Source organism: Arthrobacter sp. Soil_C_60, from assembly GCF_057656375.1.
Map to the genome: position 1 here is coordinate 57,672 of NZ_JBDGKM010000011.1, position 57,671 is coordinate 115,342.

General features: G+C 63.5%; 49 protein-coding genes (1 of these 49 only partly in view). 31 read left to right on the forward strand and 18 right to left on the reverse strand.

Features of this window, described 5'->3' with window-relative positions:
• The 17 genes from AC3A4M_RS18895 to dnaE all read left to right on the forward strand — a co-directional run.
• On the forward strand, positions 1 to 412 hold the end of the coding sequence (locus AC3A4M_RS18895) for a UDP-N-acetylmuramoyl-L-alanyl-D-glutamate--2,6-diaminopimelate ligase (RefSeq protein ID WP_498737676.1). 1,235 nt of this gene lie to the left of the window's left edge; only the last 412 of its 1,647 coding nucleotides appear in the window; its start codon lies beyond the left edge, outside the window; its stop codon occupies positions 410 to 412.
• A gap of 6 nt (positions 413 to 418) precedes the next feature.
• Positions 419 to 1,945, forward strand: coding sequence for a UDP-N-acetylmuramoyl-tripeptide--D-alanyl-D-alanine ligase (locus AC3A4M_RS18900; RefSeq protein WP_498737678.1), 1,527 nt, complete (start codon positions 419 to 421; stop codon positions 1,943 to 1,945).
• Positions 1,942 to 3,051, forward strand: coding sequence for a phospho-N-acetylmuramoyl-pentapeptide-transferase (mraY, locus tag AC3A4M_RS18905; RefSeq protein WP_498737680.1), 1,110 nt, complete (start codon positions 1,942 to 1,944; stop codon positions 3,049 to 3,051). Before AC3A4M_RS18900 ends, mraY begins: the two co-directional genes overlap by 4 nt.
• Positions 3,033 to 4,577: a UDP-N-acetylmuramoyl-L-alanine--D-glutamate ligase gene (gene murD, locus AC3A4M_RS18910; RefSeq protein WP_498737681.1), complete on the forward strand. Its 1,545-nt coding sequence runs from the start codon at positions 3,033 to 3,035 to the stop codon at positions 4,575 to 4,577. Before mraY ends, murD begins: the two co-directional genes overlap by 19 nt.
• Before the next feature lie 18 nt (positions 4,578 to 4,595).
• On the forward strand, positions 4,596 to 5,951 hold the full coding sequence (gene ftsW, locus AC3A4M_RS18915) for a putative lipid II flippase FtsW (RefSeq protein ID WP_498737683.1): 1,356 nt from the start codon (positions 4,596 to 4,598) through the stop codon (positions 5,949 to 5,951).
• 28 nt (positions 5,952 to 5,979) lie between these two features.
• A complete protein-coding gene (gene murG, locus AC3A4M_RS18920) occupies positions 5,980 to 7,086 on the forward strand; it encodes an undecaprenyldiphospho-muramoylpentapeptide beta-N-acetylglucosaminyltransferase (RefSeq protein WP_498737685.1) in 1,107 nt (368 codons plus the stop codon).
• Positions 7,083 to 8,513, forward strand: a complete 1,431-nt coding sequence (gene murC, locus AC3A4M_RS18925; protein WP_498737686.1) for a UDP-N-acetylmuramate--L-alanine ligase — start codon at positions 7,083 to 7,085, stop codon at positions 8,511 to 8,513. Before murG ends, murC begins: the two co-directional genes overlap by 4 nt.
• 170 nt (positions 8,514 to 8,683) lie before the next feature.
• A complete protein-coding gene (locus AC3A4M_RS18930) occupies positions 8,684 to 9,562 on the forward strand; it encodes a cell division protein FtsQ/DivIB (protein ID WP_498737688.1) in 879 nt (292 codons plus the stop codon).
• 206 nt (positions 9,563 to 9,768) lie between these two features.
• Positions 9,769 to 10,974, forward strand: a complete 1,206-nt coding sequence (gene ftsZ, locus AC3A4M_RS18935) for a cell division protein FtsZ (protein ID WP_498636843.1) — start codon at positions 9,769 to 9,771, stop codon at positions 10,972 to 10,974.
• Between the two features lie 35 nt (positions 10,975 to 11,009).
• On the forward strand, positions 11,010 to 11,723 hold the full coding sequence (locus AC3A4M_RS18940) for a purine nucleoside phosphorylase YfiH/LACC1 family protein (protein WP_498737690.1): 714 nt from the start codon (positions 11,010 to 11,012) through the stop codon (positions 11,721 to 11,723).
• Complete coding sequence (locus AC3A4M_RS18945; protein WP_498737691.1) at positions 11,716 to 12,486, forward strand: YggS family pyridoxal phosphate-dependent enzyme; 771 nt, start codon at positions 11,716 to 11,718, stop codon at positions 12,484 to 12,486. Before AC3A4M_RS18940 ends, AC3A4M_RS18945 begins: the two co-directional genes overlap by 8 nt.
• Positions 12,487 to 12,530: 44 nt before the next feature.
• Entirely contained in the window at positions 12,531 to 13,064 is a 534-nt protein-coding gene (locus tag AC3A4M_RS18950; RefSeq protein ID WP_498636838.1) for a cell division protein SepF, read from the forward strand.
• Between the two features lie 71 nt (positions 13,065 to 13,135).
• Positions 13,136 to 13,423 carry a YggT family protein gene (locus AC3A4M_RS18955; RefSeq protein WP_074702604.1) on the forward strand — a complete coding sequence of 96 codons (288 nt, stop codon included), beginning with the start codon at positions 13,136 to 13,138 and terminating at the stop codon, positions 13,421 to 13,423.
• 164 nt (positions 13,424 to 13,587) lie between these two features.
• The gene (locus AC3A4M_RS18960) at positions 13,588 to 14,283 is read left to right on the forward strand and encodes a DivIVA domain-containing protein (RefSeq protein WP_498737693.1); all 696 of its coding nucleotides are present in this window, start codon (positions 13,588 to 13,590) and stop codon (positions 14,281 to 14,283) included.
• Positions 14,284 to 14,416: 133 nt separating this feature from the next.
• Entirely contained in the window at positions 14,417 to 15,025 is a 609-nt protein-coding gene (gene lspA, locus AC3A4M_RS18965) for a signal peptidase II (RefSeq protein WP_498737694.1), read from the forward strand.
• The gene (locus AC3A4M_RS18970; RefSeq protein ID WP_498731772.1) at positions 15,018 to 15,953 is read left to right on the forward strand and encodes an RluA family pseudouridine synthase; all 936 of its coding nucleotides are present in this window, start codon (positions 15,018 to 15,020) and stop codon (positions 15,951 to 15,953) included. The genes lspA and AC3A4M_RS18970 overlap by 8 nt, the downstream gene beginning before the upstream one ends.
• A 61-nt stretch (positions 15,954 to 16,014) precedes the next feature.
• Positions 16,015 to 19,557: a DNA polymerase III subunit alpha gene (gene dnaE, locus AC3A4M_RS18975; RefSeq protein ID WP_498737821.1), complete on the forward strand. Its 3,543-nt coding sequence runs from the start codon at positions 16,015 to 16,017 to the stop codon at positions 19,555 to 19,557.
• 12 nt (positions 19,558 to 19,569) lie between these two features.
• On the opposite strand, the gene AC3A4M_RS18980 is transcribed toward dnaE, so the two are convergent.
• Positions 19,570 to 20,100: a flavin reductase family protein gene (locus tag AC3A4M_RS18980; protein ID WP_498731774.1), complete on the reverse strand. Its 531-nt coding sequence runs from the start codon at positions 20,098 to 20,100 to the stop codon at positions 19,570 to 19,572.
• A gap of 179 nt (positions 20,101 to 20,279) precedes the next feature.
• On the opposite strand from AC3A4M_RS18980, the gene hisD reads away from it, so the two are divergent.
• Complete coding sequence (gene hisD, locus AC3A4M_RS18985) at positions 20,280 to 21,632, forward strand: histidinol dehydrogenase (protein WP_498737695.1); 1,353 nt, start codon at positions 20,280 to 20,282, stop codon at positions 21,630 to 21,632.
• 116 nt (positions 21,633 to 21,748) lie between these two features.
• Positions 21,749 to 22,249 (forward strand): transcriptional regulator NrdR, encoded by a 501-nt coding sequence (gene nrdR / locus AC3A4M_RS18990; RefSeq protein WP_498737697.1) that lies wholly within the window; start codon positions 21,749 to 21,751, stop codon positions 22,247 to 22,249.
• Between the two features lie 96 nt (positions 22,250 to 22,345).
• On the opposite strand, the gene ppgK is transcribed toward nrdR, so the two are convergent.
• Both ppgK and map read right to left on the reverse strand, forming a co-directional pair.
• Positions 22,346 to 23,158: a polyphosphate--glucose phosphotransferase gene (gene ppgK, locus AC3A4M_RS18995; RefSeq protein ID WP_498737699.1), complete on the reverse strand. Its 813-nt coding sequence runs from the start codon at positions 23,156 to 23,158 to the stop codon at positions 22,346 to 22,348.
• 52 nt (positions 23,159 to 23,210) lie between these two features.
• A complete protein-coding gene (gene map / locus AC3A4M_RS19000) occupies positions 23,211 to 24,089 on the reverse strand; it encodes a type I methionyl aminopeptidase (protein WP_498737701.1) in 879 nt (292 codons plus the stop codon).
• Positions 24,090 to 24,169: 80 nt separating this feature from the next.
• Between map and AC3A4M_RS19005 the strand changes: the two genes are divergently transcribed.
• Positions 24,170 to 24,334, forward strand: coding sequence for an SPOR domain-containing protein (locus tag AC3A4M_RS19005; RefSeq protein WP_498731780.1), 165 nt, complete (start codon positions 24,170 to 24,172; stop codon positions 24,332 to 24,334).
• Positions 24,335 to 24,370: 36 nt separating this feature from the next.
• Here AC3A4M_RS19005 and panB read toward each other — a convergent pair whose 3' ends face one another.
• Positions 24,371 to 25,249 carry a 3-methyl-2-oxobutanoate hydroxymethyltransferase gene (gene panB / locus AC3A4M_RS19010; RefSeq protein ID WP_498737703.1) on the reverse strand — a complete coding sequence of 293 codons (879 nt, stop codon included), beginning with the start codon at positions 25,247 to 25,249 and terminating at the stop codon, positions 24,371 to 24,373.
• Between the two features lie 147 nt (positions 25,250 to 25,396).
• Here panB and glnA (AC3A4M_RS19015) point away from each other — a divergent pair, with 147 nt between their 5' ends.
• From glnA (AC3A4M_RS19015) to AC3A4M_RS19025, 3 genes are all read left to right on the forward strand, one after another.
• Positions 25,397 to 26,737 carry a type I glutamate--ammonia ligase gene (gene glnA / locus AC3A4M_RS19015; protein WP_498731783.1) on the forward strand — a complete coding sequence of 447 codons (1,341 nt, stop codon included), beginning with the start codon at positions 25,397 to 25,399 and terminating at the stop codon, positions 26,735 to 26,737.
• A gap of 9 nt (positions 26,738 to 26,746) precedes the next feature.
• A complete protein-coding gene (locus AC3A4M_RS19020; RefSeq protein ID WP_498737705.1) occupies positions 26,747 to 29,764 on the forward strand; it encodes a bifunctional [glutamine synthetase] adenylyltransferase/[glutamine synthetase]-adenylyl-L-tyrosine phosphorylase in 3,018 nt (1,005 codons plus the stop codon).
• 202 nt (positions 29,765 to 29,966) lie between these two features.
• Complete coding sequence (locus AC3A4M_RS19025; protein WP_498737706.1) at positions 29,967 to 30,314, forward strand: cupin domain-containing protein; 348 nt, start codon at positions 29,967 to 29,969, stop codon at positions 30,312 to 30,314.
• 57 nt (positions 30,315 to 30,371) lie between these two features.
• Here AC3A4M_RS19025 and AC3A4M_RS19030 read toward each other — a convergent pair whose 3' ends face one another.
• Together AC3A4M_RS19030 and glnA (AC3A4M_RS19035) are read right to left on the reverse strand one after the other, a co-directional pair.
• Entirely contained in the window at positions 30,372 to 30,533 is a 162-nt protein-coding gene (locus tag AC3A4M_RS19030; RefSeq protein WP_171059245.1) for a DUF7455 domain-containing protein, read from the reverse strand.
• A gap of 180 nt (positions 30,534 to 30,713) precedes the next feature.
• On the reverse strand, positions 30,714 to 32,138 hold the full coding sequence (gene glnA, locus AC3A4M_RS19035) for a type I glutamate--ammonia ligase (protein ID WP_498737708.1): 1,425 nt from the start codon (positions 32,136 to 32,138) through the stop codon (positions 30,714 to 30,716).
• A gap of 242 nt (positions 32,139 to 32,380) precedes the next feature.
• Here glnA (AC3A4M_RS19035) and AC3A4M_RS19040 point away from each other — a divergent pair, with 242 nt between their 5' ends.
• Entirely contained in the window at positions 32,381 to 32,818 is a 438-nt protein-coding gene (locus tag AC3A4M_RS19040) for an RDD family protein (RefSeq protein WP_498737710.1), read from the forward strand.
• Positions 32,819 to 32,895: 77 nt separating this feature from the next.
• Here AC3A4M_RS19040 and AC3A4M_RS19045 read toward each other — a convergent pair whose 3' ends face one another.
• The 3 genes from AC3A4M_RS19045 to lipB all read right to left on the reverse strand — a co-directional run bounded on the left by AC3A4M_RS19045 (position 32,896) and on the right by lipB (position 35,496).
• Positions 32,896 to 33,654, reverse strand: a complete 759-nt coding sequence (locus tag AC3A4M_RS19045; RefSeq protein WP_498737712.1) for a DUF4191 domain-containing protein — start codon at positions 33,652 to 33,654, stop codon at positions 32,896 to 32,898.
• 118 nt (positions 33,655 to 33,772) lie between these two features.
• Positions 33,773 to 34,786 carry a lipoyl synthase gene (gene lipA, locus AC3A4M_RS19050; protein WP_498731793.1) on the reverse strand — a complete coding sequence of 338 codons (1,014 nt, stop codon included), beginning with the start codon at positions 34,784 to 34,786 and terminating at the stop codon, positions 33,773 to 33,775.
• On the reverse strand, positions 34,783 to 35,496 hold the full coding sequence (gene lipB, locus AC3A4M_RS19055; RefSeq protein ID WP_498737714.1) for a lipoyl(octanoyl) transferase LipB: 714 nt from the start codon (positions 35,494 to 35,496) through the stop codon (positions 34,783 to 34,785). Before lipB ends, lipA begins: the two co-directional genes overlap by 4 nt.
• Before the next feature lie 103 nt (positions 35,497 to 35,599).
• On the opposite strand from lipB, the gene AC3A4M_RS19060 reads away from it, so the two are divergent.
• A complete protein-coding gene (locus AC3A4M_RS19060) occupies positions 35,600 to 37,216 on the forward strand; it encodes a serine/threonine-protein kinase (protein WP_498737715.1) in 1,617 nt (538 codons plus the stop codon).
• A gap of 20 nt (positions 37,217 to 37,236) precedes the next feature.
• On the opposite strand, the gene AC3A4M_RS19065 is transcribed toward AC3A4M_RS19060, so the two are convergent.
• Positions 37,237 to 38,139 (reverse strand): TIGR01777 family oxidoreductase, encoded by a 903-nt coding sequence (locus AC3A4M_RS19065; protein ID WP_498737716.1) that lies wholly within the window; start codon positions 38,137 to 38,139, stop codon positions 37,237 to 37,239.
• A gap of 91 nt (positions 38,140 to 38,230) precedes the next feature.
• Here AC3A4M_RS19065 and AC3A4M_RS19070 point away from each other — a divergent pair, with 91 nt between their 5' ends.
• Positions 38,231 to 41,692, forward strand: coding sequence for a S41 family peptidase (locus tag AC3A4M_RS19070; RefSeq protein WP_498737718.1), 3,462 nt, complete (start codon positions 38,231 to 38,233; stop codon positions 41,690 to 41,692).
• Positions 41,693 to 41,768: 76 nt separating this feature from the next.
• On the opposite strand, the gene AC3A4M_RS19075 is transcribed toward AC3A4M_RS19070, so the two are convergent.
• The 5 genes from AC3A4M_RS19075 to AC3A4M_RS19095 all read right to left on the reverse strand — a co-directional run bounded on the left by AC3A4M_RS19075 (position 41,769) and on the right by AC3A4M_RS19095 (position 47,918).
• Positions 41,769 to 42,200 carry an OsmC family peroxiredoxin gene (locus tag AC3A4M_RS19075; RefSeq protein WP_074702582.1) on the reverse strand — a complete coding sequence of 144 codons (432 nt, stop codon included), beginning with the start codon at positions 42,198 to 42,200 and terminating at the stop codon, positions 41,769 to 41,771.
• Positions 42,201 to 42,415: 215 nt separating this feature from the next.
• Positions 42,416 to 42,775: a hypothetical protein gene (locus AC3A4M_RS19080; protein ID WP_498731799.1), complete on the reverse strand. Its 360-nt coding sequence runs from the start codon at positions 42,773 to 42,775 to the stop codon at positions 42,416 to 42,418.
• 174 nt (positions 42,776 to 42,949) lie between these two features.
• A complete protein-coding gene (gene sucB, locus AC3A4M_RS19085) occupies positions 42,950 to 44,674 on the reverse strand; it encodes a 2-oxoglutarate dehydrogenase, E2 component, dihydrolipoamide succinyltransferase (protein ID WP_498737721.1) in 1,725 nt (574 codons plus the stop codon).
• A 119-nt stretch (positions 44,675 to 44,793) separates the two neighbouring features.
• Positions 44,794 to 46,176, reverse strand: a complete 1,383-nt coding sequence (lpdA, locus tag AC3A4M_RS19090) for a dihydrolipoyl dehydrogenase (RefSeq protein ID WP_498737723.1) — start codon at positions 46,174 to 46,176, stop codon at positions 44,794 to 44,796.
• Positions 46,177 to 46,388: 212 nt separating this feature from the next.
• Positions 46,389 to 47,918, reverse strand: coding sequence for a leucyl aminopeptidase (locus tag AC3A4M_RS19095; RefSeq protein ID WP_498737724.1), 1,530 nt, complete (start codon positions 47,916 to 47,918; stop codon positions 46,389 to 46,391).
• 261 nt (positions 47,919 to 48,179) lie between these two features.
• Here AC3A4M_RS19095 and AC3A4M_RS19100 point away from each other — a divergent pair, with 261 nt between their 5' ends.
• From AC3A4M_RS19100 to AC3A4M_RS19115, 4 genes are all read left to right on the forward strand, one after another.
• A complete protein-coding gene (locus AC3A4M_RS19100) occupies positions 48,180 to 49,127 on the forward strand; it encodes a proteasome assembly chaperone family protein (RefSeq protein WP_498737725.1) in 948 nt (315 codons plus the stop codon).
• A gap of 51 nt (positions 49,128 to 49,178) precedes the next feature.
• Positions 49,179 to 50,531, forward strand: a complete 1,353-nt coding sequence (locus AC3A4M_RS19105; protein ID WP_498737727.1) for an MFS transporter — start codon at positions 49,179 to 49,181, stop codon at positions 50,529 to 50,531.
• 157 nt (positions 50,532 to 50,688) lie between these two features.
• Positions 50,689 to 51,894, forward strand: a complete 1,206-nt coding sequence (locus tag AC3A4M_RS19110) for a DUF4192 domain-containing protein (protein ID WP_498737729.1) — start codon at positions 50,689 to 50,691, stop codon at positions 51,892 to 51,894.
• Between the two features lie 317 nt (positions 51,895 to 52,211).
• A complete protein-coding gene (locus AC3A4M_RS19115) occupies positions 52,212 to 53,450 on the forward strand; it encodes an RNA polymerase sigma factor (protein ID WP_101632632.1) in 1,239 nt (412 codons plus the stop codon).
• Between the two features lie 98 nt (positions 53,451 to 53,548).
• Here the strand turns inward: AC3A4M_RS19115 and AC3A4M_RS19120 are convergent, their stop codons facing one another.
• A complete protein-coding gene (locus tag AC3A4M_RS19120; protein WP_074702574.1) occupies positions 53,549 to 53,770 on the reverse strand; it encodes a DUF7455 domain-containing protein in 222 nt (73 codons plus the stop codon).
• 266 nt (positions 53,771 to 54,036) lie between these two features.
• Here AC3A4M_RS19120 and AC3A4M_RS19125 point away from each other — a divergent pair, with 266 nt between their 5' ends.
• On the forward strand, positions 54,037 to 56,148 hold the full coding sequence (locus AC3A4M_RS19125) for a DNA gyrase/topoisomerase IV subunit B (protein ID WP_498737732.1): 2,112 nt from the start codon (positions 54,037 to 54,039) through the stop codon (positions 56,146 to 56,148).
• A gap of 68 nt (positions 56,149 to 56,216) precedes the next feature.
• Here the strand turns inward: AC3A4M_RS19125 and AC3A4M_RS19130 are convergent, their stop codons facing one another.
• Both AC3A4M_RS19130 and AC3A4M_RS19135 read right to left on the reverse strand, forming a co-directional pair.
• Positions 56,217 to 57,170 (reverse strand): M56 family metallopeptidase, encoded by a 954-nt coding sequence (locus AC3A4M_RS19130; RefSeq protein ID WP_498737734.1) that lies wholly within the window; start codon positions 57,168 to 57,170, stop codon positions 56,217 to 56,219.
• Positions 57,171 to 57,176: 6 nt separating this feature from the next.
• On the reverse strand, positions 57,177 to 57,563 hold the full coding sequence (locus tag AC3A4M_RS19135; RefSeq protein ID WP_498737736.1) for a BlaI/MecI/CopY family transcriptional regulator: 387 nt from the start codon (positions 57,561 to 57,563) through the stop codon (positions 57,177 to 57,179).
• Positions 57,564 to 57,671: the final 108 nt, after the last annotated feature.

Sequence of the window (57,671 nt, forward strand, 5' to 3'; positions counted from 1 at the left end):
CTCCCGCGTCATCATTGTTTTTGGGGCGACGGGGGACCGCGACCAGACCAAACGCCCGCTGATGGGAGCCATCGCAGCCCGGGGTGCCGACGTCGTTATTGTCACCGACGATGATCCGCACGGCGAAGACGAAGCCGCCATCCGGCAGGACGTCCTGAGGGGCGCCTTCGCGGCGAAGCAGGACGAGCAGCTGGACACCGTGATCGAGGAGGTCTTTCCGCGCGCCGCGGCGATCGAGCACGCCGTGGAAATGGCCACGGCAGCAGATACCGTCCTGGTTGCCGGACGCGGACACGAGGTCTGGCAGGAGGTCAAAGGCGTGAACCTGGCCCTTGATGACCGGGTGGAGCTGCGGAAGGCGTTGCGCCGGCATGGATTCTATGCCCTCGGTGCCGACGCGGTAGAGTCCTAGATCGTCATGATTGAACTTACTGCAGCCGAAATTGCGGCAATTACACACGGGCGCATCATTGGGGAACCGACAGATGGTTCGGAGGATACCCCCGCTGTGACGGTTAATTCCGCGGCGACGGATTCGCGGGAAGTGATTCCCGGGTCACTGTTCGTGGCGAAGCCCGGCGAGAAGACGGATGGGCATCTGTTCGTTCCCCGGGCTTTTGCTTCCGGCGCCGTGCTGGCGCTGACCGAACGCGAGATAACCGACGACGCCGGCCGTCTGCTGCCGCAGATCATCGTGCCCGACGCCGTGCAGGCCATGGGTGCCATTGCCGCCGACGTCGTCGCGCGGCTGCGTGCCCACGGCCCGCTGTCGGTTGTCGGAATCACCGGCAGCGCGGGCAAGACCACCACGAAGGATCTGCTCGCGGGCATCTTGGCCCAGGCCGGCCCGACCGTGGCCCCGGTGGGTTCCTACAACGGCGAGGTCGGCGTGCCGCTGACCATTTTCAACGCCGACTTCGACACCCGTTACCTGGTGGTGGAAATGGGAGCCACCGGGCTGGGACACATCACTTACCTGACGGATATGGTGAAGCCGGACACCGGCGTCGTACTGGGTGTGGGTACAGCCCACGCCGGCGAGTTCGGCGGCGTGGAGAACATCGCCCGCGCAAAGGGTGAACTGGTTGAAGCGATCGGTGCCGATGGCACGGCCATCATCAACGCCGACGATCCGCGCGTACGTCAGATGGATACCCGCACGACGGCGAAGCTGCTCTATTTCACCGCCGACGCCGGGTTCTCGCCGGATGCTGCCGATGCTGAAGTTTTGCGCGCCACCGAAGTGCGTACCAATGCCGCCGGGCACCCGGAACTGACGGTCCGCTTCCCTGATGGAACCGAAAGCCGCATCGTTTCCGGGCTGATCGGTATCCACCATGCCACCAACCTGCTGGCAGCGGCCTCCGCAGCCTGGTCGCTTGGCATCAGCGCCGAGCTGATCGCCAGCGGCCTGAACGGCCGCGGTCCGGCGTCCCGTTGGCGAATGGAACGCACCGAGCGGCCGGACGGTGTGACGGTCATTAACGACGCCTACAACGCGAACCCCGAATCGATGCGTGCCGCCCTGCGGACCCTGGCCGAACTTGGCCGCGGCGAGGGACGGCGTACCTGGGCGGTACTGGGCGAGATGCTGGAGCTGGGAGAGGATTCCATCCACGAGCACGACGCCATCGGGCGGACTGTGGTCCGCTTGAACATCGCCAAGCTGATCGTGGTGGGCACCGGGGCCAGGGCCATGCACACCGGAGCCGTCATGGAGGGTTCCTGGGGCGATGAATCCACCTTCGTCGAGACACCGGAAGATGCCTACAAGATGCTCCAGCGGGATCTGCGACCGGGCGACCTGGTGCTGTTCAAGTCTTCCAACGGGGCCGGGTTACGGCACCTGGGAGACCGGGTAGCGCGCCGTGAGCCGTCCCCAACTGCCCCGCCGTCCGGCGCGGCAGAAACACCGATTCCTGCAGAGGGAGGTATCCAGTCGTGATTTCCCTGCTTATCGGCTCGGCAATGGCTCTGGTGCTTGCCCTCGTTGGCACGCCGTTGTTCATCAGGTTGCTCGTCAAAAGGGGCTACGGCCAGTTCATCCGTGATGACGGTCCGACCTCGCACCACACCAAGCGGGGCACACCGACCATGGGCGGTACCGTCATTGTCGGATCCGTCGTCATCGCCTATTTCGGCACGCACTTGCTCGAATGGATGATGAACCAGAACCACCCCGGTCCCACCGTGTCCGGCGGTGTGCTTCTGCTGCTGATGGCCGGTATGGGCCTGGTCGGTTTCCTGGATGACTTCCTGAAAATCTCGAAGCAGCGCAGCCTGGGACTCCGGGCCTGGTCCAAGATTGTGCTCCAGGGCATCGTCGGCGTGCTGTTCGCCGTCCTGGCACTGAACTTCCCGGATGAGGCCGGGCGGACTCCGGCGTCGATGAACATCTCCGTGGTCCGGGACGTACCGTGGCTGGACCTGGCCGCAGGCGGCACCGTGCTCGGCACCATCCTGTTCATTCTCTGGTCCAACCTGATCGTGACCGGAGCTACCAACGGCGTGAACCTGACCGATGGGCTCGACGGCCTGGCGGCTGGCGCCTCCGTCATGGTGTTCAGCGCCTACATGCTGATGGGTATTTGGCAGTTCAACCAGGCCTGCGGTTCCATCAAGGTGGCGGGGGAGGTCTGCTATGAGGTCCGGGACCCGATGGATCTTGCACTGCTGGCCGGTTCGCTCTGCGGCGCCCTGATCGGCTTCCTGTGGTGGAACACCTCGCCTGCGAAGATCTTCATGGGCGATACCGGATCGCTGGCCCTCGGCGGCGCCATCGCCGGTTTCGCAATCCTGTCACGCACCCAGTTGCTGCTGGTCGTCCTGGCAGGCCTGTTTGTCCTGATTGCCCTCTCGGTCATCATCCAGGTTGCGTTCTTCAAACTCAGCGGCGGCAAACGAGTCTTCAAGATGGCACCGCTGCAGCACCATTTCGAGCTCAAAGGCTGGGCCGAGGTCACAGTGGTGGTCCGGTTCTGGATCATCGCCGGCCTGTGCGTGGCTGCAGGACTGGGCATCTTCTACGCTGAATGGGTTGTTGGACTGTGAGCGTGAACGAACGGCTGGATTCACTGACATCCTGGGACGCAGACTGGTCCGGACTGCGGGTGGTAGTCACCGGCATAGGACTGTCCGGCTTCTCCACGGCAGACACACTGATTGAACTCGGCGCCAAGGTGGTTCTGGTCGACGCCCAGGACACCGAGGAGAACCGGGCTAAGGCGGACACGCTGAAAATCGTCGGTGCCCATCAGGTGCTGCTGGGGCCTGAGCACACCCAGTCGCTTCCGCTGGTTGACGGCGAACCGGCCGAACTCGTGGTCACCTCGCCCGGCTGGAGCCCGCGGCAGCCCCTGCTCGGCGCCGCCGCAGCAGCCGGAATCGCCATCTGGGGCGATGTGGAGCTTGCCTGGCGCGTACGCGAGCGTGCCGGGCGGCGGACCGCCGAATGGCTCGTCATTACCGGGACCAACGGAAAGACCACAACGGTAGGCTTGGCAGCTTCGATGCTGCAGGCGGCCGGACTGCGGGCCATCGCGGCCGGCAACGTAGGCACCCCTGTTCTGGATGCCATTCGGGACCCGCTGGGCTACGACGTGATCGCCGTCGAACTCTCCAGCTTCCAGTTGCACTGGTCCCATTCGCTCTCGCCGCTGGCAAGCGTCTGCCTCAACGTCGCGCAGGACCATGTCGACTGGCACGGCTCGTACGAGAACTATCTTGCGGACAAGGCCAAGATCTACGCGAACACCAAGGTTGCTTGCGTCTACAACGCGGAACAGCGTGAGACCGAGGCGATGGTGGAAGAGGCCGACGTCGTGGAGGGCTGCCGCGCCATCGGCTTCACCACCGGTATGCCGGCCGTGAGCATGGTCGGCGTAGTGGAAAATCTGCTCGTTGACCGCGCCTTTATCGAAGCACGCAAGGACTCTGCAGCCGAGCTGGCGGCCTTGTCGGACCTGGGCGAGCTGGCCCCACGGCATCTGGTTGCCAATGCGCTTGCGGCCGCGGCATTGGTCCGTGCCTACGGGGTGGAACCGGCCGCGGTCCGCGACGGCATCCGCAATTACAACCCGGGGGCGCACCGGATCCAGAAAATCGCCGAAATCGATGGAGTGCTGTGGGTCAACGACTCCAAAGCAACCAACCCACACGCGGCCGCGGCCTCGCTGGCGGCGTTCTCCTCCGTGGTGTGGATCGCCGGCGGATTGTCCAAGGGCGTGGACTACAGCGAACTTGTCGCTGCCCACAGCGGACGGTTGAAGGCCGTCGTCGTTATCGGCCAGGACAGCACGGGCTTACTGGCCGCGTTGGAGCGACACGCTCCGGATGTTCCGGTGATCACGGTTCCGGCGCGAGACACTGATAAAGGACAGCCCGCGGGCGGAAACGAACAAGTCACCGGCGGGAAGATCATGGCTTCAGCTGTGGCCGCGGCAGCAGGGATTGCCGTAGACGGGGACACCGTGCTGATGGCGCCGGCGGCTGCCTCCATGGATCAGTTCACGTCCTACGCCCATCGCGGCGATGCATTCATCGAAGCGGTCCGTGGCATCCAGGAAGGTCAGGCGTAGAGCCCGTAAGGAGCAGTAATGGTCAACACGCCCAACCGGGAAACACCCCGGAAACCGGCGTCGAAGGCGTCTGCCCGTCCGGCCGGTTCCGCTGACAGGAAGCTCTGGAGCCCGGGGGAAGGCCCCGAGGGGAGCAAAACCGGGCTGCGGGTCAAAGCCAAAGCACTGCTCGACCGGATTGAAGGAACCGGTCAGGAACCGACGGGCTTCAGCTACTACCTCATCCTGGGTTCGGCCCTGGCCCTGACTGCCATCGGCCTGCTGATGGTGCTTTCATCATCCGCCGTGGAATCCATTGCCGACGGCGAATCACCGTTCAGCTTGTTCCTGAAACAGGGCGTGTTTGCCGGTCTCGGTATCGCAGTGATGCTTATCCTGTCCCGGCTCAGCCCGGAGACTTACCAGAAGCTTGCCTGGCCGGCACTGGCCATTTCGGTGGTGTTGTTGCTTCTGGTCTTCACTCCGCTAGGCGAGTCGGTCGGTGGCAACCGCAACTGGATCAAGCTCCCGGGCGGGATGACCGGGCAGCCGTCCGAGGTCGCCAAACTTGGCATGTCGCTGTGGATGGCTACAGTTCTGGTCCGCAAGGAACACCTGCTGCGGGACTGGAAGCATCTGGTCATTCCTGTCGTACCGGGCGCCGGTTTGATCATCGGCTTAGTGCTGCTGGGCAGGGATCTGGGTACTGCAATGATCCTCATGCTTATTCTTGCAGGGGCTATGTTTTTCGCCGGGGCTCCGCTGAAGATGTTCGTTTCGGCTGGGCTGGTGGCGGCGGCCGGCGTGCTGGTCATGGTCGTGGCGAGCCCCAACCGGATGGGCCGCATCACCATGTGGCTGGACCAGAGCTGCGAGGTCACCACCGGGCTGAACATGCAGTCGTGCAACGGCCTGTTCGCGCTGGCGTCGGGCGGCTGGTGGGGTGTCGGCCTCGGACAGAGCCGGCAAAAGTACAACTGGATTCCGGAGGCACACAATGACTACATCTTCGCCATCATCGGAGAAGAGCTAGGGCTGCTCGGCACCTTCGTCGTCGTCCTCTTGTTCGGTTTGATGGCGGTTGCAGTAGTGCGTACTGTCATGCGGCAGAACGATACGTTCGTCCGCATCTTCGGCGGCTCGATCATGGTGTGGATCATTGGCCAGGCGTTCCTGAACATGGGCGTGGTGACCGGACTGCTGCCCGTTGTCGGTGTTCCGCTGCCGTTCATTTCCTACGGCGGGTCGGCCCTGACCATCACACTTGCCGCGGTCGGGGTACTGTTATCTTTTGCCCGGCCTGATGCCCGGGCGGGCAGGAACCGTGCCAGGAAACGGGCCAGGAACCTGGCGCAGCGGAAGGCTCCGGAGCCAGCCGGAAACATCAGCAAGTAATGACCGAGGCAGAAGGTACCAGTACTTTATGAAGACCCATGAACCGTCCGTGGTTCTCGCCGGCGGCGGCACCGCCGGACACATCAGCCCTCTGCTGGCCATCGCGGGAGCCATTCGGGAACAGGCACCCGACGCCGCAATTCTGGCCGTTGGCACGGCTGCAGGCATGGAAACCAGGCTGGTTCCCGCTGCCGGCTACGAGCTGGCCACGATCGAGCGGGTTCCATTCCCGCGGCGTCCTTCACTGGATCTGCTTAAGCTGCCGTTCCGGTTCGGCACCGCGGTGAAGCAAGCGCGCCGCATCATCGAAGGCGCGGCAGCGGATGTCGTCGTCGGTGTTGGCGGGTACGTCAGCACTCCCATGTATATCGCCGCCAAGCTGGCCAGGGTGCCGCTGGTGATCCATGAGGCGAATGCACGCCCGGGGTTGGCCAACCGCGTGGGTGCCCGCCTGACCGACGACGTGGCGGTGGCGTTCCGGAGTACCAGGCTGCCCGATGCCACCTGGGTCGGAATGCCGATGCGTCGGGAAATCTCAACCCTGGACCGCTCGGCCGCGCGTGCTGCGGCGAGGGACCGGCTGGGCCTGGAACAGGATAAGCCTACGTTGATCGTGACGGGCGGATCATCCGGCGCCGCCAGCATCAACCGCACCATCCGGACGTCGCTGGAGAAGTTTGCGGCGGCCGGCATCCAGACCCTGCACATAACGGGCAAAGGGAAAGAGCTTCGGGAGCCCGATGGCAGCCTGGTCAGCGTTCCCGGCTACCACCAGGTCGAATTCGTGGACGGTATGGAAAACGTCTACGCCGCGGCGGATCTGCTGCTGGCCCGGGCCGGCGCAGCTACTGTCTGCGAGATCGCCGCCGTCGGACTGCCGGCAGTTCTTGTCCCGCTGCCGCATGGCAACGGCGAGCAGGCGCTGAACGCCGCGGACCTCGTCGGGGCCGGGGGAGCGGTGATGGTCAAGGACGCCGACTTCACGCCTGACTGGGCAACGGCAGAGCTGCCTGCGCTGCTGCAGGACCACAAGAAGCTCCAGGCCATGGCAACGGCGGCTGCCGGGCTGGGCATCAGGGACGCGGATACACGCATGGCGGCAATGGTTTTCCAAGCCACAGGGAGGCACCAGTGAAAGCGGTTGATTTCCATACAACCCAGGAGCTTGCCTTTGAGGATCTGGGCAGCGTCCACTTTGTCGGGCTCGGAGGTGCGGGCATGTCCGCGATCGCCCGGATCCTGCTCGCCCGGGGCGTCAATGTCTCCGGCTCCGACAGCCGCGACTCCAAGGTTCTGGGCCAGCTGGAGCGGCTGGGGGCGAAGGTCTACATCGGCCATGACGCTGCCAATGTTGCGGACGCGGACACCGTAGTCGTCTCAACGGCCATCCGTCCCGATAACGCCGAGCTGCAGGCGGCGGTTTCCGCGGGGCTGAACATCATCCACCGTTCCGTCGCGCTGGCCGCTTCGATCGGATCGCAGGAGCTGATCGCCATTGCCGGTACGCACGGCAAAACAACGACGACGGCGATGGTCACCGTCATGCTGCGGGCCGCGGGCAAGGAACCGTCTTTCGCCATCGGCGGGGACGTGGCCGCGCTCGGGGTCAATGCCGCCTACGGTGCCGGCGAACTGTTCGTGGCCGAAGCCGACGAATCGGATGGTTCGTTCCTGAACTACCGTCCGAAAGTCATTGTGGTCACGAACGTGGAGGCCGACCATCTGGACCACTACGGTTCCGCCGAATCCGTTTACGCATCCTTCGACACGTTCGCGGCCCTCCTACCTGAGGACGGAACACTTATTGTCTGCGTAGACGACCAGGGGGCACACGATCTGGCGGACAGGGTCCGGGAATCCGGTGCCCGGCACCGCATCCTCGGCTATGGATATTCGCCCGAGGCGGACGTGCGGATTGAAGACAGCGGTTTTGCCGCGGGGACCAGCAGCAGCTGGATTGTCGTCGACGGGCAGCGGCACGAGCTCCGGCTCCAGGTACCCGGTGCACATAATATCCGCAATGCGACGGCAGCCTTCGCCGTCGGGCTTTGCAGCGGTGTTGATCCGGCCGCTGCTGCGGACGGACTGGCAGGATTCACCGGAGCCGCACGCCGTTTTGAGGCGAAGGGCGAGGCGGACGGGGTCCGGGTCTTCGACGACTATGCCCACCATCCGACCGAAGTGCACGCAGCCTTGTCAGCGGCGAAAAAGGTTGCCGGCGCCCACGGAGTCCATGTGCTGTTCCAACCGCACCTTTTCTCCCGGACGCGGGAATTTGCCGCAGAGTTCGCGGAGGCCTTGTCGCTGGCGGACTCGGTGACCGTGCTCGATATCTATCCGGCGCGTGAGGATCCCATTCCCGGCGTGACGAGTGAGCTGATCACGTCCCGGCTCAAGCGGCCAGGCGGGTACGAGCAAAACCCGGACCGGGCGCTGAAATCCGTGGTCGACCGGGCCCGGAGGGGCGACATCATTATGACCGTTGGCGCCGGGGACATCACGCAATTTGGCCCACAGTTGGTAGACCGCCTCGCCCAGCGGACAGCGGACGGCGCTGCTTGATGGTTAGCAGGAAGCCGCGCAGACCCGTGACTCCTGCTGGTTCCCGGAAACAGGCTCCGCTGTCCCCTCCGGACGAGTCCGCCAGCCGCGAGGATGAGGCGGTTCAACGGCCAGCGTCCGGTTCTGCCGGGCGGCAGGCGGCTACCCAAGCAGACCGCGGGAACGTGCGGGTGAATTCGGGCAAAGTCGGTGTCCTGCCGGCGGAAACCGGGACGAAGACCGCGCCAGCGGCAAAACCGGTACGTCCGAAGGGTCGCAAGAAGAACCGTGCCACCTCAGGCGCGGCCGGATCCATTCCGGACAAGAAGGTTGGGCCCGCCCCGCGCAGCACAACCGTTGTAGCCTTTCCGGAACCGCCCGGAAGGAAACTGCGCCGCCGGATCTGGATCGGCGCCATAGCAGCAGCGGTACTGGTGGTGGCCCTGATCCTGGTACTGGTGTTCTCGCCTGTCCTGGCGATCAAAACCATTACGGTCACCGGCACCGATCTGACATCGGAGAAGACGGTCGACGAGGCGCTTGCGCCGCTGAAAGAGCAACCGTTGCCGCAGGTTGGCGACGACGACGTGCGGCCGCTGCTCGAGGGGCTGCCGGCCGTTTTGGACTTTACTGTTGAAGCCCGGCCGCCATCGGAACTTGCCGTGGAAATCACGGAACGAATTCCTGTCGCCGTCCTGGAAACGGGCAAGACGTTCGCCTTGATCGATGCAGAAGGCAAACGGATCGGCTCGGTGAAAGAGCGCAAGTCCGCCGAGCTGCCGCTGATTGACGAAAGCGCGGCCAGCAAGGACCAGGAGATATTCCGGACTATCACGGCTGTTCTCAGCGCGCTTCCGGCGGATATTCTGGCGCAGTTGGAACATGCATCGGCCAAGTCAATCGACTCGGTTGAGCTGCAGTTGACCAACGGACAAAAGGTGCTGTGGGGCAACGACAGCCAGCTTGAGTTGAAGGCCAAGGTTTTCGAAGCGCTGCTCAACGCGCCCGAACCAGACGTTGAAGTAGAGGTTTACGATGTTTCGACCCCGACCATGCCGGTGACGCGTTGAGACAACAATCCACACAGATAAGCGACACGCGGCAGCGGTCGTTGCATGAGGCCGGGGATACGCCTAGCGTCTCGGAATAGAAGTTACTTGACATAACTCTAACCCTCAAGTTGAGGGTTAAGGTTACCGAGTGAACCATTGGGCCGGTGTCCGCTCCGGCCTGGCGGAATTGATCAGTGCACAGATTCGAACAAGGGACACAGGACGTGGCAGCACCGCAAAATTACTTGGCCGTCATTAAAGTCGTCGGCATCGGCGGCGGTGGAGTGAACGCCGTCAACCGAATGATCGAGGTAGGGCTCCGCGGCGTGGAGTTCATTGCCATCAACACTGATGCGCAGGCTCTGCTCATGAGCGATGCAGACGTCAAGCTTGATGTGGGGCGTGAACTTACGCGTGGACTGGGCGCAGGCGCTGATCCGGAAGTTGGCCGCAAGGCTGCCGAAGACCACGCTGAGGAAATCGAAGAGGTGCTTCGCGGCGCCGACATGGTTTTCGTAACTGCCGGTGAAGGCGGTGGCACCGGTACCGGTGGCGCTCCGGTGGTGGCACGTATCGCGCGTTCTTTGGGTGCGCTGACCATCGGTGTCGTTACCCGTCCTTTCACTTTCGAGGGCCGTCGGCGGTCGAACCAGGCCGAAAGTGGTATCGAGACGCTCCGCGATGAAGTGGACACGCTGATCGTGATTCCCAATGACAGGTTGCTCTCCATCAGCGACCGCAACGTGTCGATGCTCGACGCTTTCCGCTCGGCCGACCAGGTCCTGCTGTCCGGCGTCCAGGGCATCACCGATCTGATCACGACGCCTGGCCTGATCAACTTGGACTTCGCTGACGTGAAGTCCGTCATGCAAGGCGCCGGCTCGGCCCTGATGGGTATCGGCTCCGCCCGCGGCGAGGACCGTGCGGTCAAGGCAGCCGAACTGGCCATCGCGTCGCCGCTGCTGGAAGCATCCATCGACGGTGCGCACGGCGTCCTGCTGTCCATCCAAGGCGGCTCGGACCTTGGTCTGTTCGAAATCAACGAGGCCGCCCGCCTCGTGCAGGAAGTGGCCCACCCGGAGGCGAACATCATCTTCGGTGCGGTCATCGACGATGCCCTCGGCGACGAGGCCCGCGTCACTGTGATCGCCGCGGGTTTTGACCAGGTGGATGTTACGTCCGCAGCGCAGCCTGCGCAGAAGCCCGCGAACGCCCCGGCAGCGCCGGCCGTCCCGCCGTCCCAGCCTGCCGAACACGCACAGGTCCCGGCAGCGGCGCCTGCAGCTTCCAGCGGCAGCTGGGGGCAGATGCCACAGCGTTACGACGTTCCGGCGGATGCAGGTTTCGATGTAGATCTGCCTGCCGTGGTCGAGCCCGACCTGACGGCCGGCCGCACCGATGACCTGGACGTCCCGGATTTCCTCAAATAGAACTGAAAACGCGACAACAGACAGGATTGCCGGCAGTGCTTTGGTGGCGTGAACAGGTCGGCGACGGCCTGTGGGTGGCGTTTACTGACAAGGCTGCCGGCAATCTTGCTTTGCACGTGGGCGATGTGCCGGCGGCTGTCCAGAACAGACGCAGAACGTTGGAAGGCGAACTCGGTATGGTGCCGGGCTCGCTGCGCTTCATGAACCAGGTCCATTCCGCCAACGTGGGCATGGCGTCGACAGCACAGCCGCCGCCTCCGCGGGAAACGGAAATTGATGCGCTCGTGTCACCCCAGGCGGACGTGCCGCTTGCGGTGATGGTGGCCGACTGCCTGCCGGTCGTCTTCGTGGGTTCCGCCTCGGGTGGAGGACAAGCGTCCGCCGTCGCGCATGCGGGCAGGCGGGGATTGCTGGATGGGGTCTTGGTGAACACTGTGTCCGAACTGCGGGCCGCGGGAGTGTCGGACATCCGGGCGTGGATTGGCCCCTCGATCTGCGGACGCTGTTACGAGGTCCCCGGGCACATGAGGGCAGCATCCTGCGAGCAACTGCCGCAGCTATATTCTGAAACTTCTTGGGGAACGCCGGCTTTGGACCTGCCGGCCGGCGCGGCGGTCCAGTTGGAAACGCTGGACGTGGAAACGCGGCGGCTGGGTGGATGCACCATCGAGGATTCCCGGCTGTTCTCCTACCGGCGCAATCCGCAGACAGGCCGCTTCGCCGGTCTCGTATGGAGGGAACATGACTGATAGAGACAGGACTGAGGAGCTTCGCCGGAACCTTACGAAGGTGCGGATGAGGATTGAGTCTGCTGCTGCCCGACGCACCGGTCCTGCCCCCGAATTGATTGTGGTGACGAAATTCTTTCCCGCCGCCGACGTGGCCGCACTAGCGGCACTCGGTGTTAGGGACGTGGGGGAGAACCGGGACCAGGAAGCTTCGCATAAGGCGGCGGAGCTGGCGGATACGGCGGCGGGCGAGTCCCTTCGCTGGCACTTCATCGGGCAGCTGCAGAAGAACAAGGCCAAGTCTGTGGTGCGGTATGCGCACGCCGTGCATTCGGTGGACCGTTCCTCTTTGATCGGTGCTCTGGACAAAGCGATGGCCGTTGAGCAGGACCGCCGCAGTGCCGCCAACCAACCTCCGCGGCCGGAACTGCTGTGCCTGATCCAGGTCGATCTCGATGAGCGCACGAATGTACCCGAGGCGGGGGAGTCAGCCGGTCCTCGGGGAGGCGCCAAACCCGAACAGATCGAGGAACTCGCGCGCGCCATTGATGCAGCAAGTGGTCTCCGGCTGGGCGGCCTGATGGCCGTTGCGCCGCTTGGAACGGACCCGGTTCCCGCCTTTGACCGGTTAATGGATTATTCGGCCAGGCTGCGCGAAATTTTTCCGGACGCTTGGATGGTCTCGGCGGGCATGAGCCAGGACCTGGAGGCGGCCATAGCGGCCGGTACGACACACCTGCGTGTCGGCTCAGATGTCCTCGGACCGAGACCTGCTTTGAGGTAGCGTTTTTGGCGAGAGCAGTGTTGAAGACACGATAGGAGCTAACCATGGCCGGCGCTTTGCGCAAGACAATGATCTATCTTGGGCTCGCCGACGGTGACGAGCACTACGAGTCCGAGGAAAACGAGTCGCTGAACAGGGAGCCCCAGAATCGGGACGAGGACCAGCGTGTGGAACAGAGCCGTGAGGAGCGCCGGGTGGAGAGCGCGCCGTCGCCCGTGAAACCGGTGGCGGAGGAATACCGTGCTCCCGTTACGCCGATCAAGCGTGCCCCGTCGTCCCGTGAGGAGTCATCCGTGCTGCGCCAGATCACTACAGTCCATCCCCGTTCCTACAATGACGCGAAAATCATTGGTGAAAGCTTTCGTGACGGCATTCCCGTGATCATGAACGTGACCGACATGGGCGAGGCCGATGCCAAACGCTTGGTTGACTTCTCGGCCGGATTGGTTTTCGGACTGCATGGCAGCATTGAACGGGTCACCAACAAGGTGTTCCTGCTCTCGCCGTCGACCATGGAAGTGCTTGGCGAGGATAAGCAGGCCAGCGACCACCAGGCGACATTCTTCAACCAGAGCTAGCGGAGCATCCTGCCCATACGGCAGTATGCTCATTTAACTGCTCGTCTACCGCTAGGAATCGTGGAACCCGCGTGTCCATTATTTTTGCTCTGCTGTATTTAGTGCTCATGCTGTTCCAGCTGGCGCTGATTATCCGCATTGTTTTTGATGTTGTCCAGACATTTGCCCGGCAATGGCGCCCGCGTGGCGTCGCCTTGGTGGCTGCATCGGCCATCTATGCTGTGACTGATCCACCGCTTAGGGCACTGCGACGGATGATTCCGCCGCTGCGCATCGGCGGCTTTGCGTTGGACTTGGCATTCCTGGTTCTCTTCATTCTGACCAGCATTGCGTTGTTCATCGTTGCAGGCCTTGCCTAGGGACTGACCTGCTCCAGACGCGGTTAGTTTTCAAGATCGAAAAGATATACTCTGATTCAGATATCCCTAGTGAATGTAAATCGTCATGGCGATTATTCGCTACCGTTGTCATGAGTGCATTGGCACGAAATCATGATCCACAAGAACCAGTATGAGGTGACCACATGGCTCTGACGCCAGAAGACGTTGTCAACAAGCGGTTCCAACCGACGAAGTTCCGTGAAGGATACGACCAGGACGAGGTCGATGACTTCCTTGATGAAATCGTCGTAGAACTGCGCAGGCTGAACCAGGAAAACGACGAGCTCCGTAAGAAGCTCGGCGAAGCCACCTCGGGCCAGTCATCCGCTGGTAACGTCCCGGCCCCTGTTGCAGCCGCTCCGAAGGCCGAACCGGCCAAGGAAGAGGAGCCGCAGGAGGAGGTCAAGGAAGAGCCTAAGCGCGAGAAGCCTGCAGCGGCTGTTCCCGCTACGGCCGCTGCTCCGGTGGTCAGTGCTCCGGCTCCCGCCGCTCCAGCAGCGGGTGGCGGCCACACAGCCACTGCCGAGTCCGCTGCGGGTGTTCTGGCTATGGCGCAGAAGCTTCACGACGAGTATGTCAACGCCGGCGTCGAGCAGCGCGACAAGATCATTGCCGAAGCTCAGATGGAAGCGAGCACTCTCGTCAACGATGCACAAGAGAAGAGCCGCAAGACGCTGGGCTCTCTGGAGCAGCAGAAGGCTGTACTGGAGCGCAAGCTCGAGCAGCTGCGCGGCTTCGAACGGGACTACCGTTCACGCCTCAAGGCCTACATCGAAGGCCAGCTGCGCGATCTGGAAGCCCGCGGATCCTTTGCGACTCCGGACGTCAAGGAGAGCTAGAGTCCTTAGCTTGACCCAGTTTTGAGCCCTTTGTTCAAGGGTAAGGATGGCCGGTGCCGGGGGTTCCCTGACACCGGCCATTTCTTTAGCAGGCTTCCGTGCCGCCATCCGCTATTGCCGTTAGAAAAGAATCATGTCTGAACCATCTTCCGCGGACCAGCCCGCGGACAGCAGCATTGAAAGCCAGCACACCGGTGTCCGCAGCCGACGTAGCGCTGGTTTTGTCCTGATCCTGGCAGGCTGCGCCGTGTTTGCCTACCTCTTCGATCAGCTGACCAAATGGTGGGTCGTCAGCACCATGACGGAGGGCGATATCATTCCGGTGCTGCCCCCGCTGCTGCACTGGCACTTCATCCGCAATTCCGGCGCGGCGTTTTCGATCGGCCAGGACTACACCTGGGTCTTTACGATAGTGATGGTCCTGGTGTCCGGTGCCATCATCTTCTACGCACGCAAGGTCCGTTCGGCCTGGTGGTCCGTCGCCCTCGGCCTGCTTCTGGGCGGTGCGTTGGGGAACCTGACGGACAGGCTCTTCCGGGAACCGTCTTTCGGTGTAGGCCATGTGGTGGATTTCATCGCCTTCCCCAATTTCGCCATCTTCAATATCGCGGACTCTGCTGTGGTCGGCGGCGTAATTCTCTGGTGCATTCTGACCTTCATGGGTATTGGCATCGACGGCGAACGCGTACCGTCCGGAAAACAGCCGCCGAAAGACGGCAGCCCGGAGCAGCGCGGTGCCTGATCAGCTTCACCAGTTCTCCCTTGACCCGGAGACTTCGGGCAAACGCGCCGACGCCGCCATAGCCGGCCTGCTGGACATATCGCGTTCGGCGGCTGCGGCGTTGTGCACAGCGGGCAATGTCAGGCTTAACGGCAAAGTCCTGGGCAAATCAGACCGGTTGCCGGAGGCCGGAGAACTTGAAATCCGCAGACCCGAAGAGCGGGATCCGTTGGAGATCGTCGTCGAAGAGGTGGAAGATTTGAAGGTTCTCGGTGACGATGATGACTTCGTCGTGATTGATAAGCCTGTGGGAGTGGCCGCCCACCCCTCGCCCGGTTGGGTCGGCCCCACGGTGGTGGGTGCACTGGCCGCACTGGGATACAGGATTTCCACGTCCGGGGCGGCCGAGCGTGCGGGCATTGTGCACCGGCTCGACGTCGGCACGTCGGGAGTCATGGTCGTGGCCAAGACAGAGCACGCATACACGCTGCTCAAGCGGGCCTTCAAGGAACGTACGGTGGATAAGGTCTACCATGCACTGGTGCAGGGCCTGCCTGACCCGCTCGAAGGAACCATCGACGCACCCATCGGCAGGCACCCAGGCTACGACTGGCGCTTCGCCGTCGTGGAGGACGGGCGGAACTCGGTCACCCACTACAAGGTGATTGAAGCGTTCGGAAAGGCTTCGTTGGTCGAAGTTCACTTGGAAACGGGGCGGACACACCAGATCCGCGTCCATTTCGCCGCCCTCCGGCACCCGTGCGCCGGGGACCTGACGTACGGGGCGGACCCGAAGCTCGCGGCCGAACTGGGCCTGACCAGACAATGGCTCCACGCCAAGAAACTCGGTTTCGACCATCCGGTCACCGGCAAATGGGTGGAGTATGAAAGCGAATATCCCCAGGATCTGGCCTATGCACTTGATGCACTGGCCGAACACCGGGTCTGATCTGTACGACGGCGGAACCGCGGCATGAGACGTGCCCGCCTAGAATGAAGTGGTGGCAACTGTGACTAGCTCGATTTCCGGTACTGATTCGTTTGTACATCTCCACAACCACACCGAATACTCCATGCTCGATGGCGCAGCCCGCCTGACGGACCTCTTCGAACATGCCCATGAACTCGGCATGGACTCCGTGGCCACCACGGACCACGGTTTTGTCTTTGGCGCCTTTGATTTCTGGAACAAGGCCAACAACGCCGGCATTAAGCCGATCGTCGGGGTGGAAGCCTATTTGACGCCCGGCACGGCTAGGTCGGACAAGACTCGTGTCCGCTGGGGCGACGGTGGCCGCGGCGACGTCTCGGGCGCCGGTGCATATACGCATATGACGATGTGGGCCGAGACGACCGAGGGCATGCATAACCTGTTCCGCATGTCATCGCTGGCGTCACTGGAGGGGTACCTGTACAAGCCCCGCATGGACCGGGACCTGCTGCAGACTTACGGCAAGGGCCTGATCACCACCACGGGCTGCCCGTCGGGCGAGGTGCAGACGAAGCTGCGGCTTGGGCTCTACAAGGAAGCGATGCAGGCCGCCTCGGATTTCCGGGACATCCTGGGGCCGGAGAACTTCTACTGCGAACTGATGGACCACGGCCTGGACATCGAGCGCAATGTCCAGGCGGATCTGCTCAAGTTGGCCCGCGAGCTGCAGCTGCCATTGGTGGCGACCAACGACCTGCATTACACACATGCCGAGGATGCGAAGGCCCACGCGGCACTGCTGTGCGTCCAGTCCGGCTCCACGATGGCCGATCCCAAACGCTTCAAGTTCGACGCCGATGAGTTCTACCTGAAATCTCCGGCCGAGATGCGGGCCATTTTCCGCGACTACCCGGAGGCGTGCGACAACACACTGCTGATCGCCGAACGGTGCAACGTCGAGTTCAACACCCAGGCCAACTACATGCCGCGGTACCCCGTTCCGGAAGGCGAGAACGAGGAGTCCTGGTTCATCAAGGAGGTCGAGAAGGGCCTTCATTACCGCTATCCGGCTGGTATTCCCGACGACGTCCGCAAGCAGGCGGACTACGAAGTCGGCGTCATCTCCCAGATGGGCTTCCCCGGGTACTTCCTGGTCGTGGCCGACTTCATCAACTGGGCCAAGAACAACGGTATCCGGGTGGGACCGGGCCGTGGTTCGGGTGCCGGTTCAATGGCGGCATACGCCATGCGCATCACGGACCTCGATCCGCTCAAGCACGGTCTGATCTTCGAACGGTTCCTCAACCCGGACCGTGTTTCCATGCCTGACTTCGACGTCGACTTCGATGATCGGCGCCGCTCGGAGGTCATCCGGTACGTCACCGAGAAGTACGGCGACGAGCGGGTGGCCATGATCGTCACCTACGGCACCATCAAGGGCAAGCAGGCGCTGAAGGACTCCTCGCGGGTCATGGGTTACCCCTTCTCGACGGGTGAGCGGCTGACCAAAGCGATGCCGCCGGACGTCATGGGCAAGGGCATTTCGCTGCAGGATGTGCACAATCCGGAGGCCAAACGCTACAGCGAGGCCGAAGAGCTGCGGGAACTGCTCAAGTCGGATCCGGATTCAGCCAAGGTCTTCGAAACGGCGCTCGGACTCGAGGGCCTGAAACGGCAGTGGGGCGTCCACGCGGCTGGTGTGATCATGTCCTCGGATCCGCTGATCGACATCATCCCGATCATGCGCCGTGAGCAGGACGGCCAGGTCATTACGCAGTTCGACTATCCGACTTGTGAGGGCCTCGGCCTGATCAAGATGGACTTCCTCGGCCTGCGGAACCTGACGATCATCACGGACGCGCTGGAAAACATCCAGATGAACCGGGACTTCGAGCTGGTGCTTGAGGACCTGACACTGGATGATCCGGACTCCTACGCCCTGCTGGCACGCGGCGACACCCTGGGAGTCTTCCAGCTCGACGGCGGCCCGATGCGGTCCCTGCTCAAGCTCATGCGGCCGGATAACTTCGAAGACATTTCCGCGGTGCTTGCGCTGTACCGCCCCGGTCCGATGGGCGCTAACGCGCACAATAACTACGCGCTGCGCAAGAACGGGCTGCAGGAGATCACTCCTATCCACCCGGAACTTGAGGAGCCGCTGGCCGAAATCCTGGGCGGTACCTACGGCCTGATCGTCTACCAGGAACAGGTTATGGCGATCGCGCAGAAACTGGCCGGGTACTCGCTCGGCCAGGCAGATATTCTGCGACGCGCCATGGGCAAGAAGAAGAAGTCGGAGCTGGACAAGCAGTACGCCGGCTTCGAAAAGGGCATGCAGGACAACGGCTATTCCGCCGCAGCCATCAAGACACTGTGGGATATCCTGCTCCCGTTCTCGGACTACGCTTTCAACAAGGCACACTCGGCCGCGTACGGCGTCGTGTCCTATTGGACGGCGTACCTCAAGGCGCACTATCCGGGCGAATACATGGCTGCGCTGCTGACCTCCGTCGGTGACGACAAGGACAAGCTCGCGATGTACTTGAACGAGTGCCGCCACATGGGCATTACGGTGCTTCCGCCGGACGTCAATGAATCCAGCCTGAACTTCACCCCGGTCGGCACGGACATCCGGTTCGGCATGGGCGCCATCCGCAACGTCGGCGCCAACGTGGTCCATGCCATGGTCGCCGCCCGCGAGGAGAAGGGGCACTTCAGTTCGTTCAGCGATTTCCTGCAGAAGGTTCCTGCGGTTGTCTGCAACAAGCGGACCATCGAATCGCTGATCAAGGCCGGCGCGTTCGACTCGCTCGGCGATCCGCGCCGTGCCCTGGCCATGATCCATGAAGAAGCGGTTGACTCCGTCATTGTGCTCAAGCGCAACGAGGCAGCCAACCAGTTCGACCTCTTCAGTGCCTTTGACGACGGCGGTGAAACCACCGGCGGACTGGCCGTGGAAGTTCCGGATCTGCCGGAATGGGACAAGAAGGACAAACTGGCGTTCGAGCGCGACATGCTCGGCCTGTATGTCTCGGACCATCCGCTTCAGGGCTTGGAAGGTCTGCTGAGCCAGCATGCGGACCTGACCATTACCTCCGTCATCGGCGAGGACGGTCCGGCGGACGGTGCCATCGTCACCATTGCCGGAATGATCACTTCCTTGCAGCGCCGGATAGCTAAGAACAGCGGCAACGCGTACGCCCGTGCCGAAGTGGAAGACCTGGGCGGCTCCATGGAAGTGATGTTCTTCGGCCAGGTCTACGGACCGATCTCGACCATCCTGGCCGAAGACCTGATCGTCGTTGTCCGCGGCAGGTTGCAGCGCCGTGACGACGGCGCGGTAACGCTGAATGCCCAGGAGCTGACGGTTCCCGACCTCAGCGATGGCCATTCCGGGCCGGTGGTGATTTCCATGGCCAGCTTCAAGGCGACCGAGACCGTGGTGTCTTCCCTTGGCGATGTGCTGCGGACACACCCGGGAACCACCGAAGTCCAGGTACGGCTGAACAGCGCACGGAAAGTTGAAGTAATGAAACTTGGCGTGGATCTCCGGGTCAACCCCACGCCGTCGCTCTTTGGGGATCTTAAGGTGCTGCTGGGCCCCGCCTGCCTCGACGTCTAACGCCTCCGGGACTTAGATCTGGTATTCGAGCGGGCTGGGGCGCATGTAGGAGCCGCCATGGTACAGCAGCGGCGTCGCTTCGTCGCCGAGCGAGCCTTCCACTACCTCGACGATCACCACAGCGTTGTTTTCGAACGACACTCGCATTTGGATCTTGCCGACCAGATAGGCATGTACATCCTTCAGAAGAGGAACCCCGTAAGGACCTGCTTCCCAATGGTCTCCGCTGAAGCGGTCTTTCGTGCGGGCGAAGCGGTCGGCGAGTCCGCGGTTGTCTTGGCCGAGAATATGGGCGCCAATATAGTTCGAGTTCGCGACGGCGGGCCAGGATGAGCTGGAGCGGGCCATGTTGAAAGTGAAGCGCGGTGGCTCTGCCGACAGGGACGCCACCGAGGTCGCCGTGAAGCCAAAGGGCTTGCCCTCGTACTCAACGGTGAGAATCGCCACTCCGGCAGCGTGCCGCCGGAAGACCTCCCGGAAGGTGGTTCCCAGCAGTTGCTCGGCGGGCGTGACAGACTGTGCTGCTACGGATTCGGCACTCACAACAATGTTTCTCCAGTACTACTCGGCGGGGACAGAAGACAGCCTGACCCATTATTGTTCAGCGTATTCGGCATCGGGCGGCGCGGGGCATTGTGTTAAGTTGTGCTAATTTTCCTGCCTGCTCCTCAAGCGCGGCACCTGGCAGGAAACGACTGGGCCGGGCTCAGTAGAATGGAGACGTGAATCCTGCTTCGAACGTTGAATCCTTTTCCCAGTTTCCCCTTTTGGACCTGCGCGGGCGCCATTTAAATACTGCAGAACTGAAGGCCGCCATGCCCCGGGCAGAGACGACTTTTGACGTTGCCTCGCATGCGGTCGAGGAGATTATCAACAAGGTGCGAAGCGACGGGTTCACGGCGCTGGCCGAACTGGCTTCGCGGTTTGACGGCGTGCACCAGCAGCACCCCCTCGTGCCGCAGGAGGAACTGGTCCGCGCGCTGGATGCACTTGATCCGGCGGTCCGTGCGGCCCTGGAGGAGTCCATCGCAAGGGCGCGGGTCTTTGCCGACGCGCAGAAGCCCGCCGATGCCACGGTGGAGATCGCCGCAGGCGCCACGGTCACGCACAAGTGGGTACCAGTTTCGCGGGTGGGCCTGTACGTCCCGGGCGGGCTGGCGGTCTATCCCTCGTCTGTGGTGATGAACGTCGTTCCGGCGATGGCCGCCGGCGTTGGCTCGATCGCCTTGGCCTCACCACCGCAGAAAGACTTCGGAGGCCTGCCGCATCCCACCATTCTGGCCGCGGCCCGTCTGCTAGGTATTGACGAGGTTTACGCCATCGGCGGTGCGCAGGCAGTGGCGGCGTTTGCCTATGGTGTTCCCGCCAATGATTTCGGTCCCGCGCTGGCCCCGGTCGATGTGGTCACCGGTCCCGGCAACGTCTTTGTTGCCACGGCCAAGCGCCTGGTCAAGAGCGTGGTGGGCATCGACGCGGAGGCGGGCACCACCGAAATTGCAATCCTTGCGGATGACAGTGCGGAGCCGGCTTTCGTCGCGGCGGACTTGATCAGCCAGGCGGAGCATGATCCCCACGCCGCGTCAGTGTTGGTGACGCCATCGGAGAGACTGGCTGAGGCCGTGCGTCGGGAACTTGCTGTCCAAATTGGCAGCACGAAGCACGCGGACAGGGTTCGCGAGGCCCTTTCCGGACCGCAGTCCGGCGTGATTATGGTCGACGATGTCGAGCACGGCATTTCGGTTTGTGACGCCTATGCGGCGGAGCACCTTGAGATCCACACCGAGAATGCTTCGGGGATCGCCGCGCGTATCCGCAACGCGGGCGCCATATTTGTCGGCAACTATTCACCGGTGAGCCTGGGGGATTACTGTGCCGGCTCCAACCATGTCCTGCCGACCAGTGGGACCGCCACATTCGCATCCGGCCTCAACGTCACAACGTTCCTGAAAGCCGTCCAGATTATCGACTACGACCAGCGTGCGCTGCGTGAAGTAAGCGGGCACATTGTTTCGCTGGCCGCGGCGGAAGACCTGCCGGCGCATGGGGATGCCGTCAGCGTCAGATTCCCGTCGTAACTCCTGGCGCCGCGGCAGCCTGACGAAGACACAAGATGTAGTAGTCACACGTTTGTAATTCGCAAGATGTAGTTTTATGATTGACCAGTTGCTGTCTGGCCACGAAAGGATCCGGTATGTACTGTCCGTTCTGCCGTAATCCTGATTCCAGGGTCGTGGATAGCCGCTTGACCGACGATGGCTCGGCGATCCGCAGACGCCGGCTGTGTCCTGAATGCGGCAGGCGATTCACCACCCTCGAAACCACCAGCCTGAGCGTTCTTAAGCGTTCCGGTGTGGCGGAACCGTTCTCGCGGGCAAAGGTCATCAACGGCGTCCGGAAGGCCTGCCAAGGCCGCCCGGTGACCGAAGACGACCTGGCCATGCTGGCCCAGGAGGTGGAGGAATCCATCCGGTCCAGCGGGGCAGCGGAAATCGACGCCCATGAAGTCGGTCTTGCCATTCTTCGGCCCCTGAAGAACCTGGATGTGGTCGCCTACCTGCGATTCGCCAGTGTCTATCAGGCGTTCGACTCCCTTGAGGATTTCGAAGCCGCGATAGACCGGCTGCGGGTTGAAGCGGAGGCAACCAAAAAGCAGGGCCCCTCAGGAAACCAGCGGCCGCTGACGGCACAGTAACAACGCTACAGTTTCCGGTGGCGGCCATGGAGGGGAAGCCGCGGCTGCCACCGGCGCCACAGAAGGAAAGGGTCCGCTGCTGCGGGCCCTTTTTCCTTACTTGAAGTACTTGAAACTGAGCGCTGCTTGCAGGGCCCCGCCCACAATGCCGGCGTTGTTCTTCAACTCGGCGGGAATGATCTTGGTATTGAGATCGAGCTTGGGCAGGAAGTCCTGGCTGCGCTTGGAAATGCCGCCGCCGACAATGAACAGTTCGGGCGAGAACAGGAACTCGACATGGGAGAAATAGCGTTGCAGACGCACTGCATAGGCATCCCAGTCCAGTCCATCGCGTTCGCGTGCGGTAGCTGATGCCTTGGACTCGGCGTCGAAACCGTCGATCTCCAGGTGCCCGAGTTCCGCATTCGGTATGAGTTTGCCATCGTGGATGAAGGCCGAACCGATGCCGGTCCCCAAGGTGATGACCAGTACTGTCCCCCCGATCCCTTCACCCGCTCCGTAGCGTGCTTCGGCCAGACCGGCAGCGTCGGCATCGTTAATGACCTGGACTTCCCGCCCCAGCTTCCGGGTGAGCAGCGCGTCGACGTCCGTGTCCACCCAGCTGGGGTCCACGTTTGCGGCGGATTTGGCAACCCCGTGGCGGATGATGGCGGGGAACGTGACACCGACCGGGCTACCAGCCGCCGGGGCTTCCGGACGGGAGGAGAGTTCATCCACGATCTTCGCTACGACGTCGGCAACTGCCCCAGGGGTGGAAGGACGAGGCGTGTCGATGCGGAAACGATCGCCCAGCAGTTTGCCCTTTTTCAGGTCGACGATGCCGCCCTTGATGCCGGTTCCGCCGATGTCAATGCCAATGACTGACCGGGCAGCCTTTTTGGCGGCCTTCTCGTCGGCGCTGCTGGGCATGGGATCTCCGCACTGTCGTTCGAATACGTCTGGCCAACAGCCTACTGGCGTCTTATGGCAAAGTCAGGACTTCCGCACCAGAGTCGGTCACCACGAGGGTGTGTTCGAACTGCGCAGTCCGCTTGCGGTCCTTGGTCACGACGGTCCAATCGTCGTTCCACATGTCCCACTCGATGGTGCCCAGCGTCAGCATGGGCTCGATGGTGAACACCATGCCCGGCTCCATGACCGTGCTGTAGGCAGGGGCGGCGTCATAGTGCGGGATGATCAGACCGGAGTGGAAGGCTTCGCCGACGCCGTGCCCGGTGAAGTCCCGGACCACGCCATAGCCGAAGCGCTTGGCATAGGACTGGATGGTCCTGCCGATGACGTTGATCTGCCGGCCCGGGGCAACCGCTTTGATGGCGCGGTTCAGCGATTCGTGGGTGCGTTCGACCAGGAGCCGGGACTCCTCGTCAACGTCACCGACGAGGAAGGTGTAGTTGGTGTCCCCGTGGACGCCGTTGATGTAAGCGGTGATGTCGATATTGATGATGTCCCCGTCCTGCAGCACCGTGGTATCCGGTATGCCGTGGCAGATGACTTCATTCAGCGAAGAACACAGCGACTTCGGGAACCCACGGTAGCCAAGGCATGACGGGTAGGCCTTGTGGTCCAGCAGGAATTCGTGTCCCACTTTGTCCAGCTCGTCGGTGGTGACGCCGGGACGAATGTGCTTGCCCACCTCGATGATCGCCTGGGCAGCAATCTTGCTTGCCACCCGGATCCGCTCAATCGTCTCGGCATCCTTGATCTCCGAGCCGGTGAACTTGGCCGGCGCGGGCTTCCAAACGTATTCGGGCCGGGGAATCGACGTCGGAACGGGCCGGACTGGACTGACGGTTCCCTGGACAAGGGTGCCCAGGGGTGCTGTTGCTACGTTGTGGGGCATACCATCGATCTTATAACCCGGTCCGCTATCGGGCGCTAATCCGAACGGGCCGAGCAACCGCAACGCAAGGGAGTAGCCAAATGCCGGAGTTCTGGTACAACGTCGTCACCCACGAAGTCGAAGTGGGGGCACAGTCCGACTGGACGCAGCTCATCGGCCCTTATGAAACCCGCGAGGAAGCGGAAAAGGCGCTCGAAAAAGTGCAGAAGCGCAACGAGGCCTGGGACGCGGACGACGACGAATAGCGCCTTCCAGCGCGCGGAACCGCTGGTCCGGGGCAGCTAAAAGGAGTGTTCCGGGCCGGGAAAGGAACCGCTGCGGACGTCGTCGGCGTAGGCCTTGGCGGCATCCGACAGCGTCGTGCGTGTGTCGGCGTACTGCTTGACGAATTTGGCGAGTTTACCGCCGCGCAGCCCGGCCATGTCCTGCCACACCAGCACCTGGCCCGTTGTGGAAGCGCCGGCACCGATGCCGATGGTGGGAACGCGTAGGGCCTTGTCCACTTCCGCGGCGGCCTGGGCAGGCACCATCTCCATCAGGACCGCAAACGCGCCGGCAGCTTCGAGTGCCACGGCGTCGTCGACGACCCGCTGTGCGTCCTCGCCCCGGCCCTGCACCCGATAGCCGCCCAGCGAATGTTCGCTTTGCGGGGTGAAGCCGATGTGCGCCATGACGGGGATGCCCGCCTGGACCATGGCGCGGACATATTCTGCGTAGAAGGCACCGCCTTCCATCTTGACGGCGTGGGCACCGGCTTCCTTCATAAACCGTACTGAGGTCTCGATGGCCTGGGCGGGGGAGACCTCATAGCTGCCGAACGGCAGGTCCACCACTACGAGCGCACGTCTGGCGGAACGGCTCACCGCGCGGCAGAGCGGAATCAGTTCGTCGACGGTAACCGGCAGGGACGTCTCGTTGCCGTACACATTGTTGGAGGCGGAATCGCCGACAAGCAGGACTTCGACACCTGCTTCATCGAAGATTTCGGCGGTGTACTGTTCGTATGCGGTGAGCATGGCAAAGCGCTGGCCGTTGTCCTTGGCCTGCTGCAGGTGATGGGTGCGGACACGGGACACCGGTTTGGAGCCGGACGGCCGGTTAGCTCCGGCACCCGCTCCGTACGGGGCCGGCTGTTCGGCGCCAGAAGTCTGTGAGGTCATGGGTAGAGCCTAATGCCGCGGCCTTTGTTCACTCCAGCGGCACCCGTCACTGTTGCACGGCACAGGTGCCCGGGCGCATTAGGGTAAGTACAGTAGTAAGCAGGCAGGCCGGAGGCTTTGCCGTGACCAGGGCGCGGAAGGATATTCATGGACCGTCAGCAGGAATTTGTCCTGAGAACCATCGAAGAGCGGGACGTGCGCTTCGTCCGTCTCTGGTTCACCGACGTCGTCGGTTCGCTTAAGTCCGTGGCGCTGGCTCCTGCGGAAGTCGAGGGCGCCTTCGAGGAGGGGCTTGGCTTCGACGGCTCGTCCATCGAGGGGCTGGCCCGGGTTTTCGAGTCCGACATGCTGGTCCAGCCGGACCCTTCGACCTTCCAGATCCTGCCCTGGCGCGGCGAGGAAGAACAGACATCGCGGATGTTCTGCGACGTTCTCACGCCCGACGGCGAACCATCCGTCGCGGATCCGCGCAACGTGCTCAAGCGGACCCTGCGCAAGGCCGGCGACATGGGCTTCACCTGCTACACCCATCCGGAAATCGAGTTCTATCTGCTTAAGTCGCAGGAGCTCGGGCCTGACGGCGTGCCGGTGCCGGTAGACCGCGCAGGCTATTTCGACCATGTGCCCGGCGGCGTGGCCCAGGATTTCCGCCGCACCGCGGTGACCATGCTGGAGAACGTCGGCATCTCCGTGGAGTTCAGCCACCATGAGGACGGTCCCGGGCAGAACGAGATCGACCTTCGGTACGCGGACGCCCTGCAGACCGCCGACAACATCATGACGTTCCGGACCGTGGTTAAAGAAGTAGCGCTGATGGAGGGCATCTACGCAACCTTCATGCCCAAGCCCTTCTCCGACCACCCCGGTTCCGGGATGCACACGCACTTTTCCCTCTTCGAAGGTGATTCCAACGCCTTCTTCGAAGCCGGTGCCGAATACCAGCTCTCCAAGACCGGACGCCAGTTCATGGCGGGCATCCTGAAACATGCGCCCGAATTCACCGCGGTGACGAACCAGTTCGTAAATTCCTATAAGCGGCTTTGGGGCGGCGGCGAAGCTCCCAGCTACATTTCCTGGGGCCACAACAACCGCTCGGCCCTGGTCCGCATCCCGCTGTACAAGCCGAACAAGGGCCAGTCCGCCCGGATGGAATACCGCGGGATCGATTCGGCGGCGAACCCGTACCTGGCTTACGCCGTGTTGCTGGGTGCGGGATTGAAGGGCATTGAGGAAGGCTATGAGCTGCCGCCTGCAGCGGAGGAAGACATCTGGAGCCTCAGCTCCGCCGAGCGCAGGGCGCTGGGCCACGACCCGCTTCCCTCAAGCCTGCACGACGCCATCCGCGCGATGGAAGAGTCGGAACTGGTAGCCGAAATCCTCGGTGAACAGGTCTACGAGATCTTCCTGCGCAACAAGCGTGCCGAATGGCACGACTACCGCATCCAGGTGACGCCGCACGAGCTCAGGCGCAACATCGACATCCTCTAAGCTGAGGCCATGAGTCTGAACCGGCGGTTGATCTCCAAGGGCTTCAACGATCTGGAGAAGAGCACACGCTTTCTCGATTCGTCTGAACTCGATGGGGTGGACCAGCAGCGGCTTTTTGCCGGGTTCGCTTATGCCGCGGATCCGGACCTGGCCCTCGTTTCCCTGGTCCGGCTCCTGGAGCGGCATCCTCAGCTGGCCGAGCTGGTCAACGCCGGAGAAGACGAGAGCGAGGCGCTGTTCCGGCTGCTCGGCTCCTCGGAAGCCTTGGCCGAATTCCTGCTGCGGCGGCCGGAGCATCTGGACGTTCTATCAGCCAAGGTCAGTGCGGAGCCCGGAGCTGTCCCGGCAGAAAAGCTCCGTGCCTCACTGCTGAAGTCCGTCGGAGCTGATCCTGCCGCCGAACAACCGCTTGCGGCCCTGACCGGCAAAGAGGCCTACAACCTGCTGCGGTCCACATACCGGCGGCACCTGGCCGAACTGGCTATCCGGGACCTCGGCGCGGCCTCGCCGGTGGACTATATGCCCTCGGTGGGACGCGAACTGGCGGATCTTGCGGCTGCGGCGATTGAAGCCGGGCTCGCTGTCTCCCGCGCTGAACTGGCCGCACGGTTCGATCCGGAAGAGATTGCGGCCGTACGCCTGGCCGTGATCGGCATGGGCAAATGCGGCGCCCGCGAACTCAACTACATTTCCGACGTCGACGTCGTTTATGTGATCGAAGCCGACGGTATGGATGAGGCGCATGCCTCCACCATTGGCACGGCATTGGCTACCGGGATGAGCAGGGCCGTCTTTTCTGCCGGTCCGGAGCCGGGCCTGTGGGAGGTTGACGCCAATCTCCGGCCGGAGGGCAAGGAAGGCCGGCTGGTCCGCACGCTTGAATCCCATCTGACTTACTACAAGAGGTGGGCCCAGAGCTGGGAGTTCCAGGCCCTGCTGAAGGCACGTGCCATTGCCGGCGACCTTGATTTGGGCCGCCGGTACGAGGAAGCTGTTGCACCGTTGATCTGGAACTCATCGGAGCGGGACGGCTTCGTCGAGTCCGTGCAGGCCATGCGCGGACGGGTGACCGAGAACATTCCGTTGCATGAGCGCGGCCGGCAGCTGAAACTCGGCCGCGGCGGGCTGCGTGATGTGGAATTCACTGTCCAGTTGCTCCAGCTCGTTCATGCGCGGGTGGATGAAACGCTCCGGGTCCGGGATACCACCACGGCCATCGCGGCCTTGAGCGCCGCCGGCTATATTGGCCGCTCGGATGCTCGGGAGTTCGACGAAGCCTACCGCTATTTGCGGGTGCTCGAACACCGCATCCAGCTGGTCCAGCTGCGCCGGACGCATCTGATGCCGCAGGACGACAACGCCTTGCGTGCGCTGGCTAAATCCTCTCTCGGTTCGCTGGAAACGCAGCGTCCCGGCCCTGAAGCCCTGCTCCAGAAGTGGCAGCGGACCAAGCGCCGGGTACGTGAGCTTCATGAACGGATCTTCTACCGTCCGCTGCTGGTCTCCGCGGCCAATCTGAGCACAGACGAAGTCCGGCTGACGCCCGAAGCCGCCCGGGCCCGGCTCGCGGCACTGGGATATGTGGATCCGCGTGGAGCGATGCGCCATATCGAGGCCTTAACCAGCGGAATCAGCCGGCGGGCGCAGCTGCAGCGCCAGTTGCTCCCCGTCCTGCTGGAATGGATCGCCGATGGCGTGGACCCGGATTCCGGCTTGCTCGGATTCCGGCGGCTGAGCGAGGCGCTGGGGGAGTCTCACTGGTATCTGGGCATGCTTCGTGACTCCAGCTCCGCGGCTGAGCGGCTCTGCCACATTCTGTCCAGCAGCCGGTTCATTACGGACCTGCTGGAAGTCTCGCCGGAGTCTGCGGCCTGGTTGGGATCGGACAAGGAACTGGTTCCGTGGTCGTTCGACGCGCAATGGTACGAGATCCGGCACAAACTGGCCCGCCACCAGGACCCCAAGGCGGCCATGCGCCTGATCCGTTTGATTCGCCGTCGCGAAACGCTGCGCACCGCCATCGCGGACAGTTCGGGCCTGCTGGACCAGCGGCAGGTCGGCATTGCTCTCTCCGATACGGACCGGGCGGCCATTCTTGGTGCTCTGCATGTTGCCGAAGCAGCTGTCTTCGCCGAGGAGGACCAGCTCACCAACCTCCTCATCGTCGCCATGGGACGCCAAGGCGGCAGGGAGATCGGCTACGGCTCGGACGCCGATGTCATGTACGTGCACAAGCCGCTGCCCGGCGCCGACAACGATGCGGCCCAGCAGCAGGCCATGCGAATCGTTTCGCAGATTTCCGCTCTGCTCCAGCAGCCGAGCAGCCCGCCCGTGCTTGCCGAGCGCACCCTTGAAATTGACGTGTCGCTGCGTCCGGAGGGGAAGAACGGACCGATCGTGCGTTCGCTCGACTCATACCGGGAGTACTACCAGCGGTGGTCACTGATCTGGGAGGCACAGGCCCTGCTTCGGGCGCGGCCCATCGCCGGCGACGACGACCTCGCGGCCGAGTTCACCGCGCTGATCGACCCCATCCGTTATCCGGCCGAGGTCGGACCGGAGGAAGTCCGCGAAATCCGCAGGATCAAAGCCAGAGTGGAATCCGAACGCCTGCCCCGCGGCGCCGATCCGTCCCGGCACCTCAAGCTGGGCCGTGGCGCGCTGAGCGATGTGGAATGGCTGGTTCAATTGCTTCAGCTCGAACACGCGCACCGGGTGCCTGCGCTACGGACAACCGGCACTTTGGAGGCCCTGGATGCGATCGGCGAGGCAGACCTGCTCCCGAATGCAGATGTGCTCACGCTGCGACAGAGCTGGTCACTGGCGAGCCGGATCCGTTCGGCGAACATGATCTGGAGTGGAAAGAACGCGGACGTGCTGCCCTCCTCGCGGCGGGACCTGGAAGCCGTAGCCCGCTGGTGCGGCTACAGCCCGGGAAACGCCGGAGCCATCGAGGAAGACTATCTGCGGATTACCCGGCGCACCCGTGGCATCTTTGAACGCTACTTCTACGGCTACGGAACCTAAGGAGCACCGGCGTTCCGGGTGTCTGGAGGGTGGTCCGGTATCCTGCCGTGGGCCACTGGATGCGGTGGACGGAATGGTGTCGCGACGGTGCCCGCTCAAGGCGGGCGCCGTCGTCGTACGCTTCTTTCAACACCGCGGTGGCCGCTCGCTCGCCGCTGCGGCTAGGCTGAGGCCAGAACCACTGATGAAGGAGCGCAACGACATGACTGATATCGACGTGATCGCACGTGAACATCTGAGTGCGGCGGGCGGCGCAGCGCACGGCCGCAGTGCCGCGATGGTGGCCCAGGACGGTCCGCTGCGCCAAACGGTGCTTGCTCTGCGGGCGGGAGCGGTCCTGGGCGAGCACAATGCCCCGTTGGCTGCCAGCATCTATGTCCTGGAGGGATCGGTCACCGTAGTCTCGGCCGGTGGGCGGCTCGTCGTTAACGAGAACCAGCTCGAAATCATCCCGCAGGAACGCCACTCGGTCGAAGCCAACGAGGACTCCGTCTTCCTGCTCACCGCTGTCACCGAAACCCACTTAAACTCCGGTTCCATCAAGGCCTAACGACGACGGCGACGTTCTCACCTTCAACTGGAATTCCGCCGGGAGTAACCTGCCCTACTACTTCGCTTCAAGTAGGTACCGTTCGTCTTGAACGCTGATGGCGTAGGCAAAGAGCGCTTCTTGGTATTCCCGATAGTGGTGGGCGCACCAGGAGAGCATGCCGCCGGTGTCGAGCATTACCTGAACGTAGGCGGGGACCCCGCATCGATCACACAACATTTCGCCCTCCCTAGGTGTGATGCAACTGGTGTGTAATCTCCAGTGTGCCTCACTGTGCTTGGGGTGGGCTTGGGATGGATATTCCTGAACAAAAGAGTCCGCACGGGCCGCCGTCACCGAAGTGTGGGCCGCTCGTGCGGACTCTTTGCAGACTAACCGCGGTTTTGCTGCGGGATTTGGCTAGCAGCCGTAGTAGAGCTCGAACTCGTAGGGGTTCGGGCGCAAGGCCAGCGGCGCAATTTCGTATTCGCGCTTGTAGGCAATCCACGTGTCGATGAGGTCCTGGGTGAAGACACCGCCGGCCTGCAGGAACTCGTTGTCGGCCTCCAGTGCCTCCAGCGCTTCCTCAAGGGAACCCGGAGCCTTCTGGATGTCCTTGGCTTCCTCAGCGGGAAGCTCGTAGAGGTCTTTGTCAATCGGGTCGGCCGGCTCGATGCGGTTGCGGATGCCGTCCAGACCTGCCATCAGCTGGGCTGCGAAGGCCAGGTACGGGTTGGAGCTGGGGTCCGGTGCGCGGAATTCGAGGCGCTTGGCCTTCGGGTTGGAACCGGTGATCGGGATGCGGATACCGGCGGAGCGGTTACCTTGCGAGTAGACCATGTTTACCGGAGCTTCGAAGCCCTTGACCAGACGGCGGTAGGAGTTCACTGTCGGGTTGGTGAAGGCCAGCACGGCCGAAGCGTGCTTGAGCAGGCCGCCGATGTACCAGCGGGCGGTGTCGGACAGTCCGGCGTAGCCCTTCTCATCGTAGAAGAGCGGCTCGGAGCCGTTCCAGAGCGACTGGTGGCAGTGCATGCCTGAGCCGTTGTCGCCGAACACGGGCTTCGGCATGAAGGTGGCGGACTTGCCCCAGGCGTCGGCGACGTTCTTGACGATGTACTTGAACTTCAGCAGATCATCGGCAGCGTGGGTCAGCGTGGTGAATTTGTAGTTGATTTCCGCCTGGCCGGCAGCGCCCACCTCGTGGTGGGAGCGCTCAACTTCAATGCCTACCTCGTCCAGCTCGACACAGATGGCGTCGCGCAGGTCGGCCTGCTTGTCGGTAGGGGCAACGGGGAAGTAGCCGCCCTTGACCGGGGTCTTGTAGCCCTGGTTGCCCCCCTCTTCCTTGCGGCCGCTGTTCCAGTGGGCCTCGACGGAATCCACCTTGTAGAAGGAGTGCTCCGGGCTGGACTGATACCGTACGTCGTCGAAAATGAAGAATTCGGCTTCGGAGGCAAAGTAAGCGGTGTCGGCAATGCCGGTCGATGCCAGGTAGGCCTCGGCGCGCTCGGCAACGCCGCGGGGGTCGCGGTGGTACGGGTCGCCGGTGCGCGGGTTCACGATCGAGAAGTTCAGCGCAAGGGTCTTCTCCACGCGGAAGGGATCGATGAATGCGGTGGTGACGTCGGGGATGAGCTGCATGTCGGACTCGGCGATGCCCTGGAAGCCCCGGATGGAGGAACCGTCGAACAGCTGGCCGTTGATGAAGAAATCCGCGTCAACGGTCTTGGCCGGCACGTTGAAGTGCTGCTGGACGCCTGGCAGGTCTGTGAATCGGATGTCGACGAACTTTACTTCTTCGTCGGCGATGTACTTGAGGACCTCGTCCGCATTCTTGAACATCGGGTCATGCTCCTTACGCATTCATGGGGGTACCTGCCGGCTGCAACACAGGCGCCAGCAACAGTTACTAATGTAGAAGCAGGGAATTTCCCTTTGGTGTCGCGATTGTTTCCGGCAGGTTACTTAATCGATGTGCACCTAAGCCTAGCGCGGTGTTACCGCCAGCACCCAGACGGCGTTATGCATGTCACTTGCGGTGGCCGTCACCACCGGCTCCTGCCGGAGGTCGGTAGGCTAGAGGAGTGGTAAGCAGAAAAGACCTTGGTTCCTGGCTCGAAGGACCGCCTCCCTCCAAAGAGCAGCAGTGGCCCGGCCAGCGGTTGGGGCTGCCCCAGCGCGGCCCGGGCTCGATCGCGCGCCTTGGACGCCGCGTCATTGCCCTGATGATCGACTGGATCCTTTGCTATCTCATAGCCGCATGGCTGTTCGACGGCAACGAGCTGAGCATTCTGCTGATCTTCGCCGTTGAGCAGCTGCTCCTGATCAGCACGCTCGGCTACAGCATTGGGCACCGTGCAGTTGGCATTCAGGTGCGCAAGCTGGACGGGTCCGCCGCCGGGCCGCTTGCCGCCGTTGTCCGTACCGTGCTGCTCTGCCTGGTTGTTCCCGCGGTAGTCTTCGACGCCGATCAGCGCGGCCTGCACGACCGCGCAATGGGCACGGTCCTGGTACGCATGTAGTTCACAAACTTTACCAACGACGGCGGCGCCCCACCTTGGAAAGGTGAGGCGCCGCCGTCGTTAGTGGCTTGGTATGGTCAGCGGCCGCGCATTGCCTTGCGGTCCGGGCGGGCCTTGAACGGATCAACGCCCTTCGGGATGGGCAGTTTATTGCTGCCGAGGGCCTGCAGGCGCTTATCCACCGCATGCACCTCCTGCTTGGTCAGTTCCTTCTTGAGCTTCTGGACCTTCTTGGCTACCTTGCTCAGTTCAACCTGGCCCTCGCCGCGGCCGGTCTCGATGACGTGGACCTTCACGTTGGGCAGGATGCGGTTCAGCTTCCGGCGTTCGGCGTCCACCAAGGTCTTGACGCGGTTCGAAGGCCCCTCGGTCACGAGGATGACGCCGGGGCGGCCGATCGCACGGAAGACTGCATCCTGGGTTCGCGGGTTGACTGCCACCGGCTGTTCCTGCAGGATCCAGCCGCGGCGCAGCACGCTCAGGGCGGCACCGGATGCACCCGGCTGGCCCTCGATCTGGGCGAAGGCGGCGCGTTCGGCACGGCGGGAGAGGATGAAGGTTGCCGCCAGCAGGCCCAGCGGGATGGAGATGATCAACAGGGTGACCCAGTTGTTGATCAGGAACCCGATGAGCAGGCCAACGGCCACGATGCCCAGGAAGGCCAGCAGCATGAGCCAGACTACGTTGGGATCGTTGCGCCGGGTCATCTGGAAGACCTGGCCGATCTGCTTCAGGCGCCCGGGGCCTTTTTTCGCCTTGGCAGGCTTCTCGGCTTTGGGCTTGCGTGAGAAGAGACCACGCTTGGTATTTGCGTTGGAATCGGTGCTATTGGCCATAATGACTCAATTCTATCGTGAAGCCGGCCGGAATTTTGGCCGAGGCGCGGGCACAGCGAGAGGGCCCGGCGCTGCGGCGTCCGGACCCCCTCGGGTGAAAAGTTGCAGCCGGGTGGCGTTACCGGGAGATAAGGCTGGAGGCTTCCTGCCGGGTGGCGCCGGAATCCTCGATGCCTTCGGCGATGTGGGCGAGTTCCGGGGGCAGTTCCCGTCCCTTCTTGCGCATCGCGGTGGCCCAGAGGCGGCCGGCCCGGTAGGAGGAGCGCACCAGCGGGCCGCTCATAACGCCGAGGAAGCCGAGCTCGATTGCCTCTTCCTGCAGTTCCACGAATTCCTGGGGCTTGACCCAGCGTTCCACCGGGTGGTGGCGTTCGGTGGGGCGCAGGTACTGGGTGATGGTGATCAGGTCGCAGCCGGCCTGGTGCAGATCGCGGAGCGCCTCGGAAATTTCCTCGCGGGTCTCGCCCATGCCCAGGATCAGGTTGGACTTGGTGACCATGCCGTGCTGCTGGCCCTGGGTGATGACATCCAGGGAGCGTTCATAGCGGAAGGCCGGGCGGATGCGCTTGAAGATGCGCGGCACGGTCTCCACGTTGTGGGCAAAGACCTCGGGTTTGGTCTCGCAGATGGCGCTGATGTGCTCGGGCTTGCCGGAGAAGTCCGGGATCAGGATTTCGACGCCGGTGCCCGGGTTCAGCTCGTGGATCTTGCGGATGGTTTCCGCGTAGAGCCAGACGCCTTCGTCGGCCAGGTCGTCGCGGGCCACCCCGGTGACGGTGGCGTAGCGCAGGTTCATCTGCTGGACCGACTGGGCCACCTTGGTGGGCTCCAGAATGTCGATGGGGGAGGGCTTGCCGGTGTCGATCTGGCAGAAGTCGCAGCGGCGGGTGCATTCGGAGCCGCCGATGAGGAAGGTGGCCTCGCGGTCTTCCCAGCACTCGAAGATGTTCGGGCAGCCGGCTTCCTCACAGACCGTGTGCAGCCCTTCCTTCTTGACCAGGTTTTTCATGCTCACGTATTCGGGGCCGATGTTGACCTTGGCCTTGATCCAGTCCGGCTTGCGCTCGACCGGGGTGGCCGCGTTTCGTGCTTCGACGCGCAGCAGACGCCGTCCTTCGGGGGCGAGAGTCACTTCAGGGCTCCTTCGGGCTGGCTGGTGCCAGCTGTGTTGGCGGTATTCTCGGGCAGGCCGGCCGGTTTAACCAGCGCTGCCTCGTACTTGTTCAGTTCCTCTTCGACCCGGCCGGCAACATCGGCGGGGGAGATGTTGCGTCCGGCTTCTACACTCATGCTGGTGGTGCCGGCGTCGGTGATGCCGCAGGCAATGATCTGCGCATACGGTGCCAGATCATTATTGCAGTTCAGGGCGAAGCCGTGCATGGTCACGCGGCGGTTGACCCGGATGCCGATGGCGGCAATCTTGCGGTCCTGCCGATCGCCGTCGCCCTTGATCCAGACACCGGAGCGGCCTTCGATCCTGGAGCCGTTGATGCCGAAGCCGGCGAGCACGTTGATCAGGACCTGCTCCAGAATGTCCACGTAGTCGGCAACCTTGGTGGGATCCGGCAGGGCCAGGATCGGATAACCAACCAGCTGCCCCGGGCCGTGCCAGGTCAGCTTGCCGCCGCGGTCCACATTGATGATGGGCGTGCCATCGAATGGCTTCTCATGTTCTTCGGTCCGCTTGCCGGCCGTGTAAACAGGGCTGTGTTCCAGCAGGAGGACTTTGCCCTCAGCGGTGCCGGCAACCACATCAGTGTGGATTCGACGCTGCAGGTCCCACCCTTCCTGGTAGTCGACGAAGTCGGGGGCAAACCCTATCCGGGAAAACTCAAGGCTCATGGCGACAGCCTACGCCTTGAGCCGGTAGTGGCTCCATTTGTGTGAAGGGCCATGGTTGTGGATAACTTCTGCAGCGGATCGGCGGCTGTAGTAAATCTGGAGCATGATGCTCCAGCACCCGACACAAGCCGGTGACAGCAGCCCTGCGGATGAGCCGGCCCGGCCGCAGGTACCCGGATTCCGGGTACAACGCTGGCTCGGCAGCGGGTCTTCGGCCGCCGTGTGGCTGGTGGCGGAAGAGGCCGGCGGCCGCGAATATGCGTTGAAGGTCTTCAATCCCAACGGCGGCGATGCGCGTCTGGAGGCGGAGCGGGAACGGCTGCTGACCGACGGACTGCGGCACGACCATCTGTTGCAGGTCTTCCGCAAGGTGGACACGGACGCCGGGCTGGGATTGCTGCTCGAATACGCCGCGGGTGGATCGGTGGCTTCGGTCATTGCCGCGCGGGGCCCCTTGTCTGTGGCCGAAACGGTTACGGTGCTGACGCCGATCGCGCAGGCGCTGGCGTTTCTGCACGCAGGCGGCAGGACGCATGGCGACGTTTCGCCCGGCAACGTCCTCTTCACGTCCATGGGCAAACCGCTGCTGGCGGACTTCGGTATCGGCCGGGCGGTCGGCAGCCACCGGGCCGACGACGGCGGGACGCCGGGATTCCGTCCACCGTCGCCAAGGCGGGGCGACGTCGGGCAACGGCTGGAGCCGGAGGCGGACATCTACGCGTTGGCCGCCCTTGGCTGGTTCATGCTCACCGGACGGGTACCGGCCGCCACCGCCCAGCGTCCGCCGTTGAATGTCATGGTGCCGGACGTGCCGCTGCCCTTGGTGGAGTTGCTGGAAGCGGCACTGGCGGATGGGGCCGAGCAACGGCCGGAGGCGGAAGAGTTTGCCCGCCGGGTTTACCGGACCGCGGACCCGGCACCGGTGGACCTGTCCGCCGCTGTACATCCGTCGGTGGCCCCGCAGCTGCTGACCCGACGGATTGTCAGGGACGGCAAGAAGCGGACCGCCTTTGGAGTCAAGCGGCGTGGGCCGCGGCCGGCAAAAAAACCGGACCGCCTGCGGAAGCCGCAGGCGGTCCGGCGTGCTGCCGGCGCCGCAACCCGTCAGGGTAAGGCGCCCCTTGGCCGCGTCCTCGTTGTTGCGGCCTCCTTGGCGATTGCCCTTGCATTGGCCGTTTTCGCGGGTAATCTGCTCGTCGGGTCCAAGGCAATTGACACACCCGGAGACGCGGCTGCGCAGGCCGCAGCAGCGGCGGTGCCGGGCGGGGCGGCCGCCGATGCAACCGGACCGCCTACGGCTCGGCCGCTGCCCGAAGAGCTGGTGCAGGCAGCTACAGCGGAAGATCCGGCAGCTGCCGTTGCCGCCTTGACCTGGTTGCGTACCGAAGCGCTGCGGAGCAGGGACCTGTCCGTGCTGGACGACGTTAACGTCGCCGGGTCCGCTCCGATGGCGGCGGACACCGAGGTTATATCCACGCTGGCCTCGCTGGAACACTGGTTCAGCGGACTCGCAGCCAAGGCCGAGGAGGTGCGGACGGTGTCCCGTACCGGGACATCGGCGGTGGTCGAAGCCACAATCAGCACTTCACCGTTTGAGCAGCGCGACGCCGGCGGTGGCCTCGTCCTGTCTGTGACGGAGGGCAAGAGGCAGCAGTTGGTGCTGGTGCTGGAACGCCAGGACGGCAGGTGGCTGATTGGCGAAGTCCGCGACGGCGCCTGATGCGGCGTGTGCGGGCGGGTTCAGCTGCGGCGGCCCAACTCGTCGTGGATCCAACGGGCAGCGTCTTGCAGGTTTGCCTGGCCGAACTCGAAACCCGCGGCCTCAAGACGCTCCGGAAGCATGCGTTGGCTCGCCAGGATGATGTTCTCAGCCAAGCCGGGCAGAACCGTGGTCAACACTTCCTGCGGGACGCGGAACGTCGCAGGCCGGTGCAGTTCGGCCGCCAGGACGGACACCAGTTGGTCTACCTGGGCCGGAACGGGCGCGCACACATTCACAGGGCCGGACAGCCCCGATTCGAGCAGGAAGGCCAAGGCTCGTACTTCATCCGCCAGCGTGATCCACGGCCACCATTGCCGACCGGTGCCGAGCGGGCCGCCCAGGCCCAATCTGAGCGGCAGCAGCAACCGCGGCAGGGCTCCGCCATGGGGTGTCAGCACCACGCCGGTACGGGTAACGATGGTCGGAGACGAGGCCTGCAACGCCGCCTCTTCCCAACGCCGGCAGACATCCGCCATCACGGGCGAACTGCCGGCTGCGGATGCTTCCGTAAGGACCTCATCGCCGCGGTCCCCGTAGATTCCGGAACCGGATTGGCTGATAAAGACCTTCGGAGGGTTCTCCAGTTGGTTAATGGCTCCGGCGAGGGTGCGGGTGCTGGCAACACGGGAGGAATACAGTTGCTCGCGCGATGACCTGGTCCAGGGCCGGGCCCGCAGCGGTGAACCGGACAGATTGACTACGGCATCGTGGCCCGCGACCACCCGCGGATCCAGACGGCCGGCCGCCGGATCCCATTCGAACTCACCCTCGCCGCGCGGCGGGCGGCGGACCAGCCGCCTGACCCGGTGTCCGGAGGAAACCAGGTGTTCGGCCAGCGCCTTGCCGATCAGACCGGACGCGCCCGAAATGAGGATCTTCATCTGCCCATCACATCATCGAATACCAAGTTGGGGAACGGCCTGCGGCAAGTCACCGACCTGTCTGCCGCAGCGAGATGGTTAAGATCGAAGCATGACCTCATCGAGTTACTTCCGCTATCCGCACGTCCACGCCGAGCTGGTCACCTTTGTGGCCGAGGACGATGTGTGGGTGGCACCGCTGCAGGGCGGCCGGGCCTGGCGGATTTCGTCGCTGGGGCTTCCTGCCCGGAACCCGCGTTTCTCGCCCGACGGCGGGCATATTGCGTGGAGCGTGGTGCAGGGCAGCGCGCCCGAGGCTGTCGTAGCTGCCGTGGATGGCGGCGGGTTCAGGCAGCTGACCTACTGGGGCCATGCCTCCACCCGGGTCAAGGGCTTTACCGCAACCGGCGACGTCATCGTGACCAGCGCGCACCAGCGGGAGGAATCCCGCCATACCTGGGCGCACGCGGTGCCGTTGGACGGGTCCGTCGCCAAGGTACTGAAGTTCGGTCCGGTCGATTCGATTGCCTTCGGGCCGGTCGTCGGTGACGAGCGTCCCGTGGCGATCGGCAGCGTGCTCTCCCGCGAGCCGGCCTGGTGGAAGCGCTACCGCGGCGGAACCGCCGGCAAACTCTGGATCGACCGGGACGGTTCGGGCGAATTCCAGCGTCTGGCGGCGGACCTGGACGGCAGTCTGGCCGACCCCATGTGGATCGGCGGCCGCGTCGCCTTCCTCAGCGACCATGAAGGCTACGGCAACCTCTACTCCGTCGCGCCGGACGGATCCGACCTGCGCCGGCATACCGATCACGAGGAGTTCTATGTCCGCCACGCCTCCACCGACGGGCAGCGGATTGTGTATGAATCCGCCGGCGAACTGTGGCTGGTGGAATCGCCCGGCGATGAACCCAAGAAGCTGGACATCAGCCTTGGTTCGGCTTCGACCTCGCGCCGTCCGCGGCCGCTGGACGTTGCCCGGCACCTGGCCGCCGCTGTTCCCAACCAGGACGGGACGGCCTCGGTTGTGGAAAGCCATGGCACCATCCACTGGCTCACCCACCGCGATGGCCCCTCGCGCGTAGTCGAAGCGACCCCCGGCGTCCGTGCCAGGCTGGCCCGTCCGCTCGGTGCGGACACAGTTATTTACGCGGCAGACCACGACGGCGTCGAGGCGCTCTACCTCCGCCGCGTCTTCGAGGACCTTCCGGCCGCCACGATGGGGGAGTCCGCGCAGCCCAAAACGCCGGAGCCTGAACCGGACGCAGCCCTGCCCCGGCCGGTCTCCGCTTCAGCCGTGGTGGCGAACCCCCAGCCGGCGGCGCCGTCGTCGTCCGTTTCTACGGATGAAACAGCGAACGACGGCGGAACCCCGACAGAGCAGGCAGCCAGCCGCGTCAGCGGCACCCGACGAATCGACTTTGCCGCCCCCACGCGCGTGAGCACCATTTCCGCCAGTCCCGATGGCAAGCTGGCGGCCGTGGCGACGGAATTCGGCCAGCTCCTGGTGCTCGAGGCCGAATCCGGCGAGCTGCGCGAAGTGGCCTCGACCGGCCATGGTGCGATCAACGAGGTGGTTTTTTCGCCCGATTCGCGGTGGCTCATGTGGACCGAACCCGTATCGTCCGAGGGCAGCCGGACCAAACTCAGAGTGGCGGAGGTCACCGCATCCGGTGGGGACGGCGTTCTGGATATCACCGACGGGCGCTTCCGGGACCACGGGCCGGCCTTCAGCCCGGACGGCAAATTTGCGGCGTTCCTCTCGGAGCGCAGCTTCGATCCGGTTTACGACACGCACAGCTTCGACCTGAGCTTTCCGCAGTCCACCAAACCCTTCCTGGTGGCGCTGGACTCCGCGACGCCGTCGCCTTTCGGCCCGGCGGTCCACGGCACTGTCCCCGAGCCGGCGCCGGAGGTCGGCACAGAGCCCGATGCCCCGGCCGGAGTTCCGCCCGTTGTTGTCGACCCGCTGCAGCTGCCGGAGCGGATCATTCCCCTCCCGGTGCCGCAGGGCCGCTACAGCAGCCTGGCTGCGGTTGACGGAGCGCTGCTCTGGCTGGCCACGGAGGCTGCGGGCGTCACCGGTGAGGGCCGGGCGTCGGCGGAAGAGCCGGACCAGCCGAACCGGCTGGAGCGGTTCGACATCTCACGCCGCGAGGTCAGCGTTTTGGTGCCGGCGCTGGAATCCTACGGCGTGTCCGGGGACCGCAAACATTTGGTGTACTTGAACAAACAGCAGGTCCGGGCCGTGCCGGTGGCCGCCAAGGTCGAAGACGACGCGCCGGACAGCGTCCAGGTGGACCTGAGCCGGATCCGCCTGCTGTTGGATCCGCTGAAGGTGTGGGGCCAGGCCTTCGACGAAGCCTGGCGGCTGCAGCGGGACTTCTTTTGGGCCGAGGACATGGCCGGTCTCGACTGGGACGGGGTCTACCAGCAGTACCGTCCGTTGGTGGAACGCCTCGGCTCCCACGACGATCTAGTGGACCTGCTGTGGGAGCTCCATGGCGAACTGGGCACGTCGCACGCCTACGTAACTCCCGCGCCCGTGACCGAGCCCGGGGCCGGGAGGCAAGGGCTCCTCGGCGCGGATATCGTCAGCACGGACGCTGGGTGGAGCGTGCAGAACATCCTGGCCGGGGAGTCCTCGGATCCGCTGGCACGTTCCCCGCTGAATGCACCCGGTGCCGGGGTCAGGAACGGCGACATCATCGCCGCCGTGGACGGCATCCCGGTGGACCGGCGCAGCGGCCCGGGACCGCTGCTGGTGGGAGCCGCGGGCAAGACGGTGGAGCTGACCATCATCAACGGACCCGAGACGGAGGAACCGGGCAAACAACGCCGGATCGCCGTGGTGCCGGTAGCGGATGAAGAGCGGTTGCGGTACCAGAACTGGGTGGCTGGAAACCGGCGGATCGTGCGGGAAGCTTCCGGCGGCGGCTTCGGCTACCTGCACATCCCCGACATGGTGGCCCGCGGCTGGTCGCAGCTGCACCGGGACCTGGATGTGGAGACCACCAGGGACGCGCTGATCATCGATGTACGCAGCAACCGGGGCGGGCATACCTCCCAGCTCGTGGCGGAGCTGATCGGACGCAAGGTGACCGCCTGGAACCTTGCCCGGGGCGAGCAGCCGGGAACGTATCCGGCCCACGCGCCGCGAGGCCCCGTCGTTCTACTGACCGATGAATATGCCGGTTCGGACGGGGACATCATTACCCAGGTCGCCAAGCTGCGAGGCATCGGTCCGGTGGTCGGCACACGGACGTGGGGCGGCGTTGTGGGAATCGACGGCCGGTTCTCGCTGGCAGACGGCACCGGTGTCACCCAGCCGCGGTATGCCTTCTGGTTCACCCAGGATGTGGGCTGGAGCGTTGAGAACTACGGAGTGGAACCTGACATCGAGGTACCGTATCCGCCGCACGCCTACGCAGCGGCGGAGGACCCGCAGTTGGAGCACGGCGTGGGGATCCTCAAGGAGATGTTGAAGGAACTGCCGACCGACCGGCCGCCGGCGCTGTCCGGATACCGTTCGCTGCGGCCAGGCAAGCTGCCGCGGCGCCCGCAGGACGCCGGCTGATAGCCGCTCTGAAACAGTGAAGGACCCCGGTGCAGATTGCGCACCGGGATCCTTCATTTAATGCTGTCGCAGCTGGCTAGCTGGCCAAAGTAGCTTCGACGGTGATGCTGGGAACCGAAGCCAGTGCACCCGAAACCGGGCAGGTATCCTTGGCGCCGGTGGCCAGGCGCTGGAAGTCTTCGTTGCTGATGCCCGGGACGGTTGCGTCCACGGTCAGGCGGATTTCGGTGATCCCGGTGCCCGGTACGAAGTCAACGGCGGCCGACGTCTTGATGCTCTCGGCGGTAGTGCCGTTTTCCTTGAGCATGTTGCTGAACTGCATCGAGTAGCAGGTGGCGTGGGCAGCTGCCAGCAGTTCCTCCGGGCTGGTCTTGCCTTCCGCCTTTTCCGCGCGGGCGTCCCACGTCACGTCATAGGTGCCGAGGCCGGAGGTGTCTAGGGAAGTCTGGCCGGATCCGGTGAAAAGGTCGCCCTTCCATACGGTGTGGGCCGAGCGGGTTGTAGCCATGTGCACTCCTTGGGTCGGAACTGATTCGGATGATCCTACTGTGCGGGCAGCGGCACTAGCCGGTGCCTTCGTCTTCATCCTAGGGTGCGGCAGAATCGTTTGCCACCACGTTGCGTCCGGCTTGGAACGCGGCGACGGGGAAGGAAAAAGTTACGACCGGCATGCAAACGGCCGGCACCCCTGAGGGATGCCGGCCGTTGGATAAACCCCGTGGATCAGTTCCAGAGGGTTGCGAGGGCGATATTGAGCAGGGCCAGACCGCCCACTGCATGTGCCAGGCCGGTTGAGATGGGTTCATTGGCCTTGTACTTGCGGCGGCCGATGAAGGCCAGCACACCGACAACGAGGGCGATGACGAGCTTGATGCCGAGCTTGACGTAGTTGGGGTCAGTGAAGTCATCGGGCATGGCCGGGATGAGGCCCATCATGATGACGCCGGTGATCAGTTGGAGCATGGCGCCGTCGAACTGGCGCGGGTGGACGGTCGGCTTCTTCATGTTGCCGATCCAGATGCCCACGATCATGGCCGCACCTACGACGTGCAGAAAGACAAAAATGCTGTAAAGGATCTCCATGACATTTAGCTTATCGGCTCTGAGCAGGGAATACGCCGCGCCACGGAGCCGCAGGAGCTAACTTTTCTACGATCTGTAGTACGAGAATCCGTCGGAACTGTGCCGTTAAGCCTACGACGGCGGCGGGTGACGTTCGCTGGAACGCCACCCGCCGCCGTCGTTGTCCGGATCTGGTTAGAGGCCCAGGTCGGCCTCGAAGGCGCCCTCTTCCAGGCGCGTGCGGAGCGTCTGCAGGAAGCGGCCTGCGTCCGCTCCGTCGACCAGGCGGTGATCGTAGGTCAGCGACAGGTACATCATGGAGCGGATGGCGATCGAGTCATCACCGTTCGCGTCGGAGACCACAACCGGGCGCTTGACGATCGTACCGGTGCCGAGGATACCTACCTGCGGCTGGTTGATGATCGGGGTGTCGAACAGGGCACCCACGCTGCCGATGTTGGTGATGCTGAACGTGCCGCCGGACAGTTCGTCCGGGCCGATCTTGTTGGTCCGCGTGCGGTCCGCAACATCGGCGATCTTGCCGGCAAGGCCGGCCAGGTTCAGGTTTCCGGCGTCGCTAATAACCGGCACGAGCAGACCCTTGTCGGTGTCCACCGCGATCGCCAGGTGCTCGGCGTTGTGGTAGGTGATTTCCTGCTTCTCTTCGTCGTACGAAGCGTTCAGCTTGGGGTGCTGCTTGAGCGCTTCCGCGACCGCCTTGGCGATGAACGGCAGGAAGGTCAGCTTGGCGCCGTTCTGCTCCTGGAAGGAGTTCTTGGCCTTGGCGCGAAGCTTGGCAACCTTGGTCATGTCCACTTCATGGACCTGTGTGAGCTGCGTGGAAACATCCAGAGACTCGCGCATGCGGCGGGCAATGACCTGGCGGATGCGCGGGGCCTTCTCCACCGTGCCGCGCTTGCCTGCACCGGCGGCAGCCGGAGCGGGGGCCGGTGCCTTGCCTGCCGACGGAGCGGCCTGCGCTGCAGGAGCCTTGGCTGCCTCGGCAGCGGAGAGCACGTCCTGCTTGCGGATGCGTCCGCCGACACCGGTGCCCTTCACGGAGGACAAGTCGATGCTGTGCTGGTTGGCCAGCTTGCGCACCAGCGGAGTCACGTAACCGGCGTCGGAGCCGCCGGCACCTTCTGCAGCCTCGGCCTGGGCGGGGGCTGCAGGTGCCTTTTCAGGAGCGGGGGGCGCTGCCTGCTGGGCCGGAGCTTCTTCCTTGGCGGGAGCCGGCTGTTGGACCGGCTCTTCGCGCTGCTGTGCGGGTGCGGCGGCAACAGGCTCTGCCGCTGTCGGAGCTGCCTCGGCCGGGGCACCTGCGCCGGAGCCGATGACGGCGAGGACGGAGCCGACCTCGGCGGTCTCGTCCTCGTTCACCCGGATCTCCTGCAGAGTACCGGCTACCGGGGAGGGAATTTCGGTATCGACCTTGTCCGTGGAGACCTCAAGCAGCGGTTCGTCGACGGCTACCTCTTCGCCTACCTGCTTCAGCCAACGGGTGACGGTGCCTTCGGTGACGCTCTCACCCAGCGCGGGGAGCGTAACTTCGGTGCCCTCGCCCGAGCCGGACGTGCCCTTGGCGCCGGATTCGGCAGCCGGAGCTTCCTGCTTCGGAGCCTCTTCGGCGGGAGCTTCCTGTGCCGGAGCAGCCTCGGCCGGGGCAGCATCGCCGGAACCTGAACCGTCGCCGATGCGGACCAGCGCGGCGCCGACGTCGGCAGTTTCGTCTTCGGCGACGAGGATTTCCTCGATGACACCCGCAACCGGGGACGGGATCTCGGTATCAACCTTGTCGGTGGAAACTTCGAGCAGGGGCTCGTCTACTTCTACCCGGTCACCGACCTGCTTCAGCCAGCGGGTAACGGTACCTTCGGTGACACTCTCACCGAGGGCGGGCAAGTTCACGGTTTCAGACATTTCGTCCCCGTTCTCCTTAAATCTGTGTTCTCCGGTCCAGCTCTGGTCGGGCTGGGGAATCTTGTTTTGAGCTTAGTGCACCCCGCCTCAGGACGGAGTGCACCAAGCAGGGGGTCTGGCTAACCGTGAAGCGGCCGGCCGGCGAGGGACATGGCGGCCTCGCCGAGGGCCTCGTTCTGGGTCGGGTGGGCGTGGATCAGGGCGGCGACGTCTTCCGGGTAGGCTTCCCAGCTCACGATCAGCTGCGCTTCACCGATCTGCTCGCCGATGCGGCCGCCGATCATGTGCATGCCGACGATGGGGCCATCCTTCTGGCGGACCATCTTGATGATGCCGCTGGTGCCGAGGATGGAGCTCTTGCCGTTGCCGGCCAGGTTGTACTCGGCGGTTTCGACGTTCTCCTTGCCGAACTTCTCTTCAGCCTGCGGCTGGTTGAGCCCGACGGAAGCGATCTCCGGCTCGCAGAAGGTGACCTTCGGGATGTTGATGTCTTCAACGATCGCCGGGTTGTTGCCGGCGATTTCCTCGGCCACGAAGATGCCCTGCTGGAACCCGCGGTGGGCCAGCTGCACACCGGGAACGATGTCGCCAACGGCATAGATGTTGCCGACGCCGGTGTGGCAGCGCTCATCGGTGATGACGAATCCGCGGTCCACAGTCAGGCCGGTTTCCTCGAAGCCCAGGCCCGAGGTGCTGGCACCGCGGCCAACCGCCACGAGCAGCAGGTCGCCGTCGAAAGTCTTGCCGTCGGCGAGGGTGACGACGACGCCGTCGTCGTTCTGCTCTACCTTTTCGAAGAAGACGCCGGTGTTGGACTTGATGCCGCGCTTCTTGAAGGAACGCTCCAGGACCTTGATGATCGACGGGTCCTCGTTCGGAACCAGCGAGGGCAGGCCTTCGACGATCGTGACATCCACGCCGAACGACTTCCAGACGGACGCGAATTCGACGCCGATGACGCCGCCGCCGAGGATGACTGCCTTCTTCGGCAGCTCGGTCATTTCCAGCGCTTCGTCGGAAGTGATGACCTTGCCCCCGATTTCCAGGCCGGGAAGGGTCTTCGAGTAGGAGCCGGTGGCGAGGATGATGTTCTTGCCCGTGTAGGTGGTGCCGTTGACCTCGACCGTGTCTTTACCGGTGAGCTTGCCCTCACCCTCGATGACGGTAATGCCCTTCATCTTGATCAGACCGCTCAGACCCTTGAACTTGCCGGCGACGATGCCGTCCTTGTAGGCCTTTACCGCGTTCATGTCGATCGAATCCAAGGTCACGTTCACGCCGTACTTGGCGGAATCGCGCGCGTGGTCGGCCAGTTCAGCGGAGTGCAGCAGCGCCTTGGTGGGGATGCAGCCGTTGTGCAGGCAGGTGCCACCCAGCTTGCCCTTTTCGACCAGGCCTACCGTGAAACCCAGCTGTACGGCACGCAAAGCGGCGGCATATCCACCGCTGCCGCCGCCGAGTACCAGGATGTCGAATTCTTGCGCAGTTGCCGAATCGGCCACGTGAACGCTCCCTCGGGGTGTCAGGACGTGCGTCCGCACGTCGACTTTGATTGGGTGAAGTGAACTTCTAGGTGTTTTCTGATCACCTTAGCGTCACCCAGCTACCATCATCTACTCGGTGAAGGTGAATCCGGACCGCAATGTGCGCGGATTCACTTCACCATGTGATTGACGGATAGCGGCAGGGTGACGCCTGTCTAAAGGTGACCCGTTTAGCGGGCTCTTGACACCACGTCTTCCGCATAAGCTACCAGCGTCCGGACCGCGACACCGGTACCTTCCCTCGGCGTGTAGCCGTAGGCCGCGCCCTCATTGAATGCCGGGCCGGCGATGTCCAGGTGTGCCCACGGAATCTTTTCCCCATTGACCTCGCCGACGAATTCGCGCAGGAAGATTGCCGCCGTGAGCATGCCGCCGAATTTTTCGCCCATATTGGCCAGGTCGGCTACCGGCGAATCCAGGCTGGAACGCAGTTCCTCGGGCAGGGGCATCGGCCAGAACAGCTCGCCCGCACGGTCCGCCGCAGCCTTGACCGCGTCCCGCACGCCGTCCTCGCCCATCACGGCGGAAACACGGCTGCCGAGTGCAACCATCTGTGCACCGGTCAGTGTGGCAACGTCGATCAGTGCATCCGGCGCCTCCTCGCTCGCTGCAGCGAGGCCATCGGCCATCACGAGCCGGCCTTCGGCGTCGGTGTTGAGGATCTCGACCGTCTTGCCGCCGTACACCGTCATGACGTCCGAGGGCCGCTGGGCATGCCCCGACGGCATATTTTCCGCCAGGCACAGCCAGGCGGTGACCTTGACCGGCAAGCCCAGTTCGGCAATGGCCAGCAAAGCGTTAAGTACGACGGCGGCGCCCGCCATATCGCACTTCATCGTCACCATGCCGTTGGCCGGCTTGAGCGACAGACCGCCCGAGTCGAAGGTGATGCCCTTGCCGACGAAGGCGAGTTTAATCTTGGCCCGGGCAGGGGAGTACTCCACCTTGACCATCCGCGGCGGACGGGCAGAGCCCTTGCCGACGCCCACGAGCCCGCCGAAGCCCTCGCTTTCCAGCTTTTTCTCATCCAGTACGGTCACCTTGACCGGCAGATCCTTAGCCAGCGCCGCGGCTGCATCGGCGAACGTTTCCGGGTAGAGGTGGCTCGGCGGCTGGTTGACCAGGGTGCGCGTGGCATTGACCGCACGGCCGATGATCTGCGCACGTTTGACGGCTGCAATCACGCTCTTTTCGCCGGCCGCCGGGCTCAGCACGGTAACCGTTTCGACATGTTCGGGCCGCTTCCCGGACGCGGAGGCACTGCGGTGTTCGTTGTATGAGTACGCGCCCAGCGCCGCGCCTTCTGCCACGGCGGCCGCGGCGGCCGGTGTTTCGGCGGGCAGGGCAAGGGCGACACTTGAGATCCCGCCCAGCTGGCGCACCGCCGACCCGGCGGCCCGGCGCAGGGTTTCCTCGGACAGGGGGACACCCTGCTCCATCTTCCCCAACCCGGTAAGGACCAGGACCTCGGCATTGAGCTCGGGCAGGCCAGGCAGCCTTCGGACTTCATCGGTGGCGCCGGTGATGCCCAGTACCGTTAGGGAGTCGTTCAGCGCCTGGGCCGCTTTGCCGCGGAGCGGGCTGCCCACCAGGACCGGCCCGGACGTGTCTTGGGCCACCCCCACCACCAGTGCATCGCACTGGATCTTCCGGACGTCCTTGGCCGTGGCGTTGATCCTGGGCTCGGTGGTTCTGATCACGAAGTGCTGACCTCACTTGTCTTGAGTAGGAGTCCGCCGGGCCGCCCCCGGCCGATGCGTCCATTCGTAGCGTTGTGTCTACAGTAGTCCGTAGGGGCTTTAATGCGCCGGAACCTGACGGAACGGCGCATATTCCAATGCGGGTAGCTCCGGTTCCGGCCGCTACCGCAGAGCCACGGAATTATTTCGCCAGCGGGTGCGCTGATACAAAAGATAGTTGCGCAGTGTGCGCCCAAGCCCACCATCAGAACGGAGGACAGGATGCTCGATGCTAATTCATTGTTCAGCACAAATGCCGAACTGATTGGTTCACCGGAATTGCGTGGTCTCAACCTGGTCATGGGGTTTACCGGAATTGCCGAAGCCGGCCATGTCGTTTCCCAACTCGCGGAAGAACTGCTGGAGCAGTTGGATTCAGAACTCATTGCGTCCTTTGATGCGGACCAGCTCATCGACTACCGCAGCCAGCGGCCGCAGATTTCCTTCGTGGGCGACCACTTCACGGACTACGAGCGCCCGAAAATCGAGCTGTACCGGCTGCACGACGGAATGGGCCAGCCGTTCCTCCTCCTGACGGGCGCCGAGCCGGATTTGCAGTGGGAACGCTTCACCCGGGCAGTGATTTCCCTGGTGGAAAGGCTTGAGGTCCGGCTGGTGACGTGGGTGCAGGCGCTTCCGATGCCCGTGCCGCACACCCGTCCGCTCGGCGTGACGGTCCATGGAAACCGGCCGGAGCTCATTGACGGTATTACGGCTTGGAAACCAACCGTCCAGCTGCAGGCAGCCATCGGCCCCCTGCTGGAGGTGCGGTTGATCGAAGCCGGACATGATGTCACGGGTTATTCCGTCCACGTCCCGCACTATCTGGCCGAGGCGGAGTATCCGCAGGCTGCCGTGACGGCGATGGAGTATCTGGGTGCAGCTGCCTCGTTGGTCCTGCCGACCGACCGGTTGCGCGAGACCGGCCGTGATGTGGAGGCTCAAATAGCGCGGCAGGTTGACGAATCTGTCGAAGTCCAGCATGTGGTTAGCAAACTTGAAAAGCGCTATGACAAGTACGCCGAACACGAGACGCGTCGATCCCTGCTGACCAAGGACAATGACGAGCTTCCGGACGCCGAAGAGTTGGGGGCCGAAGTGGAAGCCTTCCTTGCCGGCCTTGCGGATACCCACCGTGGCCCTGAAACGGGCGGGGACTCCACCGACTGAGACTCGTCCGGTAATTAGTCTTCTGCCCGGGTCGCGCCAATAATAAGAGGCATGGATACACGGCGCGCCTGGTGGATATGGGGAACAGGCGTCTTCGCCTACCTCGTCGCCATCACCCAGCGCACCTCCTTCGGGGTGGCCGGCCTGCACGCTACCGAACGCTTTGATGCCACTGCCGCGGCTCTGTCCACGTTTACAGTCGTGCAGCTCCTCGTCTACGCGGGTCTGCAGATCCCCGTAGGTCTTATGGTGGACAGGTTTGGGCCCCGGTTCATGATTACCGGGGGTGCAGTTCTGATGTGTGCCGGCCAGGTCCAGCTCGCATTTGCTTCCTCCATTCCGGAAGGGCTGACCGGCCGTCTGCTGGTGGGCGCCGGTGACGCGATGACCTTTGTCTCGGTGCTGCGGCTGCTGCCGATCTGGTTCAGCGGAAAACGTATCCCTTTGCTGACCCAGCTGACTGGGCAGCTGGGTCAGCTGGGCCAGCTGCTCAGCGTTATTCCATTCGTGGCGCTGCTGAATCTGCAAGGCTGGCAGACAGCGTTCCTCTCCGTGGCCGCTCTGTCGGTTCTGTCCGTCATCCTCGCGGCGACTGTCATCCGCAATGTCCCCTCCGGGGTGGAGCAGGACCTGCCCCCCACGCTTCGGCAGACGGGTGTCTCTCTGGCGCAGGCGTGGAAACAACCGGGAACGCAGCTAGGGCTTTGGTCGCATTTCACGGTGCAGTTTGCCGGGAACGTCTTTATTCTGACCTGGGGATTTCCCTTCCTGGTTTCCGGTCAGGGACTGGAACCGGCTGCAGCGTCGGCACTGATGACTGTTTTCGTGGCGGTGGCACTGTGCAGCGGTCCGTTTTTCGGCCGGTGGGTTGCCCGCCATCCGCTCCGTCGTTCCTCGCTCGTATTGCTGATCATTGCCGCGACCGCAGCCGTCTGGCTAGCCGTGTTGCTGTATCCCGGGAGGGCACCTTTCTGGCTGCTGGTGGTGCTGGTTCTCGTCCTGGCGGTCGGCGGCCCGGGGTCAATGATCGCGTTCGACTTCGCCCGGACCTTCAACCCGGTGAGCCGGGCCGGCACAGCAACCGGAATTGTCAACGTCGGCGGGTTTGTCTCCGCGCTGCTCGTGATGTTCTGCGTCGGGGTGGCGCTGGATGCTCTTTATGCCAGCGGTTACTCGCAGGGGGAGCTCTACGCCCTGGACTCGTTCCGCATCGCCTTGAGCGTCCAGTTCCTGTTCCTGGGCGGCGGCACGGCTGCCATCCTGGTCATCCGCAGGAGGGTCAGGGCCAACATGGCTGCGGAGGGCCAGGATGTGCCGCCGCTGCGGGTGGCATTGGCCCGACAGCGCCGGTTGCGCAAACAACGCCGGGACCGCCGCCGTGATGCGGGCGCCGGCCGGCATTAAAGCAGGACACACACTGCCGGATGTGATTCAACAACTCCTGTGCGACCTGCATGCGATTCGCACGGCTCTTCCTCCACAAACGTGCCGCGGTGTCGACTGCTCCACATTGCGCCGTGGGGCTCTGTCCGACGGCATCAGGCCCGGCCAGATTGGGGGAATGAACAAACAAACAATTCATGTGTCCCGGCCAGAAGACATCCTTGGCTACATACCCCACGCTCTGGAGTTCCAACCCCGGCAAAGCCTGGTGCTGCTGTCCCTGAACGGCAAACGGCTAGGGGCTACCCTTCGCGTTGACCTGCCGAAGGACAGTGGTGAGGAGGAATTGGCCCGTTTTGCCGACGCTGCCACCGCTTACCTCCGCAAGGACAGCCGGGCGGACAGCTCGCTGCTGGTGTTGTACACCGATGCGTTGGAAGGGTGCATGCAGTTTCCCCCTTATGAGACCCTTTTGGACTTGCTCCTGACCGCTCTCGATGGTGCCGGCCTGCCCGTCCGGGACGGGTGGGTTGTGGGTTCCGAGCGATTCCGCTGCCTCCACTGCAAGGGGCCGGGTTGTTGCCCGGCGGGCGGCCATCCGGTGGAGCGTATCGCCGAAAGCACTATCAACGCGGAGATGATTTTCCGGGGGAGCAGCGTCGCCCCGTCCGTGAGCCAAGCCCTCGCTCTCCGACGCTCCGAATCCGCCGTCGCGAAGTCTGCAGCTGCCATGTTCAGTAAGAGCAGCGAAATCGTGCGGAAGCTTGAGGGGCGCTGGGATGCACCTGAGGTGTTCCGACGGACCCTGCTCTGCTGGGACGCAGCCATCCGCGCTGCGCCCGGACCGGAGCGGATCCCTTTCCTGCTCGCGAGCCTGACTTCGTTTCATGTCCGCGACGCCGTGATCGTGCTGATTTGCCGCGGACTGGATGCTGCTTACGGAGGCGCAGTCAGCAGCGGAGTGTTGACCGGTGCCGAACCGACCGGCATCGATGTCCCTCCGGTGGGGCCGTTTCCCTGCGCGACATGGAAACCGGGTATGACTTTGGATGCATACCGGCGCATCTTCGATGCCGTGCTGCTCGGGGATTCCCCGCAGGCCCCGCAATGGGCCAGGGTGGACCGTGCTGCGAATCTTCTGGTCGGCCTTTATTACGGGTCGGAGGGGTCGTCCAAGGCGGCAGCGGGAACTCTGCTGGCGTGGATTGAATGGGCCCGCGGCCGCGGATCCATGGCGCACGAAGCACTGGAAATGGTTCTGCAGGAGTTCCCGGACTACAGCCTCGCCCGGCTGCTCAGTGACTTCGTCGCGACCGGCACCCTGCCTGTTTGGGCTACGAACCGGGACTCATCGTGGTCCGGGTCAGCCGACCGAGCTGCCTGACCGGCATCGCGAGCCTCGGTGAAAGCCAGCCGAGCCCTGCCGCCCGCCATCTCCATACAGTCGCGGCAACACAGGCGAGGAAGGCAAATGTCCGTTCACCAGCGGGGTGAAAACGTGAGACAATGGGAACCGAGACCCGGTCGGGTTCGTGTTGCAAGTGGGTATGACCAGTATGGGAATACCCGCGGCGCAGAGCAGGTTATGTATCGCAGACCCTGCATCTGTGGCTTTTGCTTGAAATCAAACACGGACTTGACAGGGTCATAGTGGTGTTACCCACAGGTATCATCACAGACCGCCCGTATGAAAGGTTCTCTGTGTCACCTGAGAAGAAGACTGCTGCAGTTCCCGTGGAGGAGACTGCTACCGCCACGACAACTTCTGCCTCTCCCGCCGCGCCCAAGCGCCGCGGTCGCAAGCCAGGTGCAGCCGCAGCCAAGAAGGGCCCCGCAGCCAAGAAGACCACAAAAGCCGCTGAGGACCAGACTGACGTTGACGTCGAGGATGAGGACGCCGAGCCGGACGTTATTGACGAAGCCGATGAAGCTGACGAAACCGCAAAGCCTGCCGGCAAAGAAGGCGGCTTCGTCTACTCCGACGCGGACGACGATGATGCTCCCGCCCAGCAGGTAGTTTCGGCCGGAGCCACTGCAGATCCGGTCAAGGACTACCTGAAGCAGATCGGTAAGGTCGCCCTGCTGAACGCAGAGCAGGAAGTCGATCTCGCGCTGCGCATCGAGGCCGGACTTTTCGCCGAAGAGAAGCTGGCCAAGGACGATGGCAGCATGGAAACGCGCCTTCGCCGTGATCTGGAGCAGATTGTCCACGACGGCAAGCGTGCGAAGAACCACCTGCTCGAGGCCAACCTTCGTCTGGTCGTTTCGCTGGCCAAGCGTTATACCGGCCGCGGCATGCTTTTCCTGGACCTGATCCAGGAAGGCAACCTGGGCCTGATCCGTGCTGTGGAGAAGTTTGACTACACCAAGGGCTTCAAGTTCTCGACCTACGCCACCTGGTGGATCCGCCAGGCCATTACCCGTGCCATGGCCGACCAGGCCCGCACCATCCGTATTCCCGTGCACATGGTCGAAGTCATCAACAAGCTTGCCCGTGTACAGCGGCAGATGTTGCAGGACTTGGGCCGCGAGCCTACGCCGGAGGAACTGGCGCTGGAGCTGGACATGACGCCCGAAAAGGTTGTCGAGGTCCAGAAGTACGGCCGCGAGCCGATTTCCCTTCACACGCCGCTGGGCGAGGACGGCGACTCCGAGTTCGGTGACCTGATCGAGGACTCCGAGGCTGTTGTCCCGGCGGACGCAGTCAGCTTCACCCTGCTGCAGGAGCAGCTGCACTCCGTCCTGGATACCTTGTCTGAGCGTGAGGCCGGCGTCGTTGCCATGCGCTTCGGCCTAACCGATGGCCAGCCTAAGACTTTAGACGAAATCGGCAAGGTCTACGGCGTGACGCGGGAACGGATCCGCCAGATTGAATCCAAGACAATGTCCAAGCTGCGCCACCCGTCTCGTTCCCAGGTGCTGCGCGACTACCTGGACTAATCTCCACGGCCAATAATGATGGCGCCGTCCCTCGAAAGGGGACGGCGCCATCATTATTTATGCAGTTATCGACTGTGTGACAGAGGAATTCCTGAAGTCTATTCCGCAGCCATGGCAGGCGTCTCGCGAAGCCGGCCGGTTTCGTCCTGCCACTCGGCAGCTTTGGAACGCAACTGCGGTTCGTGCTGGCGGGCGTGGTGTCCGCAGAAAAGCAATTCTCCCCCGGAGGACTCCAACACAACTCGGACGTAGGCCTGGGCCCCGCAGCGATCACAACGGTCCATTGCGGTCAGTTCTCGGGTAGCTACTGCTGTTGTCATGACGACCTCCTTACAAATGTGTATGTCCATACAACCACTGCTTTGGCTGTTTTCTGCGCACCTTTGGATCACTTTCGCTGACCGCGTATCACATGTACGTAACGGGCAGGATCTGCTGTGATCCCCGACGCGCTGGCCGAGAGGTGCACATCCGTGCTGCTAAAGGGGACTAGCCTAGTATCGGTCCTTTATTTTGCAAGCGGCCGCCCGGGGAGCCCCGGGATGTTTGAGTTCACTTTTCGTATGGCCAAGGAGTTCCTAGTTCAGTGGCGCCACCGAGTTCCGATTACACAGCCCGCCATCTTTCCGTCCTCGAGGGACTGGAAGCGGTCCGCAAGCGCCCAGGCATGTACATCGGGTCCACGGATTCGCGTGGGCTCATGCACTGCCTCTGGGAAATTATCGACAACTCTGTGGATGAGGCTTTGGCCGGATTCGGCCAGAGCATCACTGTCATCCTGCATCCGGACGGGTCCGTGGAAATCCACGATGACGGCCGTGGGGTTCCCGTTGACGTTGAACCGCGGACCGGCCTGACCGGCGTCGAAGTCGTTTTCACCAAATTGCACGCCGGCGGAAAGTTCGGCGGAGGTTCGTACACAGCATCCGGCGGTCTGCATGGCGTCGGCGCCAGCGTGGTCAACGCCCTCTCCTCCCGTTTGGATGTCCAGGTGGACCGCGGCGGCAAGACGTACCAGATGTCCTTCCGCCGGGGCGAGCCCGGACATTTCGCGGACACGGGCAAACGCCTCAGCCCCGATTCGAAGTTCGAGCCTTTCCTGCAGAGTTCCACTCTTGAAGTGGTGGGCAAAGCCAAGCGGGGTGTCACCGGTACTCGGATCCGCTACTGGGCCGACCGCCAGATATTCACCCCCGATGCCAAGTTCTCCTATGAGGAACTGCAGGCCCGGGTGCGGCAGACGTCCTTCCTGGTGCCAGGGCTTCGGGTCACTCTGCGCGACGAACGCCAGTTGCCCGGTACGCCCGGAGAAAACGGGCCGATTGAAGAGGTCTTCCAGCACGACGGCGGGATTGCTGAGTTCGTCGAGTATCTCTCCAACGACAGCGCGGTCACCGATGTTTGGCGTGTCCACGGCTCCGGCAAATTCAAGGAAAACGTGCCGGTGCTGGACGAAAAGGGCCACAGCCGGATGACGGAGGTGGAACGGGACTGCGAGGTGGACATCGCCCTTCGCTGGGGGATTGGCTATGACACAAGCGTCCGCAGCTTCGTCAACATCATCGCTACACCGAAGGGCGGCACCCACCAGGCCGGTTTCGAACAGGCACTGCTGAAAACCTTCCGCAAGGTCATTGAAGCTAATTCGCGCAAGCTCAAGGCCGGCAATGACAAGATCGAAAAGGACGACGTCTTCGCAGGCCTGACTGCTGTGCTGACCGTGCGGCTGGCCGAACCGCAGTTCGAGGGGCAGACCAAGGAAATCCTCGGTACCTCCGCCGTCCGCAATATCGTCTCGCGGGTGGTGGAAAAGGAAATCCAAGCGAAGCTCACCTCCACGGCCAGGGGAGACAAGGCCCAGTCTGCGCTGCTGCTGGAAAAGGTTGTCAGCGAGATGAAGTCGCGGATTTCCGCGCGCGTGCACAAGGAAACGCAGCGGCGCAAGAACGCCCTGGAAACTTCCTCGATGCCGGCGAAACTGCTGGATTGCCGTACGGATGATGTGGCGCGCTCCGAGCTGTTCATTGTCGAAGGTGACAGCGCACTGGGGACGGCGCGGCTGGCCCGTTCCTCAGACCATCAAGCGCTGCTGCCGATCCGCGGCAAGATCCTTAATGTCCAGAAGGCCTCGGTGGGAGACATGCTTGCCAACGCCGAGTGCGCCGCGTTGATCCAGGTAGTGGGCGCCGGTTCGGGCCGAAGTTTCCAGCTTGATGCCGCCCGTTACGGCAAGGTCATCCTGATGACCGACGCAGACGTCGACGGTGCGCATATCCGTACGCTGCTGCTGACGCTTTTCTTCCGCTACATGCGCCCGCTGGTTGAAGCCGGCCGGGTGTACGCCGCGGTACCACCGTTGCACCGGGTGGAAGTAATCAATCACGGATCAAAAGCCAACGAACTCATCTATACCTATTCGGAGAATGAACTGCTGCGCCTGCTGGCGGAACTGGAGAAGAGCGGCCGGAACTACAAGGAGCCGATCCAGCGGTACAAGGGCCTGGGCGAAATGGATGCCGACCAGTTGGCTGAAACGACCATGGACCCGCGGCACCGGACCCTGCGACGCGTCGGCATCGAACATGCCGAGGCTGCCGAGCGTGCTTTTGACCTGCTGATGGGGTCGGACGTGGCACCGCGCAAGGAGTTCATTGTTGCCGGTGCAGCCATGCTGGACCGTGAGCGGATCGACGCCTAACGAAAGTCAGGCCTGCAGCGGGGGAAGCCGCCTGCGGGCAGCCTGGAGCGGGTGCCACCGTTCTGTTGCTACCCGGCCAGCCCCGGGGCCAGGAGCAGGACGGTCGGCACGGCCAGCAGCAAGGCCGAGCAGCCCAGCACCAGTGCTTGCGCGGGCTTGCCCAGAGGCGGCGACGGCGACAGTAGCCGGTGCAGCCTGTGGGCGGTGCTCAGGGCCTCAGACTCCTCCGGGGTCAGCAACTCTCTGGCTGGAGGGCCGACGCCGGTTGGCCGTTCGCCGCTAGCCACCACGGCAACGGCACGGATCAAGGTTTCCCTGTTCGCGGTTCTGAGAGCCCCGTCATCCGCGAGCATCTCGATCAGTTCGTTCACGGCACGCTGCGCGAGCTGTGATGTCGGCAGCCAGGGGAGCGCGGAGCGCCAGGCAGCAAAGGCCCACAGCAGCAGGTCGTGGCGCTGGTTCAGATGGGCGCGCTCATGGTTCAGAACCGCCTCGAGCTCTTCGGGCCGGAGCAGCTCCAGTAGACCTTCCGAGAGTACTGTAACGGAGCCAGCTCCGCCGGGGAGGCAATACGCCACCGGTGCGGGATGGCTGATCACCAGGGTCTTGGGAGAGTTTTTGACCGGAGAACTGAGCAGGTTCAGCAGGTCACGGTGCTTGTTGCGTTGCTTGCGGATCCGGTAATAGGTCAACAGCAGAGTGAAGACCAGATGTACGCCCAGCAGCAGAGCAGCACTGAGCGCGAACACATGGACCAGGTCCAGGCCGGGTGCGGGCGCGTAACTGGCCAGCAGCCCGGCCAAACCTTGAAGCCCCGCAAGGAGGTTCTCGCCCAGTGGTTCCAGCCCCCACGTCAGCATGGCGCCGATCATGGAGAGCCCGCCTGCCAGCGCGATGGCTTGCCACAGTACCAAGGCCGTGACCGGTGCCCGTGCGGTCCACTTTGCCCGGGCGAGCAAAACCGGCACGGGCCACGCCAAAATGACCGCCATGGCGGCCAAGAGGTACGAGGCCCAGAACACTAAGGGCTATGCAGTCAGCAGCTTACGCAGGGTTTCGGCTTCCTGTTCGGAAACGCTGCCGATGAATTTGGCGAGCACGGCCTCGCGGTCCGGTGCCGATCCAAGGACCTCGTTCATCAACTCAACAGTGTGTTCCTCACGGCTGGTCACTGCCCGGTAGCGGTGCGGACGGATGTCCCGTTCACGCTGTACCAGGCCCTTCTTTTCCAACCGGGACAACACAGTGAGCACAGTCGTTACTGCCAGTTCCTTGCCATCCGGGCTTGTATCCGTTTTCCGTGCCAGACGGTCGCGCAGGGCGTTTGCGGTAAAAGCGATCTCCGCTGGATCTTCCGAGTCGGCCTGCCACAGCAGGTCCATAACCGCGCGTTCCAGCTCCCCAAGAGTTGCCATGTATTTCCTTCGTCCTACCAAACTAGCTGCTCGCCCCGGCGGCTCAGGCTGCCGGGATGTGGTCTCACTCTCTAATTTACCGCGTTTGCGGAAATTGTTCTACACTAC

Coding starts and splice junctions, on each gene's coding strand:
- AC3A4M_RS18900 (WP_498737678.1), top strand. CDS start 419: ATGATTGAACTTACTGCAGCCGAAATTGCGGCAATTACACACGGGCGC.
- murD (WP_498737681.1), top strand. CDS start 3,033: ATGGGTTGTTGGACTGTGAGCGTGAACGAACGGCTGGATTCACTGACA.
- ftsW (WP_498737683.1), top strand. CDS start 4,596: ATGGTCAACACGCCCAACCGGGAAACACCCCGGAAACCGGCGTCGAAG.
- murG (WP_498737685.1), top strand. CDS start 5,980: ATGAAGACCCATGAACCGTCCGTGGTTCTCGCCGGCGGCGGCACCGCC.
- AC3A4M_RS18945 (WP_498737691.1), top strand. CDS start 11,716: ATGACTGATAGAGACAGGACTGAGGAGCTTCGCCGGAACCTTACGAAG.
- AC3A4M_RS18950 (WP_498636838.1), top strand. CDS start 12,531: ATGGCCGGCGCTTTGCGCAAGACAATGATCTATCTTGGGCTCGCCGAC.
- AC3A4M_RS18960 (WP_498737693.1), top strand. CDS start 13,588: ATGGCTCTGACGCCAGAAGACGTTGTCAACAAGCGGTTCCAACCGACG.
- lspA (WP_498737694.1), top strand. CDS start 14,417: ATGTCTGAACCATCTTCCGCGGACCAGCCCGCGGACAGCAGCATTGAA.
- nrdR (WP_498737697.1), top strand. CDS start 21,749: ATGTACTGTCCGTTCTGCCGTAATCCTGATTCCAGGGTCGTGGATAGC.
- ppgK (WP_498737699.1), bottom strand. CDS start 23,158: ATGCCCAGCAGCGCCGACGAGAAGGCCGCCAAAAAGGCTGCCCGGTCA.
- map (WP_498737701.1), bottom strand. CDS start 24,089: ATGCCCCACAACGTAGCAACAGCACCCCTGGGCACCCTTGTCCAGGGA.
- AC3A4M_RS19005 (WP_498731780.1), top strand. CDS start 24,170: ATGCCGGAGTTCTGGTACAACGTCGTCACCCACGAAGTCGAAGTGGGG.
- panB (WP_498737703.1), bottom strand. CDS start 25,249: ATGACCTCACAGACTTCTGGCGCCGAACAGCCGGCCCCGTACGGAGCG.
- glnA (WP_498731783.1), top strand. CDS start 25,397: ATGGACCGTCAGCAGGAATTTGTCCTGAGAACCATCGAAGAGCGGGAC.
- AC3A4M_RS19020 (WP_498737705.1), top strand. CDS start 26,747: ATGAGTCTGAACCGGCGGTTGATCTCCAAGGGCTTCAACGATCTGGAG.
- AC3A4M_RS19025 (WP_498737706.1), top strand. CDS start 29,967: ATGACTGATATCGACGTGATCGCACGTGAACATCTGAGTGCGGCGGGC.
- AC3A4M_RS19030 (WP_171059245.1), bottom strand. CDS start 30,533: ATGTTGTGTGATCGATGCGGGGTCCCCGCCTACGTTCAGGTAATGCTC.
- glnA (WP_498737708.1), bottom strand. CDS start 32,138: ATGTTCAAGAATGCGGACGAGGTCCTCAAGTACATCGCCGACGAAGAA.
- AC3A4M_RS19045 (WP_498737712.1), bottom strand. CDS start 33,654: ATGGCCAATAGCACCGATTCCAACGCAAATACCAAGCGTGGTCTCTTC.
- lipB (WP_498737714.1), bottom strand. CDS start 35,496: ATGAGCCTTGAGTTTTCCCGGATAGGGTTTGCCCCCGACTTCGTCGAC.
- AC3A4M_RS19060 (WP_498737715.1), top strand. CDS start 35,600: ATGATGCTCCAGCACCCGACACAAGCCGGTGACAGCAGCCCTGCGGAT.
- AC3A4M_RS19065 (WP_498737716.1), bottom strand. CDS start 38,139: ATGAAGATCCTCATTTCGGGCGCGTCCGGTCTGATCGGCAAGGCGCTG.
- AC3A4M_RS19070 (WP_498737718.1), top strand. CDS start 38,231: ATGACCTCATCGAGTTACTTCCGCTATCCGCACGTCCACGCCGAGCTG.
- AC3A4M_RS19075 (WP_074702582.1), bottom strand. CDS start 42,200: ATGGCTACAACCCGCTCGGCCCACACCGTATGGAAGGGCGACCTTTTC.
- AC3A4M_RS19080 (WP_498731799.1), bottom strand. CDS start 42,775: ATGGAGATCCTTTACAGCATTTTTGTCTTTCTGCACGTCGTAGGTGCG.
- sucB (WP_498737721.1), bottom strand. CDS start 44,674: ATGTCTGAAACCGTGAACTTGCCCGCCCTCGGTGAGAGTGTCACCGAA.
- AC3A4M_RS19100 (WP_498737725.1), top strand. CDS start 48,180: ATGCTCGATGCTAATTCATTGTTCAGCACAAATGCCGAACTGATTGGT.
- AC3A4M_RS19105 (WP_498737727.1), top strand. CDS start 49,179: ATGGATACACGGCGCGCCTGGTGGATATGGGGAACAGGCGTCTTCGCC.
- AC3A4M_RS19110 (WP_498737729.1), top strand. CDS start 50,689: ATGAACAAACAAACAATTCATGTGTCCCGGCCAGAAGACATCCTTGGC.
- AC3A4M_RS19120 (WP_074702574.1), bottom strand. CDS start 53,770: ATGACAACAGCAGTAGCTACCCGAGAACTGACCGCAATGGACCGTTGT.
- AC3A4M_RS19135 (WP_498737736.1), bottom strand. CDS start 57,563: ATGGCAACTCTTGGGGAGCTGGAACGCGCGGTTATGGACCTGCTGTGG.